Origin of the sequence: Campylobacter sp. BCW_6461 (genome assembly GCF_001762735.1) — a bacterium.
GTDB classification, from domain to species: Bacteria; Campylobacterota; Campylobacteria; order Campylobacterales; family Campylobacteraceae; genus Campylobacter_D; species Campylobacter_D jejuni.
The window spans coordinates 56,345-112,810 of record NZ_MJXJ01000007.1 but is presented as its reverse complement, the minus strand read 5'-3'; the positions used below and the strand labels follow the sequence as shown (position 1 = coordinate 112,810).

The following is a 56,466-nucleotide window of genomic DNA, read 5'->3' as shown; positions in this document are numbered from 1 at the left end:
AGGTCGCTTAGCTCAGTTGGTAGAGCGCCACCCTTACAAGGTGGATGTCATAAGTTCGAGTCTTATAGTGACCACCATTTTATAAAATCATAAATAGGTTTTATAATCTCTACTTCTTTACTTTGGATGCAGCGGTAGTTCAGCTGGTTAGAATGCCGCCCTGTCACGGCGGAGGTCGCGGGTTCGAGCCCCGTCCGCTGCGCCATCTTGCTTGGTAACAATTTTATAAGTATAATTTGCAAAATAATAAAAAATAGAGCTAAGGAAAAAAATGCTTATTATTGGACATAAATTATTAAAAAATTTAGATTTTTCTTTTATTGAAAGTGTTGAAGAAGTTAAAGATAATAAAGTTTATTGTATTGTTTATGATGAAAAATTGATTTCTTATTTAAGTCAAAATGATTTTGAATTTGCTATTTTAGTTCAAAATAAAGACGAGATATTTTTAGCCAATGCTTTAGGAGCTAAGTTTTTGCTTTGTAATGATAAAAAACTTGCAAAATTTGCTAGCAAGGTTGCAGAATTTTATGTTTTTGATAGTAGGGTTTTAATGATTGTTGATAAATTAGAGAATTTTAAAAAATTTTATAAATTAAAAATCGATGGAATTATTTTAAAAGATAATATAGATAATTTTCCTAAAAACTGATAAATTCTTTTGTAAAATAAGTGCTAATTGACGAGGTTTAAATAATGCAAAAAAAATCTTTTTTGAAAATTTACGGATTAATTCCTTTTTTACTTATAGCATTCATCAATGCTTTTGTGGATTTGGGACATAAAATTATTATTCAAAATACTATTTATAAGGCCTATGAAGGAAGTGAGCAGTTATTTTTAAATGCTATAGTTAATGCTTTGATTTTACTTCCTTTTATTCTTATGCTTTCTCCTTCGGGTTTTTTAGCGGATAAATATCCAAAAAATATTGTAATGAAAATTTCAGCAATTTTCAATGTTATACTCACTTTAATAATTTGCATTTGTTACTATAGCGGTGCTTTTTGGATGGCTTTTATTTTTACTTTTATAATGGGAGCACAAGCAGCGATTTATTCACCAAGTAAATACGGTTTTATTAAAGAACTCGTGGGAAAAGACTTTCTTGCTATGGGTAATGGTGTAATTAATGCGGTAAGCATTGTGGCAATCTTAGCGGGAATGGCTTTATTTTCTTTAAGCTTTGAAAGTCTTTATAGTTCTATGTATAATCAAACAGATGAAATTTTAAAAGAAGTAGCGCCTTTAGGAATTGTGCTAATTTTATTTTCTTGTATCGAAGTATTTTTTGCGTGGCGTTTACCTAAGCTCAAACAAACAAATAAAGATTTAGTTTTTAATAAAAAAGATTATATCCGTGGAAAACTTCTAATAAATAATCTTAAGCTTGTTTTTAAAAATAAAACTATTTGGCTTTGTATAATTGGAATTTCATTTTTTTGGGCTATATCTCAACTTTATCTTGTCAGCTTTCCTGTCTTTGCTAAAAATGAACTTTTCATAGAAAATACTTTTTATGTGCAAATTTCACTCGCTTTTTCTGGTATAGGAGTGATTTTAGGCTCTTTAGTAGCTGGTAAATTTTCAAAAAATTATATAGAACTTGGATTTATTCCACTTGGTGCATTGGGTATGTTTTTAATGGCTTTTTTAATGCCTTATTTTATAAGTTTATTAAGTTATAGTTTTTTATTTTTCTTTTTTGGATTTTGCGGAGCCCTTTTTATCATTCCTTTAAATACTTTAATCCAATTTCATGCTAAAGAAAATGAATTAGGACAAATTCTTGCAGGAAATAATTTTTTTCAAAATATTGCCATGTTAGGATTTTTACTCTTAGCAACTTTATTTGCAAAATTTGAAATCAATGTGATTTATTTGTTTTATTTTATTGCTTTGGTAACCTTTATAGGAAGTTTTTACATACTTTTAAAACTCCCCTTTTCTTTAGTGCGTATACTTTTAAGCATAGCTTTTTTACAACGATACCGTTTACTTGTGGAAGGTTTTGAAAATATACCAGAAAAAGGTGGAGCTTTACTTTTGGGTAATCATATTTCTTTTATTGATTGGGCTGTTGTACAAATGGCAATTCCAAGAAAAATTTATTTTGTTATGGAAAGAAGTATTTATTCTAAATGGTATATTAAAATTTTTCTTGATAAATTTGGTATTATTCCTGTATCAAGTACAGGAAGTAAGACGAGTTTAGAACTGATAGCAAAGCATATTAAAGAAGGTAATTTAGTTTGCTTATTTCCTGAAGGTACACTTTCGCGACATGGGCAATTAAATGAATTTAAAGCAGGATTTGAATTAGCTTGTGAATGTTTAAGTGAAGATGATGGAAAAATTATTCCTTTTTATATAAGAGGGCTTTGGGGTAGCGCTTTTTCAAGAAGTGATGAAGAATTTTCAGCAAGAAACCGCACTTTAAATAAAAGAAAAATTGCTATAGCTTTTGGTAAAGCTATGCCTTTGCATTCTAAAAAAGATGAAGTTAAAGCTAAAGTTTTTGAACTTTCTTTTATGGCTTGGAAATCACAATGCGAAGCTATGCATACTATAGCAAGAGCTTGGATAGATACAGCTAAAAAAAATCTAAATCAAATAGCTATTATCGATACACTAGCTGGAGATATTTCTTATAGAAAAATGTTGACTCTTAGTTTATTTCTTAATTTTTTTATTAAAAGAAAATCCAAAGAATTAAACATTAACCCTCAGCGTGGAAGTTACGCTCCTAAAGAGGAAGCTATAGGAATTTTACTACCTGCTTCTTTTGCAAGTTCTTTAACCAATCTATCTGTTTTAATCGCAGAAAAAATTGCAGTAAATCTTAATTTCACTGCTGGAGAAAAAGCTCTAAAAGCAGCTATAAAAAATGCGCAAATTTCACAAATTTATACTTCTAAAACTTTTTTAGAAAAATTAGCAAATAAAGGTATAAACCTAAATTTCGATACAAATATACATTTAATTTATTTTGAAAATATTGTAGAAGATTTTAAAATGCAAAAAACTAAAATTTTTAGCATGATGCTAGCAGTTAGTATTATACCTAGTTTTATACTCAAAAGCATCTTCACTCCTTCAAAAAACAATCTTGCCATCGCAGCTATTTTATTTAGTAGTGGAAGTGAAGGTTCTCCAAAAGGTGTTATGCTCAATAACCGTAATATTTTAAGCAATATAGCACAAATTTCTGATGTGCTTTGCACAAGAAATAATGATGTCATTCTCTCATCTTTACCACCTTTTCATGCTTTTGGACTTACCGTAACTACATTTTTGCCTTTGCTTGAAGGTATTAAAAGCATCACTTTTTCAGATCCAACCGATGCCTTAGGGGTTGCCAAAGCTGTTGCTAAAAATAATGTCACTATTATGTGTGGAACTTCAACCTTTTTAGGAATTTATGCAAGAAATAAAAAGCTTGATGCTTTAATGTTTGAAAGTTTAAGAATAGTTGTATCGGGCGCTGAAAAACTAAAAAATGAAGTAAGAACTACTTTTGAAATGAAGTTTAAAAAAAGTATTTTTGAAGGTTACGGGGCTACGGAAACCACGCCTGTGGCGAGTGTAAATTTACCAAATCATTTTGATGTGGATTATTGGCTTATACATCGTGCCAATAAAGAAGGAAGCGTAGGAATGCCTCTACCTGGAACTGCGGTACGTATTGTTAATCCAAATAATTATGAAAATTTAAAAACAAATGAAGATGGACTCATACTTATAGGCGGTCATCAAGTTATGGTAGGCTATCTTAATGACAAAGAAAAAACCGATGAAGTGGTTAAAGAAATTGATGGCATAAGATGGTACAACACGGGAGATAAGGGACATTTGGATGAAGATGGTTTTTTATATATTGTCGATCGTTATTCTCGCTTTGCAAAAATTGGCGGAGAGATGATTTCTTTGGGTGCAATAGAAGAAGAAATTGCCAAATTTATAGACACTGAAGTGGTTAAATTTTGTGCCACATCTTTAGAAGATGAGAAAAAAGGGGAACAAATTGTTTTACTCATAGAATGCAATAATGAAATTTTTGAAGGAGTATGTGAGGCTATAAAAAATTCTAATATACCTACACTTTTTAAACCTAGATATTATTTTCAAATAGAAAAAATTCCCCTCCTAGGTTCAGGAAAAGTTGATCTTAAAAAAGTTAAAGAATTAGCTAAAAATTTAGCCATATAATTTGAGCTTATAACAAAGTCCAAATTAAAATTGGCATAGAAACAAAAGCAAAAAGAACTCCAAAGGCTACAGCACTTACGGCTAAATTACTATCTAGTTTAGCTTTCATTACCATAGCTCCTGCTAAAGTCATAGTAGGAGCTGCACTTTCTATAATAGCAACGATGGTAGAATCTTTTAATTCCAAATTAAATATTTTTAAACAAAATACAAAAAATAAAGGAGCTAAAATCATTTTAGTGAAGATGACAACTATTGTAGGTTTGTAAGAGGTTTTAATCGCCATAAAGCCAAGTCCTAAACCTATAGCAAAAAGTGCAACAGGGGTTGCAGAGGCACCAAATAAACGAATAGGAGAGAAAATAAATTCAGGTAAAGTAATCAATTTACACAAAAAACCAAAAAGCAAAGCTAAAAAAGGTGGAAAACTAAGAATTTTTTTAACATTAGCAAGCAAACTGACTTTTTCTCCATTTCCCAAAGAAAGTATAAAAGGTCCAAAAAGTGATATAGGTAAAGTTGTGGCTAAAGCATCGTAAAATATAACTTCAGCGCTAAATTGTGGGTCATTAAATATACCAGCAACAATAGGCATACCCACAAATATAGTATTTCCAAAACAAGAAAGCAAAAACATACTGACTAAAGTTACTTTAGAAAAATGAAAAACTTTTCCAATAAGAATAGCAAAAAAAGCTGCTAGTATACAGCTAAACAATCCAATAAAAATAAAAATAATCAATGAAAAATCAAAATTTAAATGATATGCTTTATCGAAAATCAAACAAGGTAAAGCAAAAATAATAGCAAAATCTAAAAAAGTCCTAGCTTGTTTTTGCTTCAAAACGCCAATTCTTTTGGCAAAATATCCGCCTGCAAGTAAAATAAAAATTGTAAATAATGGTATAAAAACAAACATTGAGTAATCCTTTTTAAGGGATGGTTTTTGAAAACGGATAGAATTATATTCTTTATACTTAAAAAAAATCTTAATATTTTTTAAGTTTTTTAAAAAAACCAATATTTTTTATTTTTTGTAACTTTAAGAAATTGTAAGTTGAAATTTGATTTTGAATAGTTAGTATTTTAAGTTGAATGATTATAATTTTAAATAATGGTGCGGTTAGCGAGATTTGAACTCGCACACGCGGAGCGCACCACCCCCTCAAGATGGCGTGTCTACCAATTCCACCATAACCGCATAGAAAAAAGCCCAAAAAAGGGCTTTAATAAGTTTTATTGTAAAACTATAAAAGGATTTGCGTAAAGTGCTATTAGCGCGATAACAAGAGCATAGATAACTTGTGCTTCGATCATCGCTAAAGCGATAAACATAGTTGTCATTAATTTTGGCCCAAGACCAGGGTTTCTAGCTGTTCCTGCAATTGTTGCCGCTGCAGTATTACCCATACCGATAGCACCACCAAGTGCTGCAACACCAAGACCTAGGCCTGCTGCAAGAACTGAAAATGCTTTAATCCATACATTAATAGCTTCTTGCTCTACTGGAGCATTAATTTCAGCTGCAAAAGCTACTGCTGCACATGCTAATAATAAAAAAAGAACTTTTTTCATTATCTTAACCTTTCTATAAAAAAATTTTTTTCAATTTTTAAATCAGTTCGGCTTGCGTATCCCTACTTAAGACTTAAAAATAAAGCCGAATTATAACCAAAGGTATCTTTATTTTTATTGAAATTTACAAAAATTCACATTTTTGATTTAAATTTGATTGTTTTCAATAAAGCTTAAAAGTTTTTTTGCTTTAATAATATTTTAAAATAATTTTTAAGTTAAGGTTGCAACATTGAGTTCTAAATTTTCAAAAATAGGTTTCATTTTAGCGGTAGCAGGTTCAGCGGTGGGCTTGGGTAATGCTTGGAAATTTCCAACACTAGTAGGTCAAAGTGGTGGATCTGCTTTTATCTTGCTTTATATAATTCTTACTTTAGGTGTAGGTTTTGTGATATTTTTAGCTGAGCTTAGCATAGGAAAAATTAGTGAAAAAGATCCGGTTAATGCCTATGAAAAGTTAGCACCTTCAAATAAAAAAGCTTGGTCTTATGTTGGTTTTACTATGGTGGGGGCGATTTTAATAGTTTCTTTTTATACCTTGGTGATTGGCTGGATAGTTAAATATGTGTTTTTAAGTATCACTGGAAATTTGCCTATGGATCTAGAAGTAAGTAAAGCACAGTTTGGATTTTTTATAAGTGAGGATTTTTTAAGTCAGTTTATTTGTTTTACTTTGGTTTTTTTATGTGTTTTTTATATTGTTTCTAAAGGTGTTAAGAATGGGATTGAAAAGTTAAATGTTTGGATGATGCCTTCATTGTTTATTTTACTTATTTTGATGCTTGTTTATGCTATTAGCAAAGATGGTTTTATAATGGCGGTTAAATTTCTTTTTGTACCTGATTTTTCCAAAATCAACACTTCAAACGTTCTTGAAGCCTTAGGACTTGCTTTTTTTAGTCTTTCTTTGGGCGTTGGAACGATTATTACTTATTCTGCTAGTCTGCCTGATAAAACTAATTTTATTACCAGTACTTTAAATATTATTTTTATCAATCTTTTAGTTGGTTTATTAATGGGTTTGGTTGTTTTTACTTTTATCTTTGAATTTGGTTACAATCCTAATCAGCAAGGACCAGGACTTGTTTTTATTTCCTTAGCTACTTTATTTGAAAAAATTGGAGTGATTGGTTGTATTTTTGGAGCAGCGTTTTTTATTTCTTTAATCTTTGCTGGTATTACTTCAGCTGTTTCAATGATAGAGCCTTTCACTTTTTACCTTATTAATACTTTTGGTATGAGCCGTAAAAAAGCTTTGATTTTAATAGGAATTGTTGTTTATATTTTAGGAATGTTGTGTATTTTATCTTCTTTAAAAAGTACTCAGTTTGGATTTTTTGGAATGAGTTTTTTTGATTTGCTTGATAGTGTTTCAAGCAAGGTTATTATGCCTTTAGGTGGAATTTTGGCAGCTATTTTTGTGGGATTTGTGATGAAAAAAGAAGCTTTAAAAATTTTATTTAAACCTTATATGAGGGGTATATTTTTTGAACTTTGGTATGTGTTTTTGAGATTTATTTCCCCTTTGGCTGTTGTTATAGTTATGATAGCCGCTTTTTTAAAGTGAGTTTGAAAAATAATGAGAACATATTTTTCAAAAATCGGTTTTGTATTGGCTGTTGCTGGTGGAGCCGTTGGTTTAGGTAATGCTTGGAAATTTCCAACTTTAAGCGCAGAAAATGGTGGTTTTGTTTTTGTGCTTTTATATTTGTTTTTTACTTTAACTATAGGATTTAGTATTTTTTTGGCTGAAGTGGCTATGGGACGTTTAAGTAAAAGTGATCTTGCAAATGCTTATTCAAATCTTGCCATAAAATATGGCAATAGATGGCGATATGGCGGCGTTTTTATGTTAGGTGGTATTTTTATCCTCTCTTTTTATCTAGTTATCATGGGATGGGTTTTAAAATATACTGTAGTGAGTCTTTATTATCTTCCTAAAACTTTAGATGAAGCAGCAAGTAATTTTCAGAATGTAATTACTACAAATTTGACAAGTTCTGTTTTTTTCTTCACTTTATCTTTTTTTCTTACTTTATTGATAGTATCTAAAGGTTTAATCAAAGGGATTGAAAAATTAAACGTTGTTATAATGCCTAGCTTATTTTTAATGCTTGTTTTTATGTTGTTTTATTGCATGGGATTTAAGCAAGGTTTTGCAAATGCTTTTTCTTATTTATTTTATCCCGATTTTTCACATTTTAAATTCAGCTCTATTGCCGAAGCTTTAGGGCTTGCATTTTTTACCTTATGCTTGGGAATAGGTTGTATAGTTACATATTCATCGGCCTTGGATAAAAAAACAAATTTTATAAAAAGTTCAGTGTATATTGTTTTGATTAATTTATTGATTTCTTTTATTATGGGACTTATTGTTTTTACTTTTATCTTTGAATTTGGAGCCGATCCGCATACTCAAGGAGCAGGAATTGTTTTTGTATCCTTGATGAGTTTGTTTAATCAACTTGGAGCTTTAGGCTATATTTTTGCATTTTGTTTTTTCTTAGCACTTTTTTTTGCTGGTATTACTTCAGCTATTTCAATGATAGAGCCTTTAACTTTTTATATGATTAATAACTATCAAATTTCTCGTGTTAAAGCTCTATTTTTAATAGGTTTATTTGTTTTTGTTTTTGGAATTTGTTGTATCTTGTCATTAAATTTAAATTTTTTTTCTATGTTTAGTTTTTTTGGCAAAGATTTTTTTACTTTATTAGATAAATTAACTTCAAATTTTTTACTTCCACTTGGTGCTATAGTATGCTCTATATTTGTAGGTTTTTTTATGAATAAAAAACAAATTTATAAAATTTTTTCTAAATTTATAAGTCGAAAAATTTTCTTAATTTGGTTGTTTTTTATTCGTTTTATATCGCCTATAGCAATAATTTTGGTAATGTGTTATCAAATTTTTGTATAATAATGAAAAAATATTTTTTTAAGGAAAAATAATGGCTAAAAAATTCATCGATGTAATGGATACAAGCTTTAGGGACGGTTTTCAGTCTGTTTATGGAGCTAGGGTTTTAATGGATGATTTTTTTCCTGCAGTAGAAGCAGCAAAAGAAGCGGGTATTACTCATTTTGAATTTGGTGGTGGTGCTAGATTTCAAAGCTTGTATTTTTATCTTAATGAAGATGCTTTTACCATGATGGATAGATTTAGGGCTATTGTAGGAAAAGATGCTAATCTTCAAACTTTAGCAAGAGGAGTCAATACCGTTACTTTAGATACTGGAAATAGTGAACTTATTGATTTGCATGCAAAACTTTTTGCAAAACACGGTACTACAACGATAAGAAATTTTGATGCCCTTAATGATGTAAATAATTTAAAATTTAGTGGTGAATGTATAGTAAAACATGGGTTAAAGCATGAAATTACTATTACTTTAATGGATTTACCGTCAAATTGCAAAGGTGCTCATGATGTGCCTTTTTATGAAAAAATTTTAAAAGAAATTTTAACAGCAGAAATTCCTTTTCATAGTATTTGTTTCAAAGATGCAAGTGGAACTTCTAATCCAAATAAAATTTATAAAACCATTAAAATGGCTAGAAAAATTTTACCTCAAGATACACATATTAGACTTCATACGCATGAAACTGCAGGGGTGAGTATAGCTTGCTATCTTGCAGCGCTTGAAGCAGGGGTTGATGGTATTGATTTGGCTGCAGCTCCTGTAAGTGGTGGAACTTCTCAGCCTGATATTTTAACCATGATGCATGCTTTAAAAGGCAAAGATTATGATTTAGGTGGACTTGAAGAAGAAAAAATTTTAAGATACGAAGAAGTTTTAAAAGATTGTTTAAAAGAGTATTTTTTACCACCTGAAGCTACTATGGTAAATCCACTTATTCCTTTTTCTCCTATGCCAGGAGGAGCTTTAACAGCAAATACACAAATGATGAGGGATAATAATATTTTAGATAAATTTCCACAGGTCATTCATGCTATGAGAGAAGTTGTGGAAAAAGGTGGATTTGGTACTTCGGTTACTCCAGTTTCTCAATTTTATTTTCAACAAGCATTTAATAATGTTATGTTTGGGCCTTGGAAAAAAATCGCAGAAGGTTATGGAAAAATGGTGCTTGGTTATTTTGGAAAAACTCCAGTTACACCCGATGCAAACATTGTTGAACTTGCTTCAAAACAACTTAATTTAGAACCCACTACAGAGCTTGCTATTAATATAGCCGATAAAGATGAGAGTAAAAGCATAGCTTATACTAAAACCTTGCTTGAAAAAGAGGGTATAGAAACGAGTGAAGAAAATATATTTATTGCAGCAGCTTGTAAAGAAAAAGGTATAGCATTTTTAAAAGGAGAGGCAAAGGTAAATATACGCAAATTAGCTAGCATGCCAAAGCCTATGAGTGTAGATGAAAACAAATTTACTGTAGCTGTAAATGGTAATAAATATCATGTGGAAGTGAGTTATGGTTTTGATAAAGATGTTAATGTTAAGAGTGTAAAAAAAGTAGAAGAAAATAAAAATATTATTTCTTCAAATTCAACAAGTTCTGTCGATGCTGAAAATGAAATTTTAGCAGGTATTTCAGGTAATGTCTTTAAAATTTATGTTAACGAAGGCGAAGAAGTAAAATCAGGTCAAGCTATCATGGTTTTAGAAGCAATGAAGATGGAGATTGAGGTTAATGCCCCAAAAGATGGAATTATTTCAGAGCTTTGTATTAAAATAGGTGATACTGTTAATGAAGGCGAAGTATTAGCTATTTACAAGAATTAAAGTGAGGGAAAAATGAAAAAATTTGATAAGTTAGGTTTGGATAATATAAAGGAAATTTTTCATAATTTAAGTTATGATGAATTAAATGCTCATGAAAAAGCAAATAATGAAGGTTTAAGCACGGATAATGATACTTTTTGTGTAGATACAGGGATTTTTACAGGTAGAAGTCCTAAAGATAAATATTTTGTAAAACAAGATCCATCTAGTAAATATATAGCTTGGGGAAAGGTAAATCAGCCTATTACAAAAGAATTATTTGATAAACTTTTAACTAAAGCAAAGCAAGAATTAAGCGGAAAGAAAATTTATGTTCAAGATGTTTTTTGCGGTGCTTCTTTGCAAAGTCGCAAAGCAGTAAGATTTGTTACTGAAATTGCATGGCAAGCACATTTTGTTAAAAATATGTTTATTCGCCCAAGTCAAGAGGAACTTGAGAATTTTAAAGCAGATTTTATTGTTTATAATGCTTGCAAATGCATCAATGAAGATTACAAACAAGATGGTTTAAATTCAGAGGTTTTTGTGATCTTTAATGTTGAAGAAAATATAGCGGTTATTGGTGGAACTTGGTATGGTGGAGAAATGAAAAAAGGTATTTTTTCTATGATGAATTATTGGTTGCCACTAGAAAATAAACTTTCTATGCATTGTAGTGCAAATGTCGGAGAAAAAGACGATGTGGCACTTTTCTTTGGACTTAGCGGTACAGGAAAAACTACGCTTTCAACCGATCCAAAAAGAAGACTCATAGGTGATGATGAGCATGGCTGGGATGATGAAGGTGTGTTTAATTTTGAGGGCGGTTGCTATGCAAAAACAATCAATCTTAATCCTGAACATGAGCCTGAAATTTATGGAGCCATTAAAAGAAATGCACTTTTAGAAAATGTAGTTTTAAGAGCTGATAAGAGTGTTGATTATGCTGATGCCTCAAAAACAGAAAACACGAGAGTTTCTTATCCTATAGAGCATATTGAAAATCATGAGCCTAGTCTAAAAGCAGGGCATCCAAAAAATATTATATTTTTAAGTGCAGATGCTTTTGGAATTTTACCCCCGGTGAGCAAACTAAGCAAAGAGCAGGCTATGTATTATTTTTTAAGTGGCTATACAGCAAAAGTAGCTGGAACTGAGCGCGGTATAACAGAGCCTCAAGCAACTTTTTCAGCTTGTTTTGGAGAACCTTTTATGCCTTTACATCCAACGGTTTATGCGAGATTGCTTGGTGAAAAGATTGAAAAACATGAAGTTAATGTTTATCTTGTTAATACGGGTTGGAGTGGCGGAAGCTACAGTGTGGGTAAAAGAATGAGCATTAAGGCTACTAGGGCTTGCATTAATGCTATTCTAGATGGAAGTATTACAAAATGCGAATTTGAAAATTTTGAAGTGTTTGATTTAGCTATTCCAAAAGCTTTAGAAGGTGTAGAAAGTGTACTTTTAAATCCTATAAATACTTGGTTAGATAAAAATGCTTATATTGCAACAAGAGATAAATTAGCACATATGTTTATACAAAATTTTAAACGTTATGAAGATGTCAAAGAAGGCATTGAATTTAGCAAATTTGGACCAAAAATTTAAGGCATTTAAATGAAAAATGAAATGTGGTCAGGACGTTTTAGTGATGCAAGTGATGAGCTTTTAAAAGAATTTAATGCAAGTTTAAATGTAGATAAAACTTTGTTCAATGAAGATATACAAGGTTCTATAGCACACGCTACAATGCTTGAAAGTTGTGGTATTTTAAAAAAAGAAGAATTAGATGCTATTATAAAAGGTTTAGAGCAGGTTAGAAGTGAAATAGAGCAAGGTAAATTTATTTTTGATATTAAAGATGAAGATATTCATATGGCCGTAGAAAAGCGTTTAAGCGAGATTATAGGTAGTGAAATTGGTGGAAGACTTCATACTGCAAGAAGTAGAAATGATCAAGTGGCTACTGATTTTAAACTTTTTGTCAAAAAATCTCATATTGAACTTATAAAGCTTTTAAAAGAATTGATTCAAACCATGCTCGAACATGCTAAAGTGCATAAAAAAACTATTATGCCAAGTTTTACACATTTACAGCACGCTCAGCCTGTGAGTTTTTCTTTTTATATTTTAGCTTATGCTTTTATGTTAATGCGAGATATTAAGCGTTTGCAACATAGCCTAGAACTCGCAGACTTTTCGCCACTTGGATCTTGTGCATGTGCAGGAACAAGCTATAGAACCAATCGTGAGTTGAGTGCTGAAATTTTAGGATTTAAAGATATTATGCTAAATGCTATGGATGGAGTGAGTGATAGGGATTTTGCTCTTGATTTGCTTTATGATATAGCAGTTATTTTTACACACACATCAAGACTTTGCGAAGAAATGATCTTATTTTCAAGTTCGGAGTTTTCTTTTATAACTATAAGTGATAGCTTTTCAACAGGAAGTTCTATTATGCCTCAGAAAAAAAATCCTGATGTTTGTGAGCTTATACGTGGAAAAACAGGGCGTGTTTATGGAAATTTGATTTCTCTTTTAACTATAATGAAAGCTTTACCTTTAGCCTATAATAAAGATATACAAGAAGATAAAGAAGGGATTTTTGATAGTGTAAAAACCGCTAAAGATAGCTTAATCATCTTAAATGCAATGTTAAAAGAAATACAAATCAACAAAGAAAATATGCTTAATGCTTGTAAAAAAGGTCATTTGTTGGCTACCGATTTGGCGGATTATTTGGTGCGTGAAAAAAATATTCCTTTTAGAAAAGCACATTTTATAGTGGGAAATGTTGTTGCACAAGCTGAAGCACAAGGTATTGATATAAGTGAAATTAAAGATCTTTCAAAAATAGATCCTGTATTTGATGAAAAAGCTATGGAACTTTTAAATTTTGAATTTTCTTTAAATTCTAAGCAAAGTGAAGGCTCAAGTTCTATTGCAAGCGTAGAAAAGCAAATTCAAATTTTGGAAGGTTTTATTCAAAATTTATAAATATTGTTTAGGCTATTTTGCCTAAACATTGAATCTAAAGTGCATTACATCGCCGTCTAAAACGATATAGTCTTTTCCTTCAAGGCGTAGCTTTCCTGCTTCTTTGGCGCCATTTTCGCCTTTGTATTGGATATAGTCTTCATAGGAAATAACTTCAGCTTTTATAAAGCCTTTTTCAAAGTCATTATGAATCACGCTTGCTGCTTTTGGTGCTTTCCAGCCTTTTTTGATTGTCCAAGAACGCACTTCAACTACACCAGCGGTAAAATAGCTAATCAGTCCAAGCTTAGCAAAAGCAGTGCGTATGATTTGATCAAGACCGCTTTCGTTAACTCCTAGAGAACTTAAAAATTCATGACTTTCTTCATCGCTTAATCCTACTAATTCTTCTTCGATTTTTGCACAAAGCTTGATAACTTCATGATCATTTTTTTTAGCATATTCTTTTAAAGCTTTTACATAATCATTATCTTCACTAATACCATTTTCATCAACATTTGCACCATAAATCACCTCTTTAGCAGAAAGCAGTCTTAATTCCTTGATTAGGGCTTGATAAATTTCACTTTCCTTTTCAGGATAAGAACTTGCAGCTAAGCCTTTGTTTAAATGATCAAGTAAGGAATTTGCAAGTTCGAGACTTTCTTTGGCACCCTTTTGATTGGCTTTGGCTTCTTTGGTGAGTTTTTCTATTTTTTTACTCAGTTGCTCAATATCTGCTAAAATAAGCTCTGTATTGATAATTTCTACATCACGTAAAGGATCAACTCCACCTTCAACATGGGTAATATTTTCTTCATCAAAACAACGTACTATATGCAAAATAACCTCAGTTTCACGTATATTTGAAAGAAATTTATTTCCCAAGCCTTCGCCTTTACTTGCGCCTTTAACAAGTCCAGCGATATCTACAAATTCTATTAAAGAATGCATAATTCTTTCAGGTTTTACTATTTTAGCAAGTTCATTAAGTCTTAAATCAGGAACTTCAACCATGGCTTTATTAGGCTCTATGGTGCAGAAAGGATAGTTTGCACTTTGGGCATTTTGTGCTTTAGTTAAAGCATTAAAAGTTGTTGATTTGCCAACATTTGGAAGTCCTACTATACCTACGCTTAAACTCATTTAGCTTTCCTTAAAATTTGAATTAAATAATTAACACACATTCTAACTCCAGCTCCACCTGCGCCAAAACTAGAATATCCCCAAGATTTTTCTGTATAAGCAGGTCCTGCTATGTCAAGATGTAGCCATTTATCTTTATATTCTTTACGAATAAATTTATCTAAAAATAACCCTGCGGTAATTGCACCTCCGTAGCGACTAGAGGCAGTATTACTAACATCGGCAATATTTGATTTTATAAGTTCTCTTAAGTGAGGGTTGAAATGTAAGATTGTGGTATATTCTCCGCTTTTTTTAGAGCTTAGATAAAAATCATTTTGTAATTCCTCATTATTTCCCATAATAGCGCTTGTAAATTCTCCAAGTCCTACAACACAAGCTCCAGTAAGAGTTGCCATATCGATAAGTAAATCAGGTTTTAAATCCTGTGCAAAAGAAAGACAATCAGCTAAAACCAAGCGTCCTTCTGCATCTGTATTTCTTACTTCTATGCTTACACCTTCACGACTGATTAACACATCATCAGGCTTATAAGCATTGCCGCCTATCATATTTTCAGTTGCGCCCAAAATGCAATGCACTTCTAAATCTAAAGCAAGTTCAGCTACGGCTTTTATGATTCCCATTGCTGCTGCTGCACCGCTTTTATCAGCTTTCATTGTAAGCATAAAATCAGCTGGTTTTAAGCTTAATCCACCGCTATCGTAAGTTAAGCCTTTTCCAACAAATACAACACGTTTTTTTGCATTTTTGGCTTTATAGCTTAGATGAATGAGGCGTGGTGGGTGTACCGAGGCATGATTTACCGCTAAAAAGGCATTCATTTTTTCTTTGGCTAAAAATTTTTCATCATAAATTTTACAAATAATGTTTTTATTTTCTTTAGCTAAATTTTGCGCATCTTCTGCCATTTTTAAAGGGGTGTAAATTTCAGGAATTTCATTGACTATATTTTTAGTAAAATTTGTAGCATTGGCTAAAATTTCTCCACGCTCTAAACCTATCTTAGCTTCATCTTTATTAAATTTCTTACCATTTAATTCTTCGTTTGAAATAATAAATTTTTCCAAAGTACTTGTTTTTTTCTCGCTTTTATATTTGTCAAATTTATAAGCTCCAAAAAGTACGCCTTCAACTAAAGATGCAAAACTTCTAACTACACAATCTCCTATTATGCTAGGAAGTTTTACGCTTTTAATATTAAGTTTCTCAAGAGTTTTATATGCTGTGCAAAGACTTAATCTTATATCCTCATAAGCAAGACTTTTAAGCTCTAAATAAAGCTTTTTATTGTTTAAGTCTAATAATGCACCTTCGCCTTTGTAATTATTAAGTTTAAAAAAATCTTTTTCTTTGTTAAAAATTTTTAAATTTTTATCCTGTATAAAAACAAGTTCAAAGTCTGCTTTTATAGCATCTAGTTTTTTATCGTTTAATTCAAATTTCATGATTTTTTCCTTTTATCTTTAAGTATAGCTTTTTCCATTTGTTTAAAACCAAATAATAAAAGGGATAAAAAAGCTATAATAATAATGGCTGCATAATACCAATGTTCTTCAGCCCAAGTCACCATCTTCCAAATTTGTTCTCCAAAATACCAAGCTAAAAGTATAGTGATTGATGCCCAAACCCAAGCACTAAAAAGATTGATAATAGCAAATTTTTTTGCACTATAACGCGTGATTCCTATACTCATAGGTATAATGGTTCTAAAGCCATACATATAGCGTTGTATAAAAATAATAGGCCAACCAAAACGTTGTAAAAGTAGGTGTGCTACTGCAAATTTACGCCTTTGAGTTTTTAATTTTTTTTGTATGTAGCATTTATTATATCTTCCTATATAGAAGTAAATTTGATCGCCTACAAAACCGCCAAGACCTGCTATAAATATAACAAAGCCTAAATTTACATGTCCTTGATGGGCAAAAATACCAGCTAAAATTAAAGCTAACTCTCCTTCTAAAATGCACCATAAAAAAATAATAATATAAGCTAGATCTTTGTATTGGTAAAGTAAATTTTTTAAAAATTCTTCCATTTGTACCTTTCTATAGTTTTAAATTTCTAAAACACTATAAACTGAAGTAAGTTTTTCAAGTTTATTTGCTCCATTTAAATCTTTAAGATTCATTAAAAAACAAGCTTCAACACATTTTGCTCCAGCTTTTTGAATGAGTTCATATGAAGCTATAGCTGTTCCGCCAGTTGCTATTAAATCATCTACAAGTAAAACTCTTGCATTTTGAATATTTTTAAATGCATCTTTATGAAGTTCTACTTTATCGCTGCCATATTCAAGATCGTATTCGCAGCTAAAGGTTTCAAAAGGGAGTTTTCCAGGTTTTCTAATAGGCACAAAAGGAAGATTAAGTTTTGCACAAATCATAGATGCAAAGATAAATCCTCTGCTTTCTGTTCCTGCTATGAAGTCTAGATTGTAATCTTTGTAGCGTTCTTTTAAATGTTTAAGTAGAAAATTTAAAGCCTCTTTGTTATTTAGTAGAGTGGTAATATCTCTAAAAATAATTCCTTTTTTTGGAAAATCAGGAATAATCCTAATGCTATCAAGCAGGTATTTTTGTTCTTCTTGTGTTAGTTTTATCATAATAATGCCTCAATTTTTGCTTCTAATTCTTTAATTCTTTGTCTTAGTTTGTCATTTTCCAAGCGATATTGAGAATTTCTGGTTCTTAAAGATGTAAGGTCTGCTTTGATTTTATTAAGTTCTTCTGTGAGTATATCTATATTTCCAAGACTTCTTTGAAGTTGAATTTGTAGTTTTCTAATGACAATCTCAGTATCATCAAGATTGTTTTTGATAAAATCTTTTGATGTTTTTTCTTTATTAAGTAGAGTTTTATAGTAAAACAACATTACAATAAGATAGATAGTTGCACAAATCAATATAGTTAAAACAAGCCAGTTTGTAAACATTATATTTTTACCTCAATTTTTTGAATTCTTTGCATATGTCTCCCTTCTTCAAAAGGAGTTTGAATGAATTTTTCTATAATATCTATAGCTAATTCAACCCCAATTAATCTTCCGCCTAATGCCAAAACATTGGCATCATTATGCCTTCTTGCAAGTTCTGCACTTAAGCTTTCGTGGCATAATGCACAACGAATGTTTTTATGACGATTTGCTGCAATAGAAATTCCAATTCCACTTCCACAAATAAGAATGCCAAAGCTCCGTTTGTTTATTTTTTCGGCAAGTAAATGCGCATAATCAGGATAATCGCAGCTTGCGCAAGTGTTTGTTCCTAAATCGTTAAAAATTATATTTTTTTCTTTTAAAAATACGCAAATTTTTTCTTTTAATTCAAAACCAGCATGATCACTAGCAATATAAATTTTTTCCCTAAGCATTGGTTTCCTAATTACTATATAAAATAAGATAAAAACCTAATCTTATCATATTAAATCATAAAAACAGCTTTTCTTTGTTTTAAAAATAAGCTTTATTTTTCTTTATATATGTTAGAATCATGTGACAAGAAAAATAAAATTTCAATAAATTAAGAGGAGAAGAAAGTGAAGCTCATACTCATAGGATCTTCAACAGGTGGTCCTAATCAGCTTAAATTTCTTTTAAAGGATATTGATGTAAAAAATACTTGTGTAGTTATAGCTCAGCACATGAGTGCCAGTTTTATTCCATCTTTTGTGGGGCAATTTAATAAAGAAGCTTTTAGTGAAGTGTGCTTATTGAACGATAAAGAGATATTAAGCAATAAAATTTATATTTGCCCTAAAAATACTATTTTATCTGGAAATTTAAATATTGTAGCCGCTTGGCAAGATGTGGCTTCAAGCTTTAAACCGAGTGTGGATTTACTTTTTCATTCCGCTGTTTCTTTGGCAAAAACAAATAAAATACTTGCTATTATTTTAACGGGCATGGGAGATGATGGCGCAAAAGGTTTATTTGAGCTTTATAAAACAGGAGTTAGATGTTTATGTGAGAATGAAGCAGATAGCGTCGTTTATGGTATGCCAAAAAGAGCAAAAGATATGAATCCGCATTTAAAACCTATGAGCTTAAAAGAAATTAAAAAAGAAATTGTAAATTTTATTGATCAGGATTAATAAAAGGAAAATTGCATGGAAAAAAAAATAACTCCTAGCGAATTGGAACTTAATGAATTTATAAAAATTATCAACGAAATGAGTGGTATTGATTTAACCGATAAAAAAAATATACTAGCTTTAAAGTTGAATAAATTTCTTGAAGGAACTAATACTAAAAATTTTTCCGAATTTTTGGGAAAATTAAAAAGCAATAGACAACTTAAACAAGAAACTTTAGATTTTGTAACCATAGGTGAAACTTATTTTTTAAGAGAATTGGCTCAATTGAAAGAAATAATTTATTATGCCAAAAGCTTAGAAAAGAGAGTAAATATCCTAAGCGCCCCTTGTTCAAGTGGAGAAGAAGTATATTCTTTGGCATTATTGGCTGCACAGAATTTTATTAAAGATATGTATATTTTAGGCGTTGATATTAATTCAAGTGTGATTGAAAAAGCAAAACTTGGAAAATATCAAGGAAGAACTTTACAGCGATTGAGCGAGAGTGAAAAAAGAAGGTTTTTTTTAGAAAGCGAAGATAAATTTTATACTATTAATAAAAATGAGCTTTGTACTTGTAAATTTGAACTTTGCAATGTTTTTGAAGAAAAATTTTCAAGATTGGGAAAATTTGATATTATAGCTTCTAGAAATATGATTATTTATTTTGATCATGAATCAAAACTAAAACTTATGGAGAGATTTCATAGAATTTTAAATGATAAAGGAAGGCTTTATGTTGGCAATGCTGATTTAATTCCAGAGACTATTTATTTTAAAAAGATTTTCTCTCCAAGAGGTGTTTACTATGAAAAAGTATAAATTCTAAAAATTACTAAAAGTTACACTTTGGAAATTTATTAGTAAAAATAAGTTACATTTTGAAGTAGTTTTCTTTATTTAATGATAAAATAATTTCAATTAATTTTATATTTAGCTAAAAATAAAGGAAAAAACTTGATTGAATTAAAAAATGTAAACAAATACTACGGAACTCATCATGTTCTAAAGAATATTAATCTTTCTGTTAAAGAAGGTGAGAAGCTTGTTATTATAGGTCCAAGTGGAAGTGGAAAAAGTACAACTATCCGTTGCATGAATGGGCTTGAAGAAGTTAGTTCAGGAGAGGTCGTAGTTAACAATCTTGTTTTAAATCATAAAAATAAAATTGAAATTTGCCGAAAATATTGTGCAATGGTTTTTCAGCATTTTAATTTATATCCACATATGACAGTTTTGCAAAATTTGACCTTAGCTCCAATGAAACTTCAAAAAAAATCTAAAAAAGAAGCTGAAGAAACAGCTTTTAAGTATTTAAAAGTTGTAGGTTTGCTGGATAAAGCAAATGTTTATCCAGCAACCCTTTCAGGTGGACAACAACAACGCGTTGCTATAGCAAGATCACTTTGTACTAAAAAACCCTATATTTTATTTGATGAACCTACTTCAGCCCTTGATCCAGAAACCATACAAGAGGTTTTAGATGTAATGAAAGAAATTTCACATCAAAGCAATACTACCATGGTGGTTGTTACACACGAAATGGGTTTTGCAAAAGAAGTAGCAGATAGGATTATTTTTATGGAAGATGGTGCTATTGTGGAAGAAAATATTCCTAGCGAATTTTTCTCAAATCCAAAAACTGAAAGAGCGCGACTCTTTTTAGGGAAAATTCTTAAAAATTAACCAAAATTGAAAGGAGAAAAAATGGTTTTTAGAAAATCTTTGTTAAAGTTGGCAGTTTTTGCTCTAGGTGCTTGTGTTGCATTTAGTAATGCTAATGCAGCAGAAGGTAAACTTGAGTCTATTAAATCTAAAGGACAATTAATAGTTGGTGTTAAAAATGATGTTCCATATTATGCTTTACTTGATCAAGCAACAGGTGAAATTAAAGGTTTCGAAATAGATGTTGCCAAATTGCTAGCTAAAAGTATATTAGGTGATGATAAAAAAATAAAACTAGTTGCAGTTAATGCTAAAACAAGAGGCCCTTTGCTTGATAATGGTAGTGTAGATGCAGTGATAGCAACTTTTACTATTACTCCAGAGAGAAAAAGAATTTATAATTTCTCAGAGCCTTATTATCAAGATGCTATAGGGCTTTTGGTTTTAAAAGAAAAAAATTATAAATCTCTAGCTGATATGAAAGGTGCAAATATTGGAGTAGCTCAAGCTGCAACTACAAAAAAAGCTATAGGTGAAGCTGCTAAAAAAATTGGCATTGATGTTAAATTTAGTGAATTTCCTGATTATCCAAGTATAAAAGCTGCGTTAGATGCTAAAAGAGTTGATGCGTTTTCTGTAGACAAATCAATATTGTTAGGTTATGTGGATGATAAAAGTGAAATTTTGCCAGATAGTTTTGAACCACAAAGTTATGGTATTGTAACCAAAAAAGATGATCCAGCTTTTGCAAAATATGTTGATGATTTTGTAAAAGAACATAAAAATGAAATTGATGCTTTAGCGAAAAAATGGGGTTTATAATATGAATGAAAGTGTAGGTTTTGTTGAACATTTAAGACAAATTCTTACTTCTTGGGGTTTATATGATGAAAATAGTATAAGCCCTTTTGCGGTATGGAAATTTTTAGATGCTTTGGATAATAAAGATGCTTTTATTAATGGTTTTATTTATACTTTAGAAGTAAGCATTCTTGCTTTGCTTATAGCTACAATTTTTGGAACTATAGGCGGAGTTATGGCTACAAGTAGATTTAAAATTATCAGAGCCTACACTAGAATTTACGTAGAGCTTTTTCAAAATGTTCCTTTGGTAATACAAATTTTCTTTTTGTTTTATGCCTTGCCTGTTTTAGGTATAAGACTTGATATATTTACTATTGGTGTATTGGGTGTTGGAGCTTATCACGGAGCTTATGTAAGCGAGGTGGTTAGAAGTGGAATTTTAGCTGTGCCAAGAGGTCAGTTTGAAGCTTCTGCTTCTCAAGGGTTTACTTATATTCAACAAATGCGTTATATTATAGTACCTCAAACCATTAGAATTATTTTACCACCGATGACAAATCAAATGGTAAATTTAATCAAAAATACCTCTGTATTGCTTATTGTAGGTGGAGCTGAGTTAATGCATTCTGCTGATAGCTATGCAGCTGATTATGGAAATTATGCGCCAGCTTATATATTTGCAGCGGTTTTATATTTTATAATTTGTTATCCTTTGGCTTATTTTGCAAAGGCTTATGAAAATAAACTAAAAAAAGCACATTTAACGAGATAAAGGGTTGTTAATGGAAAATGTTTTTAATGCGCAAAATATTGAATTTTTAATGCAAGGTTTATTTCTGACATTAAAAATAGCCTTAGCAACTTGTATTATTTCGATTGTTTTTGGAACTTTTTTAGCTATAACTAAAAATTATGGGGATAGATTAAGTAAATTTTTAGCAGCTTGCTATATAGATATTTTTAGAAATACTCCTTTATTATTATGGATGCTTGCAGCTTGTTTTGTTCTACCTGTATTTTTTGGACAATTTCCTCAAGCTTTTTGGGGTACTATAGGATTTTCACTTTATACGAGTTCGGTTATGGCTGAAATTATTAGAGGTGGATTAAATTCTATACCAAAAGGTCAGTTTGAAGCAGCTTATTCTCAAGGTTTTGGTAAATTTTTTACTCTTTTTTATATTATTTTACCACAAACTTTTAGAAAAATAATACCTGCTTTATTATCTCAAATTGTAACCACTGTAAAGGATACAGCTTATTTAGCGGGTTTAGGTATAGCTGAACTTACTTATAATTCAAAAACTATATTGGCAAAACTAACAAGTTTTGAAGAAATTTTAGCGATGATAGGTGTTGTTGCGGGAATTTATTTTATAATATGTTTTTCACTTTCTATGTTGGTAAGATATTATGCCAAAAAGACAGCTTACATTTCTTAAAAAAGCTTATATTTTTATATAAGCTTTTTAAATTTACAGCAGTTTTTAACATTTTTTTTATTAAAATCTTTTGTATTAATTCATAATTTTATTGATTAAGGTTTTTTATGCGAGGTTATAAAATTTTTTCAGGCTCAGCTAATGTCGAATTTGCAAGACAAGTTTCTAAATATCTCTCCCTGCCTTTAAGTGATGCTGGAGTAAAGCGGTTTAGTGATGGAGAGATTAGCGTTCAAATTGATGAGAGTGTACGCGGAAAGGATGTTTTTATTATTCAAAGTACTTGCGCTCCTACAAACGATAATTTAATGGAACTTTTAATTCTTACAGATGCTTTGCGTCGCTCAAGTGCAAATTCAATTACGGCTATTATCCCATATTTTGGCTATGCGAGACAAGATAGAAAAGCAAATCCTAGAGTGCCAATTACTGCTAAACTTGTGGCTAATTTGATTCAAGCAGCTGGGATTGATCGCGTAGCTACGATAGATTTGCATGCAGGACAAATTCAGGGTTTTTTTGATATTCCAGTAGATAATCTTTATGGAAGTATAGTTTTTAATGATTATATTAAAGCCAAACATTTTAAAAATGCTATTATAGGAAGTCCAGATATAGGGGGTGTTGCAAGAGCTAGGAGTGTTGCAAAGCATTTAGGACTTGATATAGTTATAGTTGATAAGCGTCGTGAAAAAGCCAATGAAAGTGAAGTAATGAATATTATTGGAGATGTAAAAGATAAAGAAGTTATCTTAGTGGATGATATTATTGATACTGCTGGCACTATAGTTAAAGCCGCGGAAGCTTTAAAAGAAAAAGGTGCAAAATCTGTTATGGCTTGCTGTACTCATGCAGTTTTAAGTGGAAAAGCCTATGAGAGAATAGCAAGTGGAGTTTTAGATGAGCTTGTGGTAACAGATACTATACCTTTAAAAGAGCAATTACCAAATATTAAAGTATTAAGCGTTACACCTGTTTTTGCTGAAGTAATACGTCGTGTTTATCATAACGAAAGTGTAAATTCTCTCTTTATTTAGATTAAAAAAGCTTAAAGATTATTTTTAAGCTTTTCATTTTTATGCTACTTAAAGAAACAAAAAACATATATTTTTTTAAAAATGTGAAAAAACTAAACATCTTTCTATACAATTTAATCTATAAATCTGCTATTCTTTGAAAATATTTTATTTTCTTAGGAGAAATATGACTCAGTTAAGTACTAAAATTTTATGGTTGTTTGTTGCAACTTTAGGCGCTATTTGTTTTGGTTATTTAGCTTTACAAAATGGCGAAAGTGTATCAGCGATTTATTTGGTGGTTGCTGCTGTATGTATTTATATGATAGGATATAGATTTTATGGGCGTTTTGTAGCTTATAAGGTTTTAGAACTTGATAAAAATCGTGCAACACCAGCACTTGTAGAAAATGATGGGCGTGATTTTGTGCCTACAAATAAAGCTGTATTATTTGGACATCATTTTGCTGCTATTGCAGGAGCAGGTCCATTAGTAGGACCTATCTTGGCTGCTCAAATGGGATATTTGCCTTCCATGCTTTGGATTTTAGTAGGAGGAGTTTTAGCGGGTGCTGTGCATGATTTTGTTGTTCTTTTTATATCTACTCGTAGAAAAGGTAGAAGTCTTGGCGAGATGATTAAGGATGAGATGGGTAAATTTACAGGTGGAGTTGCTATGGTGGCGATTTTTGGCATTATGCTTATTATTATTGCCATTTTAGCTATGGTGGTTGTAAAAGCTTTAGCAGAATCTCCATGGGGTTTATTTACTATCGCAATGACTATTCCTATAGCAATATTTATGGGCATTTATATGCGTTTTATCCGTCCAGGTAGAGTAGGGGAGGCTTCTATAATAGGTTTTGTGCTTTTAATTTTGGCTATTCATTATGGTAGCGTTATAGCTGCTGATCCTTATTGGGCTAAAATATTTACTTTAGAAGCTCCAATTTTGGCAATTGTTATGATGGCTTATGGTTTTATTGCTTCTGTTTTACCTGTGTGGTTTTTACTTGCTCCAAGAGATTATCTTTCAACTTTTTTGAAAATCGGTGTTATTGTGGTAATGGCTGTAGCTATTGTTTTGGTTGCTCCTGATTTACAAATGCCAAAAGCAAATACTCAGTATTTTGATGGAACAGGTCCAGTATTTGCAGGTGGAGTGTTTCCATTTTTATTTATTACCATTGCTTGTGGTGCGATCAGTGGTTTTCATGCTTTGATTTCTAGTGGAACTACTCCTAAAATGCTTGAAAACGAAACTCATGCTTTGGCTGTTGGATATGGCTCTATGCTTGCTGAGAGTGCTGTGGCGATTATGGCTTTAATTTGTGCTTGTATTTTACATCCAGGTCTTTATTTTGCTATAAATTCAAGCTCTGCTTTGATAGGAACAGATGTTGTAAATGTAGCACAAACTATTTCAAGTTGGGGATTTAGTATTACTCCTGAAGAAATTACTACTTTAACCACAAATATAGGAGAGCATACTATACTTTCAAGAACAGGGGGAGCCCCGACTTTTGCTATAGGTGTAGCTTTGATCTTACATGAACTTTTTGGCGGCGTGGATTTGATGGCTTTTTGGTATCATTTTGCTATATTGTTTGAAGCTTTATTTATTTTAACAGCGGTGGATGCTGGGACAAGGGCTTGTCGTTTTATGGTGCAAGATATATTGGGTAATGTTTATAAACCTTTAGGAGATATTCATAATTATCCAGCTGGACTTTTGGCTACGGCTTTAAGTGTTGCAGGTTGGGGATATTTTCTTTATCAAGGTGCCATTGATCCTAAGGGAGGAATTTATACGCTTTGGCCTCTTTTTGGCGTGAGTAATCAAATGCTTGCGGGTATGGCTTTACTTCTTGCTACAACTATACTTGTAAAAATGGGCAAGGCAAGATATACTTGGGTTACTTTAGTACCTGCGGTATTTGTCTTAGTGGCAACTCTGTATGGAGGAATTCAAAAAATTATGCCTTATGAAGAAGGCAATAAAGTAGCAAATGCGGTAAGTCATGTAGCCGCCGTTAGCATACAAAGTCAAAAAATTAAAGATTTAGAATTTAAATTAAATAATACTAAAGATGAAAAAGAAATTTCTGTAATTAAAAAAGAAATTTCAATAGCCACTCAAAGTAAAGTTGGAAATTTGCTTAATGCAATTCTTTGTGTGTTCTTTATGATAGCTACCTTGCTTGTTATAATTTCTTGTATAGGAATTTGTTTAGGTAAAATTAAAATTCCTCTTAAAGAAACTAAGTATATTAAGATTGATGAATTTCAAAAAATTTAAATATTATTATGAAAAAGCTGAAAGGTTTTTTCATCCCTTGGTGGGACTTTCTAGTTATGATAAGTATTTAGAACACATGAAACAAAAACATCCAGGAAAAATTCCAAAAACCAGAGGGGAATTTTTCAAAGAATGTCTAGATAAAAAATACAATAGTGGCGGTTTAAATAAATGCTGATAAGCTTAAAGGATAAAGTTTTATCATACAAAATAAGCTTTAAGCATTTAAAAAGCCATGAATTCTTTTAAGTTCTTCACTAATAGGCTTTTTCTTTCCATCTCTTGTAACACTTACATAAGTTACTAAAGCCGAAGTTACATTAATGCAAGAAGTACAACCTTGAGAATCCACTCTTTGAGCTGTGACTTCTACTTCAACGCTGATTGAAGTGTTGCCCACATTTACAACTTTAGAGTAACAAGAAATTATATCGCCTATAAAAACAGGTTCTTTAAAAACTACTTTATCCATAGAGATGGTTACAACGCGTTCAGGAGAAAGTTCTCTTGCTGCGATAGCTCCTGCTAAATCGATTTGTGAAAGTATCCATCCGCCAAAAATATTTCCCGCTGGATTTGTGTCACTTGGCATAGCTACAATTTTTAATTTTGGTTCTCCCATATCTCTCATTTTTACTCCTTATTTTAAAAAATGAATTATAATTAAAAAAGTTAAAAAGGAGAATAAAAGTATGAATAATTTTAAAGAAATAGCTAAATTGGTTAGAAAATACAAAGAAAGAAATAATGCGTTATATGAGTTTTTAGACAAAGAAGATGTGGGCGAGTATTTTAGATCTTTGATTTCTTTAAGCGAATTAAAACAAGATAAAACAACTATGCTAGCCATACTTAGGCGTTTGGTTGATTTAAAGGAAGAAAATTTAGCTCAAGAGTGGAAAAAAAACAACTTTAAGGAAGATAAGATTATAGAGCTAAAACATAAGTTCTATGAAGAGGTTAGAAAGTTTTATGAAAAAGAACATCAAAATTTAATTAATGAAATAAAAGAGAAAAAACTTTTAAATAATTTTTATCAGTCTTTAATACAAGGAGTGCATAATATAGGTTTAATTATGAATATTTTTGAAATTTCTTGGACTAAAGAAATTATAGAAAAAAATAATAAAATTTTATCTACTCAATTTCCAAATTTAGATGATGCAATGGAATTTTTACGTAAAAATCATTTATATCAAAAAACTCCAGAAGGAGAAATTTGTGAGCGAAGCTATGGTGTTTTAGTTAGAATAGGAAATTTATGGAAATTTGTTCCTTATGCGAGATTTTTCGAGAATGAAATTTTAAAATTAGAATTTGCTTTTGAAAATATGATTGATCAGCTTAAAATATTTGCTAGCAGCGAAGAGGAAAAAGCTTATATAGAATATTTTGAAAAATTAAAATTAGCGTTTTGTGAAAAAGATGAAGATAGGGTTATAAAAGCTTGGCAAGAAGCTGAATTTGCTTGGATGAAAGTAAAATCACCTTTACAAGTGGGACATCCTTTAGAATATTATGAAGATAATTATACTCATGCGGTGGCATTAGAATGGGATATAAGAATAGAAGATGAAAATGATTTTGATGTTTTGAAATTTGGTAATGAAATTAAGGAAAGTTTTGAACATGTTTATAAAAATATAGGACTTGAAGATTGTGAATTAGAAAAAGAAGTTTTATCTAATATAGAAAAAACTCAACTTTATATTTGCACTCCGATGATATTTTATGGTGCTGAACTTAAAGGTTTATTCTCAGCTCAAGTCGTTCCAAATGATGAGTTTGTAAGTTCTAAGGCGGGCAAAAAAATATTTGCCTTTATAAATTTTGTATATGAAAATGCTAAAACAAAGCCTTTTATGAAAATTTCTAGCGAGGTTTTTGATAAAGAATTTTTGGATTTTGGAAGAAATATTTTATTTTATCAGGAAAAAATTTGGAAAAGGGTTTATGAAGTATCAACTATAGGCCATGAATTTGGTCATATATTTTTTATTGCTAATGATACCGAAAAAACAATGAATCAGAGTGGTTTTTTTAAAAATATAGAAGAATATAAAGCTACTACAGGTGGACTTATAAATTTCTTTTATCATGAACAAGATGACTTGATAATGCCTGTTTTTCATGAGCTTATAAAAAGAGCTATTGGACTTATTTCTTGGCAAAGGGTTGATGAAGTTAAACCTTATTATACGGAAGGACTTATTCATCTTAGCTTGCTTTTTGAAAGCGAAGTATTGATTTTTGAAAATAATAATTTGAAGATAAATTTTGATTTAAGGTATTATGAAAAATTTAAAGAGCTAACTTTAAAAAATTATCATGAATTGGCAAAACACTATGCTTTAAGACTTGATGCAAAAGAGTTTTTAAGTAGATTTTGTGAAATTGAAGATAATATTTTTCTTCCTATTATGCCTAAGTGTAAAGAATTTGTTAAATTTTATTATGATTTATACGAGAAAATTGGTAATGAAATTGATAATAGTGGAGAATTTGAAAGATATAAGAAAAAATAATAAAGTTTTTTGAAAAAAACTTAAAAAAAGCTGTTTTTTACTTGATATTGTTTTTTAAATATGCTAAAATTAGGCGTTTCAATTAAAACAAAGGAGCTTTTATGACTAAAGCAGATTTTATTTCATTAGTTGCTCAAACAGCTGGGCTAACAAAAAAAGACGCTACTACTGCTACTGATGCAGTTATTTCTACTATTACTGATGTTTTAGCTAAAGGTGATAGCATCAGTTTTATTGGTTTTGGTACTTTTTCAACTCAAGAAAGAGCTGCTAGAGAAGCTAGAGTACCAAGCACAGGAAAAACAATCAAAGTTCCTGCTACAAGAGTTGCAAAATTTAAGGTAGGTAAAAACCTTAAAGAAGCTGTTGCAAAAGCAAGCGGCAAAAAGAAAAAATAAAACTTCGGCTAGATAAATTCTAGCCTTCTTTCTTAATTAATCCAGATATTTTATATCTTTTATTTACTTTATTTTTTTAAACTTTTATAAAACTATCATTATTAAATAAAAAAGGATATTAAAATTATGAAAGTATATGAAAAAGTAAGTGAGCTTATAGGAAATACTCCTATTATACATTTGAAAAAATTTGGTATCAATGTTTTTGCTAAATGTGAATTTTTAAATCCTAGTCATTCTATAAAAGATAGAGCAGCTTTTGAAATGATTAAAGATGCTTTAGATAGTAAAAAAATTAATCAAGATACTACAATAGTTGAAGCAACTAGTGGAAATACTGGAATTTCTTTGGCTATGATTTGTGCAGATTTGGGACTTAAATTTATTGCTGTAATGCCCGAATCTATGAGTTTAGAAAGAAGAAAAATGATAACACTCTTTGGCGCTAGGTTAGAATTAACTCCTGCAAATTTAGGAATGAAAGGAGCGGTTGATAAAGCAAATGAAATATTATTAAATACTCCAAATTCTTTTATGGTTTCTCAATTTGAAAATATTTCAAATAAAAATGCGCATCGTAAGAATACGGCTTTAGAAATTTTAAGAGATTTGGATAATGAACTTGATATTTTTGTAGCTGGTTTTGGAACTGGCGGTACTATTAGTGGAGTTGGGGAAATACTAAAAGAAAAATTAGAAAAAGTGCATATTGTTGGAGTCGAGCCTCTAAATTCTCCATTGCTTAGCAAAGGTGAAGCGGGAAGCCATAAAATACAAGGAATAGGGGCGAATTTTATACCTGCTATTTTAAATAAAGAAGTTATAGATGAAGTGATCACAGTAAGTAATGAAGATGCTATAAATACAGCCAAAGAACTTGCCAAAAGTGGTTTAATGGTAGGTATATCAAGTGGAGCAAATGTATTTGCCGCAAGTATGCTAGCAAAGAAATTTCCAGATAAAAGAATTTTAACTATGCTAAACGATACGGCTGAAAGATACCTCTCAACTGATCTTTTTGCTTAAGTATAATTATTGAGAATTTAGAAAAATTCTAAGTTCTCTTAAAATTTCTTGTGGATTTAAATCGCTAATTTCTTTATAAAAATGACCTTTTTCATCAATAAGATAAAGCATATTGCTATGTGCTATAGAATAACCCATAAAAGAATCATTTAGATCTATTTTTTGATATTGAACATTATATTGTTTTGTTATTTTTTGAAGAGTTTTTTCATCTTTTGCAATTAAGGCATCTGCTTTTGGGTAAAAGTATCGTAACCATTCGTTTGTATTGCTTAAGTTATTATCTCTATTTGGATCTAAAGAAATAAAAAGAAGGTGAGCCTTAGGATTATTGATTTGCTTTAAGGCTTTGCCTACTAAACTAAGAGTTGCCGGACAAACATCAGGGCAATAAGTATATCCAAAATAGATAATAAGCTTATCTCCTTTAAAATCTTTTAGGGTGGTTTCCTCTTTTAAGTCTGATTTTAAGATAAAATCATAAGAATTTTGATGATTTTTAATAAAAAATATTACACCTAAAATAATGGCAACTATAACTATAAACAAAATAATATTTTTTTTCATTTTTTTAGCTCAAAATCAAAATAAAACCCTATGGGTTTATTATTATCCATAAATTCTACCCTGAAACGCATAGTATCTAAAACGCAAGCAGCAAGAACTATTTTACTTTCATAGTCTGTTGAATTTAATCGATGTATTTTAGGTTTAATTTCGCCCATATACATATTTAATCCATAAATTTTAATTCCTAAGTTGTTATAATTTCCTAGATTTACAATCTTTAGATTTGTAACATCTAAAGATTGTAAGGGTTTGGGATTTAGGGAAATTAAGACTTTTTTATTGTTAAAACTATATGTGCAGTCTTTAACATTAAGATCGCAAGTCAATGGGGTAGAAAAATCAGTTTTTGTTATTTTTTGAGAATCTTTTATTACATAAAAATCAAAAATAATATATAAAATAGCAATAACAAAAGCAAAAGCTAGGATAAAAATAATTTTTCTCATTAATTAAAATTCTTTAGAATCAATATTTTTTAACTCTATGGTTTTGTGATTATTAAATTTTAAATCTAAATTTACCTTCGTGTCTTTAATAATAGGTTTTTTTAGTTTTAAAAGCATTATATGGTAACCTCCAGATTTAAGCTCTGTGCTTGAATGAGCTTTTATAATAATTTCAGGAATTTTTTGCATCATCATTTTTCCATCTTTATGTATATGTGTATGCAGTTCACTGACTTCACTGATATCGCTTTTGGCACTTATTAGAGCAATATCCTTATTAGTATTATTAAAAATAGTAAGAAAAATAGCACTATTTTGCGCATGAGGTGGAGTTTGTTTTACAAAGGCATTTTTTACCTCTATATCATTAACAGCCCAAAGATTTACAGCAAAAAGAGCACCTAAGAGAAGAATTTTTTTCATATTGTATCCTTATTTTTATAATATTAAATATTTGTTCATTATATCAAAAAATATTTTTATTTGAATATAAAATTTTGAAAATTTTTCAATGTGTGTTACCTGTTTGAAAATTTTTTTGCATAGTAACATCAAAATCAAAGAAAAAACCAGTTGGAGCATTATTGTTTAAAAATTCAACCCTAAATCTAGAATCATCGGTAATGCTTCTACCTATAAAATTTATAAGAATATCACCATTAACTATATTAAATTTAGGAATGATATCGCCTATATAGGAATTTAAACTATAAATTTTAATCTTTAAATTAGAATAATGAGGAAAATTTTTAATTTTTATAGTAGTTTTATTGAAAATTTTTATAGGTTTTGGGTAGGCTGAAACTTCAATATTTTTTTTATTAAAAGAAAAAACACAATCTTGTAAATTTAAGTCACAAGTTAGAGGTTGGCATGTATTTAAGCTAAATACACTTTCTTTCTTTTTATCATATAATGCATAAAAAGCTAAAAACAAAATGCCTAAAAAAGACATTCCTATAAAAAAATTTCTTATCATTATAGACAACCTTTTAAAACAAGCCTTTATGATTTATAAAAATTATATCATAAATAAGGCCGCATTGTTAATATAATTAATATTTTTTAAGAAAAAAAATATTATAATCACAAACATTTTTGACTTAAAAAATTTTGAAATACCTAAGGAAAAACATTGTTAAAACGACTTGCTTTATTAATTACACTTTCTTCATTGATGTTACATGCCTCAGATCTTGTTAAAATTTATCTTAATCAAGGGTTAGATGCTGTTGGTGTAGCGATTGAAAAAGAATTAACTCAAAAGGATTTTTGGTTAAGTGAAATAGGAGATAAAAATATTTCACTTGGATACTATGATGATAATGTTGCTATCGTACTTACAAATAAAACAGATAAAATTCTCCGTGTTTATTCTTACGAGGACGGAAAAATAAGAAAAGATTTTGAACAAAAAGAAATAATAACTGGATTAATGGGCGATAAAAAAATAGAAGGAGATTTGAAAACGCCAGTAGGTTTTTATGAGTTAGGCCGTAAGTTTAATCCAGGTGATCCTTATTATGGTCCCTTTGCTTTTGCTACAACTTATCCAAATTTACTTGATAAAGTACAAGGAAAAACAGGTGGTGGTATTTGGATCCATGGCTATCCTTTAGATGGTTCTAGACTTGATGAATTTAAAACAAGAGGATGTATTGCTTTATTTAATAATAATTTGGAGAAATTTGCACAAGTTGTACAAGATAAAAAAGTTTTTGTTATGACAGAAGAAAAAGAAAAAATTAGAGCTAAAAAGGATCAAATAGCTAGTTTATTGGCTGATCTTTTTACATGGAAACTAGCTTGGACAAATAGTGATACTAATACCTATTTAAGTTTTTATGATGAGCAAGAATTTAAACGTTTTGATAAAATGAAATTTGAACAGTTTGCTTCCATGAAAAAATCTATTTTTTCTCGTAAAGAAGATAAAAAGATTAAATTTTCAGATATTAATATCAGCCCTTATCCGAATTTAGAAAATGAAACTATGTATAGAATTTCATTTTATGAGGATTATTACACTAAAAACTATCAGTTTAGAGGCGATAAAATTTTATACGTTAAGATAGATAGTAAAGGTAAAATGAAAATTTTAGCAGAGCAATAAATGTCTTTAATAAAAATTGATCAAAAAGCTTATGAATATAATTTAAGACATATTGCTAAAAAAATAGGGAGTTTTCAAAGATTAATTTGCGTTTTTAAAGATAATGCATATGGACATGGAGCTAAGCTTTTAGCTCCATTAGCCAAAAATTTAGGAGTTTCTTTTGTTGCTGTTAAGAGTGAAGAAGAAGCTCAAGAAATCGAAGAATTTTTTGAGAATATATTAATACTATCACATCGTCCTCATGGTAATGAAAATTCTCGATTTATTTATGCTTTAAATGATATTTCCCAAGCAAAAAAATACAAGCAAGATATAAAAATACATCTAAAAATAGATACAGGCATGCATCGCAATGGAATTTGTGTAGAAAATTTAGAGCATGCTATAGATCTTATTCAAAGTAGTGATTTAAAACTTACTGGAATGTTTACACATTTTGCTAGTGCAGATGAAATGGATGGAAGTTTTTTTGTTCAAAAAGAAAATTTTCAAAAAGCTAAAAAGATAGTAAAAAAATATTTTTCAAATTTATTATTTCATTCGCATAATTCTGCAGCATTATTTAGAGGGAAAATTCCCGAAGATGAATATTGTAGAGTTGGGCTTGTTCAATTTGGATATGGGGATTCAAATTTAAAAAGAGTTTTAAGCTTGTATGCTCATAGATTAAGTCAAAGGATTTTACAAAAAGGACAGAGTATAGGATATGGAGGCATTTTTACTGCTGCAAAGGATATGGAAGTAGCGACTTATGATTTGGGTTATGCTGATGGTCTTTTCCGATACAATGGAAAAGGGGAGTTAGTGCTTGGAAATGGAAAAGTAATGCTTGGAAAGATGTCAATGGATAGTTTTTCTTGTGAAAATTCTGGTGAGGAAATTTGCGTGTTTAAAGATGCTGATATTTGGGCTGATTTTTTTCATACTATTAACTATGAAATTTTAGTAAAATTAAATCCTAATATTCAAAGAGTTCTAGTATAAATATGTTTAATATAGTTTTAGTTCACCCTAGAATACCGCAAAATACAGGTAGTATAGGTAGAATGTGCTTTAATGCTGGTTTTAAACTTCATATTGTTAAACCAACTGTTTTTGATATTTCACAAAAGGCTGTTAGAAGGGCAGGACTTGATTACTGGGATAAATTAGAGCCTATTATTTGGGAGAATCTTGAAGAATTTTTGAATGAAAATATGATTTATAAAAATCGCTTTTTTTTCGCAACAACTAAGAGTCAAAAAGCTTATTTTGATGCAGAATTTCAAAAAAATGATTTCTTATTCTTTGGAAGTGAGAGTTATGGTTTGCCTATGGAATTAATGCAATTAAACTGGGAAAATGCTATAACTATACCTATGAAATCTTATGGAAGAAGTTTAAATTTAGCCACAAGCGTTGGTATAATCTCTTATGAAGCTTTAAGACAAAATTTTAGAAATTTTGCTTCTTAAAAGTTTCAAATTTACACAATAGCTTAAAACAAATAAAATCATAAAGTCCTTTTTATAAAAATTATGTTAAAGTAAAATTTAGATTATTTTTTGAGGAGTTTGGATGAAATTAGATATTATGCTAGATTTTGCCAATAAAGCGTCTGATATTATAGCTAATAAGATTGTCCCAAATACAGACATTATTATGGTAGTTTTACTTATTGTTTGTGGGCTTTATTATAGTTTTTTAACTCGCTTTGTTCAGTTTCGTATGTTGAGTTCTGTATTTAAAATTCTTACAGAAAAAAACGAAGGACACGCTAAAGAACATATTTCACCTTTTCAAGCATTAATGATCTCAACTGCTTCTAGAGTTGGTATAGGAAATATTGCTGGAATTTCTTTGGCATTGGCTACAGGTGGAGCTGGTGCTTTATTTTGGATGTGGGTTATGGCATTTTTTGGTGGTGCCTCAGCATTTGCTGAAAGTACCTTAGCTCAAGTTTACAAATCAAAAGATGATACAGGCGGGTTTAAAGGTGGTCCAGCTTATTATATAAAAAAAGCCTTAGGCTCACATTTTTTTGGAGCTTTTTTTGCTTTTATTCTTATTATTACTTATGCTTATGGATTTAATGGACTTCAAAGTCAAACAATGACTTCGTCTTTTAAAGTTTATTATGATATGTTTAATCCAAATGCTGCTGTAGATTTTGCATCAAGTTCTTGGCCAATGATTATTGGTATTGTTTTAACTATTTTTGGTGCATGGATGTTTTTTTCTCACCATACTAAAATAGGTAAAATTAGTTCTTTAATTGTTCCTTTTATGGCTTTAGCTTATGTTTTACTTGCCGTGATTGCTGTTTTAATGAATTTTGATAAAATTCCTTCTGTGATTCATATGATTTTACAAAGTGCTTTTGATTTTAAAGCGATTTTTGGTGGTTTTGCTGGTTCTGCTTTGGTTATAGGGATTAAAAGAGGACTTTTTTCAAATGAAGCGGGTATGGGCTCGGCACCTAATGCAGCTGCAGCAGCTTTGACAAGTCATCCAGCTAAACAAGGTGTTATACAAGCTTTTTCAGTTTTAATTGATGTTGTTGTTTGTACAAGTTCTGGATTTTTAGTTCTTTTTTCTATGGCATATTTAGGACTTGGAGAAAGTAAAATTGATGGTGGAATGCCTTTAGTTCAAGAAGCTATGCGTGAGTATTACGGTAGCTTTGGAATCCATTTTATTACTATAGCTATTGTTCTTTTTGCAATAACTTCTTTAATAGGAAATTATTATTATGCTCAAGCTAATGTTAAATATTTAACAAATTCCAAATTTGTAATGAATTTGTTTAGAATTACAGCTGTGGCTATGATTTTTATAGGCTCGCAAATGAATTTAAAACTTGCTTGGAATTTGGCTGATTTGACTATGGCTTTCATGGCAACGACAAATATTATATCTTTATTGCTTTTAGGTGGTATAGTAAATAAAGTTTTAAAAGATTTTAATACGCAACAAAAATCTGGTATAGATCCTAAATTTAATGCTAGCAAACTTGGAATTAAAAACGCTGAATGTTGGGATTAAAATTCATAAGCCTTAGTGGCTTATGAATTAATGATTCAAAACCTTGTTTAAAAATTCTCTCAATCTTTCATTGCTAGGATTTTCAAATACTTCTTTAGGGCTTGCATCAACAGCAATTTTTCCTTTATCCATAAAAAATATACGATTGGCAACATTTCTAGCAAAGCCCATTTCATGAGTTACTACAAGCATAGTTAAACCTTCTTTTGCAACATCTTTCATAATGCTTAGAACCTCGCCTATCATTTCAGGATCTAGAGCTGAAGTAGGTTCATCAAATAAAATAACATCAGGATTCATCATCAAGCTTCTAGCAATAGCTATGCGTTGTTTTTGTCCGCCAGAGAGCTTATGGGGCATTATATTTTCTTTGTCTGCTAAACCCACCTTAGCAAGAAGTAATTTTGCTTTTTTTATGGCTTCTTCTTGACTTAAAATTCCTGTTTTAATGGGCGTTAAACATAAATTTTCCATAACATTTTTATTAGCAAAAAGATTAAAATGCTGAAATACCATGCTAACTTTTTGCCTGATCTTATTAATATCAATTTCTTTATCAAGTATGTTTTGCTTATTGATTAAAATTTCCCCACTATCAGCTAGTTCTAAGCGATTGATGCAGCGTAAAAATGTACTTTTTCCGCCTCCACTTGGACCTATGATAGCTATTACATCGCCTTTTGAGATTGTAGTGTTAATATTTTTTAAAACTTCTAATTCTCCATATTTTTTTTGTAAATTTTTAACTTCAATCATTTTTATTCATCCTAAGTTCAAGTTTTTTTGCAAAATAGCTAAAAATTTTTACACTTACATAATAAACAAGTCCAGTGAAAATAATAGGTTTTGGATTGTAAAGTACGGCTTGCAAGCTTTGACTTTGCATGGTAATATCAATAACACTAATAAATCCTACAACAGAAGTTTCCTTAAATAAAGAAATAAATTCATTAGCTAATGCAGGTAGAATGTTTTTAGTAGCCTGTGGAAGAATAATTTCTTTCATTGAAGTTTTGTAATCAAGTCCCATTGCTCTTGCAGCTTCCATTTGTCCCTTATCTACACTATTAATGCCACTTCTTACAATTTCTGCTATATAAGCCGAGCTATTAAGTCCTAGTGCAAGAATGGCTGCATAAAGGTTATCTATAAAAGTAAAAATTACAAAAGCAAAAATCATCAATTGTAAAATTACTGGTGTTCCTCGTATAATGTCTATATATTCATCTATAATAAAATTAAGCGTTTTAAATTTAGAGAAGTATAAAATAGCTAAACTAAAACCAATAATCACTCCGATAATAACAGCGCAAGCAGTTAATAAAAGTGTAATAAGATAACTTTTTAAATAAGCTTTTGCATTTTCTGTATAGCCATAGCTTACAACTCCACTAGGATCTTGAATTTTTAATATTTCTATTGGGAAAGAAAAATAGCCCCATAAAATAATAATAACAAAAAAAACAAAAATTCTTATATTTTTCTGATTCAATTTGTAAACCTTTTCAGAGAAATTATTTAAAAAAAGATTTTATAGAAATATCTTTGAATTTTCTCTAAAGATTTAAAAAAATGTGTTAGAATTTCCCAAAAATAAGGTTGTATTTATGGAAATTTTAGATTTCATTCTAATAGTTATTTTTGTGTTTTTAATGATTGTTTTGGTTATAGGTTTCAATCATCAAATGATGCAAAAAAACAAAGAAAGAGAAGAAAGATTTAAAAAATATAAAAAAGGAGAACAAAATGAGTAAAAAAGTATTAATTCCATTGGCTCAAGGTTTTGAAGAAGCTGAATTTATAGGAATTGCAGATGTTTTAAAACGAGCAAAAGAATTAAATCCAGATTTGGAAGTTGTTATAGCTTCGTTAAACAGTGAGTTATTGGTAAAAGGTGCTAATAGCATTAGTATAAAAGCAGATTGTTCTATAGAGGATGTTGATATAGAAAATTTAGATGCTATTGCTTTGGCGGGTGGCTTTGAAGGTATGATGAATCTTAAGAATTCAAATGTTATTTTAAATATCATTAAACAACTTCATAGCAAAAATAAAATTGTTGCCGCAATCTGTGCTTCTCCTATAGTTTTAAATGAAGCAGGTGTTTTAGAGGGCGAGTTTGCTTGTTATCCTAGTTGTGAAGTTGGACTTAATGGAAATCGTGTTAACAAGGCTGTAGTTGTAAATAAAAATGTTATAACTTCAGCAGGTCCAGCTACGGCAATTCTTTTTGGTTTAGAACTAGCTAAAAAGTTATGCGGTGATGAAATTTATCAAAAATTATATGAGGGAATGTTGCTACCTTTGACAAAATAGTTTAAATGGTAGTTTTTCTACCATTTAAACTAAAATAAAGCTTGAGGATTTTCTTTTTTTGTTTTTTCCTTAGGCAGTTCAAAACCTCCAAGCATATGAAAATGCAAATGAAAAACTTCTTGTCCACTATTTTTTCCACAGTTTGTTACCAAGCGATATCCACTTTTATCTACACCTAAAAGAACAGCTAATTCTTGTATGAAACTTGTCATTTTGGCCATAAGTTCAGGATCAAATTCTTGAAAGTCTTTAAAATATTTTTTAGGGATTATAAGTATATGTATGGGTGCTTTGGGTGCAATATCATGAAATGCTAGAAAATCGTCACTTTCAAGCACTTTATTGCATGGAAGTTTACCTTCAACTATGAGTTCAAAAATTGTTTTTTCTTGCATTATTTATCCTTTTTTATTGTTGGTTTGATACAATTATATCTTTAAAGTTTGGTTTTTATGCTGAATTTAAAATAGTTTTTAATAGAATTAGAACTTGAAATATTTTATTTAAGGTAAGAAAATTGCAAAATTTTATAGAACAGATTCAAAAATGTGAGAATTTAAATGATTTGGAAGCCATTAGGATTTCCGTTCTTGGAAAAAAAGGTATTTTAACAGAAGGCTTTACAAAGCTTAAAGAGTTAGAAGATGAGGCGAAAAAAGAATTTGCTGCTAAATTAAATGCGCAAAAAGAAATATTTAATGAGGCTTATTTAGCCAAATTTAAAGATTTGGAAAATCTTGCTTTAGAAGAAAGAATGAAACAAGATGCTTTAAATTTTAACTATTTTGATGAAAGTATTACAACAGGTGCCTTGCATCCTGTTATGAGCACCATGGATAAAATCATAGAATATTTTATAGCTTTGAATTTTAGCATAGAAAAAGGGCCTTTAATAGAAGATGACTTTCATAATTTTGAAGCGTTAAATTTACCTAAATCTCACCCCGCAAGAGATATGCAAGATACCTTTTATTTTGATGATAAAAGGCTTTTAAGAACACAAACTTCGCCAGTGCAAATACGGACAATGCTTGCACAAAAACCTCCTATTAGGATGATAGCCCCTGGTGCTGTATTTAGAAGAGATTTTGATATTACGCATACTCCTATGTTTCATCAAGTTGAAGGCCTTGTGGTGGAAGAAGGGCAAAAGGTTAGCTTTGCAAATTTAAAAAGTGTATTGGAAGATTTTTTGCGTTATATGTTTGGAGATGTGAAAGTTCGTTTTCGTCCAAGTTTTTTCCCATTTACAGAACCTTCTGCTGAAGTTGATATTTCTTGTGTATTTTGCAAAGGAAAGGGTTGTAGAGTTTGCAAACATACAGGTTGGCTTGAAGTTTTAGGATGTGGAATAGTTGATCCTAATGTTTATAATTTTGTTGGTTATGAAAATGTAAGTGGTTATGCTTTTGGATTGGGAGTAGAACGTTTTGCAATGCTTTTGCATCAAATTCCAGATTTAAGATCTTTATTTGAAGGTGATTTGAGATTATTGGAGCAGTTTAGATGATAATTACTAAAAGTTGGTTGAATGATTGGTTAGAACTTGAAGAAATAAGTTCAGATAAAATAGCTAAAACTTTAAACTCTATAGGTATAGAAGTTGATAGGGTTGGCGCTTTAAAGGCTCCAGATAAAGTTGTTGTAGGCTATGTTAAGGAAAAAATTAAACATGAAAATTCAGATAAATTAAGCATTTGTCAAGTTGATATCGGAAGTGAAACCTTGCAAATTGTCTGCGGTGCTGCGAATGTTGATGCAGGACAATTTGTAGCTGTTGCAACTAAAGGTGCTATCATGCCAAACGGTATGGAAATAAAAGAAGCAAAATTGCGAGGAGTGGATTCTTGTGGTATGCTTTGTTCTAGTTTAGAACTGGGTTTTGAAAAAATCAATGAAGGAATTATGCTTTTAGATGAGAGTATAGGGAAATTAGAACTTGGGAGACCTTTAAATACTTATGAAATTTTTAATGATGAGCTAATAGAAGTGGAACTTACTCCTAATAGGGGTGATTGTTTAAGTATTTATGGTATAGCTCGTGATTTAGCCGCAGCTTTAAATTTAAATTTAAAAGAACCAAAACCATTTAAAGAAAGTGAAAATGTTTTAGGTATCGGTAGAATTTTGCGCTTAGCAGCTGAGAAAGAACTTAATGGGCTTTATAATTATCGAGCCATAGGGCTAAAAGAAGAAATTCAAACAAATTTATTGCTTAGTTTAAGACTTGCTCAAATTGAAGGTTTGGGAAAAAATTCCATAGAAAATTTATTAAATTATGCAACGCATTCAACTGGTGTTCTTTTTAATGCTTATGATTTAAGTAGTTTTTCTGAAAAAGATGAAGAATTTATCATTAATTTAAGCAAGCAAGTGCATGGAGAAACAAAGGTATCTTACAAAGATAAACTTTTAAGCTTTAGCGGAATTTTCCAAAATAATGAAAGTAGATGTAAAGATGATTCTAAAATAATTATTATTGAGGCTAATTATACCGATCCATTGGTAATTGCAGATGCTAAAATATATCATAAAGATCAAGATGAAAAAATGCTTTATAGAAGTTTTAGGGGAAGTGAACCTAAATTAAATTTAGGAATGGATTTTTTGCTTGGTATTTTTGAGCATATTCCAAATCTTGTTATTTATAGTTCTTCTCAACAAATTTTAACCGACAAAGAATTACCAATCATACCAATAAGTATTGAAGGTATTAGCGATATAATAGGACAAAATGTTGATAAAGATGAAGTATTAAAAATATTAAAGAAATTAGGTTTTGAGCTCATACTTTCAGGTGAAGGGCTTATAAATGTTAAAGCACCTTTACATCGTCCTGATATTAAAAATTTATCAGATATTTGCGAGGAAGTTGTAAGAATTATAGGTATTGATAATATTGCTTCCAAGGGTTTAGAATTTATAGAAAAAAATCGTTTAAATTCTGCATATAAAAATTATATTGAGTTTTTAAATTTAAGAAAAAGAGCAGTAGCTAGTGGTTATTTTGAAAGCTTACATTATGTTTTGGATAATGGAGAAGAACTTAAAAGATTAGGTTTTGACTCTGTTAAATTAAAACTAATCAATCCAATTACAGCAGAACTTAATACTTTAAGAACAACCCTTTTAAATCATTTGTTAAATGCAGCAAGTTTAAATGCAAAAAATTCTAAAAAAATTATTAAACTTTTTGAATTAGGGGCTGTTTTCAATGTTAATAATCAAGAATTAAATCGTATTGCATTTATCCATTCTGGCTTAAAAGAAGAAGCTAAAATTTCCAACAAGGCCAAACCTGAATCGGTGCAATTTTATGATTTTCTTTTAGATATTAAAAATATTATAGGTGATTTTAAACTAAAATCATCAAAATATAATATTTTAAGCCCTTATGAACAAGCAGATATTTATCTATCGGATATTAAAGTAGGTTTTATAGGCCGTTTGCATTTAAAAATAGAAAATGAGAGAGATTTACCAAAAACATATATTTGCGAACTTGATTTAGATTTAATCAGGCAAGATTTTAAAATAGCTAAGCCTTACTCCAAATTCCCAGCTATCACTAGAGATCTTAGCGTGTTAATACCTAAAGGTTTTGAATACAATCAGATTAAAAATTGTATCGAAGAATTGAATTTAGAAATACTTGAAAATTTTCGTTTAGTTGATATTTATAGTGATGAAAACCTTAAAGAATTTTATAGCATTACTATAAGTTTTTCTTTTAGGGATATAAATAAAACTCTAGAAGATAATCAAGTGAATGAATGTATGGATAAAATTTTAAATACTCTTAAAAATTTGGGTCTTGATTTAAGATGAAAATTTACAAATTGCAAACCCCTGTAAATGCTATACTTGAAAATATAGCAGCAGATAAAAGCATATCTCATCGTTTTGCTATATTTTCGCTTTTAACACAAGAAGAAAATAAGGCTCAAAATTATCTCTTAGCTCAAGATACTTTAAACACTCTTGAAATTATAAAAAATCTTGGAGCTAAAATTGAACAAAAAGATTCTTGCGTCAAAATTATACCCCCTAAAGAAATTTTATCTCCAAATTGTATTTTAGACTGTGGAAATTCAGGAACTGCTATGCGTTTGATGATAGGATTTTTAGCAGGAATTTTTGGTTTTTTTGTTTTAAGTGGAGATAAGTATTTAAACAATCGTCCTATGAGAAGGATAAGCAAACCACTTACTCAAATAGGCGCTAGAATTTATGGAAGAAATGAGGCAAATTTAGCTCCACTTTGTATAGAAGGTCAAAAATTAAAAGCTTTTAATTTTAAAAGCGAAATTTCTTCGGCTCAAGTTAAAACAGCTATGATTTTATCTGCTTTTAGAGCTGATAATGTATGCACTTTTAGTGAAATTTCTCTTAGTCGAAATCATAGTGAAAACATGCTAAAGGCTATGAAAGCTCCAATAAGGGTTAGTAATGATGGCTTAAGTCTTGAAATAAATCCTTTAAAAAAACCTTTAAAAGCTCAAAATATAATCATTCCTAATGATCCTTCTTCGGCTTTTTATTTTGTTTTAGCAGCTATTATTTTACCTAAATCTCAAATTATTTTAAAAAATATTTTGCTTAATCCTACTCGTATAGAGGCGTATAAAATTTTGCAAAAAATGGGTGCCAAACTTGAAATGACAATAACTCAAAATGATTTTGAAACTATTGGTGAGATCAGGGTGGAGTCTAGCAAGCTTAATGGCATAGAAGTTAAAGATAATATCGCTTGGTTAATAGATGAAGCGCCTGCTTTGGCTATAGCTTTTGCTTTGGCTAAGGGTAAATCTAGTTTAATAAATGCTAAAGAATTACGCGTTAAAGAAAGCGATAGGATTGCTGTGATGGTTGAAAATCTAAAGCTTTGTGGTGTTGAAGCTAGAGAACTTGATGATGGTTTTGAAATAGAAGGTGGATGCGAACTAAAATCTTCAAAAATTAAAAGCTATGGAGATCACCGTATTGCTATGAGTTTTGCTATTTTAGGTTTGCTTTGTGGAATCGAGATTGATGATAGTGATTGTATAAAAACTTCTTTTCCAAATTTTATAGAGATTTTATCAAATTTAGGAGCTAGGATTGATTATTGAATTAGCAAAAAACTATGGTTTTTGTTTTGGTGTTAAAAGAGCTATTAAAAAAGCAGAACAAATAAAAGATGCTGCAACTATAGGCCCTCTTATTCACAATAACGAAGAAATTTCTCGTTTGCAAAAAAATTTTAATGTCAAAACTTTGGAAAATATACAAGCTTTAAGTAATGAAAAAAAGGCTATTATAAGAACTCATGGTATTACAAAGCAAGATTTAGAAGAATTGAGAAAAAAAGATATAGAAATTTTTGATGCCACTTGTCCTTTTGTTACAAAACCACAACAAATTTGCGAGCAAATGAGTAAGGAGGGTTATGAAGTTGTTATTTTTGGAGATGAAAATCATCCCGAAGTTAAAGGAGTCAAAAGTTATGTAAGTACAAAAGCTTATGTAGTTTTGGATAAAAAAGAACTTCAAAATATAAAACTTCCTAATAAAATAGCTGTAGTAAGCCAAACAACTAAGAAGCCTGAGCATTTTATGGAGATAGTAAATTTTTTAATACTTAAAACCAAAGAAGTAAGAGTTTTTAACACTATATGTGATGCAACCTTTAAAAATCAAGATGCCATTAAAGAACTCTCGCTTAAAAGTGATGTTATGGTTGTTGTAGGGGGTAAAAACTCAGCCAATACAAAACAACTTTTTTTGATTGCAAAAACCAATTGTGAAGATAGCTATCTAATTGAAACCGAAGAAGAGTTAAAAAAAGAATGGTTTTTAGATAAAAAACATTGTGGCATTAGTGCAGGTGCTAGTACTCCTGATTGGATTATACAAAAAGTTATCGCCAAAATAGAAAATTTTAAAATTAATTAAAAAATGTTTTTAAATAGAATAAAAAAGTCAAAAATTTAAAAAAAATTAACAAAAATAAAAAAACTTAACACTAATTAAAGAAAAATAAGGTAAAATCAATCAATTTCTAAAAATTATTTTAAAGGACCATAATGAGCGAGGTGAACAAAAAAGTTCAAGACGGCGTAGATGATTATCTTGAGGAAGAAGATTTTGGACAGCTTTTGGAGGCTTTCGATAAATCAAGAGAAGAGGCTACAACAGAGGGTGTGATTGTAGAGATCAAAAATGATGAAGTTTATGTAGATATAGGTAAAAAATCTGAAGGTATTTTAGCTCTTAGCGAAATACAAGGTGACAATTCTAAGCTATTGTTTAATGTAGGCGATAGTATTAAAGTTGCTGTTATGGGTTCTCGTGGTGGCAGATCTTTACTTTCTCATAAAAAAGCTTTGAGAAAAGAAAAAGTTATTGAATTTATTAAAAACTATCAAGAAAATCAAGATGATATTTTTACCGTAAAAGTAGTTGGAAAAAATAAAGGCGGATTGATAGTTGTTGATGAAAATGATGTTGAATTTTTCTTACCAAAATCTCAATATGGCTTTAAAGAAACAAATAATATTATAGGCAAAACGTTTAAAGTTAAAATTATTAAAATCGACAAAGATGAGCAAAGTATCATTGTTTCTCGTAAAAAAACTTTAGATGATGAGAGAAGAAAACGAAAAGAATTGATCAATAATGTAGCACAACAAGAAGATTTAATTGAAGGTATTGTAAAAAAAATTACCACTTATGGTATGTTTGTAGATGTAGGAGGTGTTGATGGCCTTGTTCATTACAGCGAAATTTCTTACAAAGGACCTGTAAATCCTGGAACACTTTATAAAGAGGGTGATAAGGTTCCAGTTAAAGTTATAAAGTATGATAAAGAACGCAAACATTTATCCTTGTCTATAAAAGCGGCTTTACCCGATCCATGGAGCGAGATAAAAGATACTCTTGATGTAGGTGATACCATTAAAGTAATAGTATCAAATATAGAGCCTTATGGTGCTTTTGTGGATTTAGGAAATGATATAGAAGGATTTTTACATATCAGTGAAATTTCTTGGGATAAAAATATTAAAAATCCAAAAGATTATATCAACAAAGGTCAAGAAATTGATGTTGAAGTAATTGAAATCAATCCAAATGAAAGACGCTTAAGAGTTTCTTTAAGAAATTTACTTTCTAGACCTTTTGATGAATTTATGAAATCTTACAAAATTGCAGATGTGGTTGAAGGGGAGATCACCTCGGTAACTTCTTTTGGCGCGTTTGTTAAACTTGGCGGTATTGAAGGTCTATTGCATAATGAAGATGCTTCTTGGGATAGAAACGATAAATGTAAAGACAAATTCTCTCAAGGGGATAAAATCAAGGTAAAAATTATCAAAATAGATGAAGAAAACCAAAAAATATCATTAAGCGCAAAAGAATTAAACAGTTCTCCAGTGCAAGAATATGCCAAAATTCATAAAGTCGGCGATATTGTAAAAGGCACTATCCGTGATATTAAAGATTTTGGTGTTTTTGTAGAGCTAAGTAAAAATGTTGATGCTTTAATTCATAAAGAAGATATAAGCACTTCTATGCTTGAAAATTTAAAAATTGGCGACGATATTGAAGCTGCTATAGTTTTTATTGATGAAAAGAAAAATAGAATTCGCCTAAGTGTTAAAAATCTTGTTAGAATAAAAGAAAGAGAAGTTCTTAATGAAATCAATAATGATGATAAAGTAACTTTAGGTGATATCATTAAAGATCAGCTAGCTTAATGAAAAAATACATTACAATAAGCATTTTGAGTATTTTATTACTCATTTTGCTTGCTGTTGTTTTTACATTGCTTTGGCAATTTAAAGCTAATGTAAATTTCATTCCACAATTTGCTAAAGATACAAATACGCAGCCAAGCATTCAAACCCAAAATCAAGATCTTTCATGGCAAGAAGAATTAGCAAAATGGCCTACAAGAGATTTTACCCCAGCAGCAGAAAAATTTACCTTATATTTTGATGCAGATACTAGCGAGCTTAAGGAGAAAAATAAATATTATCAGCTTATAGTTGGAAAATATGATATTTATTCTATGTTTTGCTTAAGGCAGACTTTAAATTCTTTTAATGTGAAGTATTTTCTTCTTAAATCTGGCGATAGTCCAGAAATCTTTTTGGATACAGGCAATGAAAAACTTATAGATGATATTATCAAAGAATTAAAAAAATATAAAATAAATACAGAAGTAAAGGAAATTTGGTTATGAAAAAAAAGATTATAGTGTGTGATACTATTTTGGATAAAGGTGTCGATATTCTAAGAAAAGCTGAAGATATTGAGCTTATAGAAGCTGCAAAATTTCCAAAAGATGAACTTATGCAAATGCTAAGCGATATTGAAGTTGCAATTACTAGAAGTTCTACGGATGTAGATGTAAATTTTTTAAATCATGCCAAAAAATTAAAAGCGCTTGTGCGTGCTGGGGTGGGCGTAGATAATGTTGATATTCCAGAGTGTTCTAAACGAGGAGTGATTGTGATGAATGTCCCAACTGCAAATACTATTGCCGCAGTTGAACTAACAATGGCACATCTTTTAACATCAGCTAGAAGCTTTGTCAATGCTCATAATTTTTTAAAAATTGAAAGAAAATGGGAAAGAGAAAAATGGTATGGCATTGAATTGATGAATAAAACGCTAGGGGTTATAGGTTTTGGAAATATAGGTTCAAGAGTAGCTATCCGTGCTAAAGCATTTGGTATGAAAATTTTAGCCTATGATCCGTATATTTCTGCTTCTAAGATTACAGATTTAGATATGGAACAAGCAAAAAATTTGGATGAAATTTTAGAAAAAAGTGATTTTATTACCATTCACACACCAAAAACCAAAGAAACCAATGGTATGATAGGAAAGCAAGAAATTGCAAAAATGAAAGATGGAATAAGATTAATAAATTGTGCTCGCGGAGGATTATACACAGAAGAGGCTTTATATGAAGGTTTAAAAAGTGGTAAAATAGCATGGCTTGGTATAGATGTGTTCGATAAAGAACCCGCAACCAATCATCCTCTTTTAGACTTTGAAAATATTTCAGTTACTTCTCACCTAGGAGCAAATACTTTAGAAAGTCAAGACAATATCGCAAGAGAAGCTTGTGAGCAAGCATTAAGTGCAGCACGAGGCGTGGCTTATCCTAATGCCTTAAATTTACCAATTAAAACTGAAGACTTACCACCTTTTGTAGCTCCTTATATAGAACTTGTTTCTAAAATGGCTTTTTTAGCTGTTCAAATTGATAAAAATCCTATAAAAAGTATTAAATTAGAGGCTGAAGGAATTATTGGTGAGTATGCAAATTCTATGCTAACTTTTGCAGCTGTTGGTGCTTTGGGTGGAATTTTAGGAGAGAAAATTAATTATGTTAATGCAGAATTTGTTGCCAAAGAAAAAGGAGTTGAATTATCTTGCGAAACTCTTCCAAATAGTGGTTATAATAATAAACTTAGCGTTAAAATTATCACCGAAAATTCAAATATCAGTGTTTCAGGAACAGTGTTTAATGAAAATGAACAACGCATAGTTGGATTAAATGGCTTTAAAACTGATTTTAAGCCAAAGGGAAAAATGATTATTTTTAAAAACAAAGACATACCAGGAGTTATAGCTAAAATCAGTTCCGTTTTGGCAGCTAAAAATATCAACATAGCTGATTTTAGGCTTGGTAGAGATGGTTTTGGGTATGCTTTGGCTGTTGTTTTGATTGATGAAAAAGTTCAAAAAGAAGTATTAGATGAACTAAAACAATTAGAGGCGTGTGTATTTGTCCAATATGTTGAAATTTAAAATTTTAATTATAGAAGATGATATAGATTTAAACGAACTGCTTGTTTTAAAGTTAAAATCTAGTGGTTATGAAGTTATATCTTTAGCGGATTTTTTTGGAGTTGAAGATTTGCTCGATAATGAGCAAATTGATCTTTTAATAGTCGATAGAAATTTGCCCAGTGGAGATTCTTTAGAAAAAATTCAAGATTTAAGAGAGCAAGGATATAAAGAAGCAGTTATTTTTCTTACAGCCAAGGCTTTACATCAAGATTTGCTCGAAGGCTTTGAAAGTGGTTGTGATGATTATGTTTGTAAACCTTTTGATTTCAATGAGCTTTTGCTTCGCATTAAAGCAATTTTAAAACGCCATAAAAAAGAAGAAGAAAAACTATCTTTTGGTGATTTTATTTTAGATTTGGTTAGTTATGAATTCTTTTACAAAAATCAAAAATTAGAAATCTCAAATCTTGACTATGAGCTTTTAAAATGTTTTTTTGAAAATCCAAATACCTTGCTTACTAGACAATTTTTAAGCGAAAGTGTTTGGAAGGATGATACTACAAGTGATAAAACAATCAATATAGCTCTAACAAGACTTAGAAATAAATTTCCAAAACTAAAAGATCATATTATAAGTGTTAGGGGTATTGGCTATAAATTATGCTAAAAACTAAAAATATTTTTATAGTTTTTTTTGTTGTATTGGCTTTGATTTTTGGGTTTATTTTTTATACTTTTACTAATTCTTATCTTAATTTCTTGCTTATAAAACAATATGAACAAAAAATCAAAAGCCTTGATGATGTTTTAAAATTTTCTCTCTTAGAGCATTTAAATGATGCTAATATCAAGGATTTTGCTAAAGATACTAGGGCTGATTTTATTATCCTAAACAATGATATGAAAATAAGTTCTGTAAAAAATCCTGATTTTTTTTCTAATCTTAAAGAAGGAGAAATTTTAAATTTCAATTCAAAAAAAATTCTCACTAAAAGCTTTATTTGCAAAGGATATAAATATATTATTATTGTTTATCCTCGTTTTTTAGATTTAGAACTTTTTTGGACAAAAATGGCAATCGGTTTTGGAGTATGCTTGCTGTTTGTTTTTATTTTAATGTTGTTGTTAGGTAGAAGAATAGAGAAAAATTTTAATAAAATTTTGGATTTTTTGGATTCTATAGGGGATCATAAAGTTGTTATATTAGAAAAAGGAATGTTTAAAGAATTTAATTTACTAAATGAGAAACTTTTAAAAACTAAGGATAAAATTCTAAAGAATACCCAAAAAAATAAAAAACAAAGCGATAAAATCACTTTAAAAAATACTCAGCTTGCTAGCGTGATTTCTGCTATTTCTCATGAACTTAAAAATCCATTAAGCGTGATTGATCTTAGCTTAGAGATGCTAAAAGATGAGAAATTGGAAGATAAAAAATTAAAAAAGGAATTACTAGAAAAAATTTCACGTCAAAGCGTTAAACTTAATGCTTTAACCCATAAGCTTAATTTTGTTTTTAATCTTAATAGTGAAGCCTTGCAGATGCAAGAATTCGATCTTTTTTCTCTATGTGAAAAAATCACTAAAAACCCAGGCTTTGAAAGAGTTGCATTGCAAGGTAAAAGCACGAAAGTTAAGGCTGATGAATTTTTAATCGAGCAAGTGATTATAAATTTGCTTTCTAATGCTTTAAAATATAGTCAAAAAAAAGTCATTTTAACGGCAAGAGATCAAAAGATAATAGTGCAAGATTTTGGAAAAGGTATAGAAGAAGATAAAATAAAATTGATTACAAAAAAATTTTATAAAATTGATGTAAAAAGTAATAATTCTTTTGGTTTGGGACTTTTTTTAGTAAAGAAAATTTTAAATATACATAAAAGTTATCTTGAAATTTCTAGCACTTTAGGTTATGGTTCTAGTTTTAGCTTTAAACTCAGTCAAGGATAAAAAATGGCTCTTATAGATTTAATTGAAGCTTCAAAAAAATTTGGAGACAAAATAGTTTTAAATGAAGTAAATTTTAGCGCAAACGAGGGAGAAAAGATTGCTATTATAGGCAAAAATGGAGAAGGAAAATCTACTTTTTTAAAAACGCTTTTAGGCACACTTCCTTTAGATAGCGGTAGAATAATAAGACAAAATGGAAAAAGCATAGCCATGCTTTCACAAACCGTTGATTTTAATGCAAATTTAAGCGTAAAAGAAGCCATCAAGCAAGAGCTTGTAGAAATTTACAATACCTTAGAAGAATATGAAATACTGCATAAAAAATTAGAAGAAGATCCTAGTAATAAAGATTATCTTCAAAAAATAGATACGCTTATGACTTTGATTGATAGTAAAGATGCTTGGAGTATAGAATCTAAAATAATACGCGTTTTAAAAGAATTTAGTTTACTTGAGTATGAAAATCGCATTATATCTACTTTAAGTGGTGGAGAAATACGCCGCGTTGGGCTTTGCATACTTTTACTAAAAAATCCTGATATTTTATTGCTTGATGAACCAACTAATCATTTAGATGTATATATGACAAGCTTTTTGGAAGAATTGCTAAAAAATTCAAAGATGTGTGTGATTTTTATTTCCCATGATAGATATTTTATTGACGCTATAGCACACAAGTGTGTAGAAGTAGAGCAGGGTAAGCTTAGTATTTTTAAAGGCGGATATGCAAACTATTTAGAGAAAAAAACACAAATTTTACAAAGCCTTACTAAGAGCCATGAAACTCTTTTAAAGCAATTAAAAAGCGAAGAAGAATGGCTTAGAAGAGGGGTTAAAGCAAGACTTAAAAGAAATGAAGGACGAAAAGAACGCATTTTTAAAATGCGTGAAGAAGCGAAAAAAAATCCTGGGGCAATCAAACGCTTAAAACTTGAAATTTCAAGAGCGGCTTTAAATTTTAATGGAGAAAAAACGATCAATCGTAAAAAAATGCTTTTTGAGCTTAAAAATATAAGCAAAAATATAAACAATAAAAATCTTTTTAAAGATTTTTCAACGCGTATTTTACAAGGTGAACGCATAGCTATCGTAGGAAGAAATGGTTGTGGAAAATCAACATTGTTAAAAATTCTTCTAGGGCAAATAAAACAAGATAGCGGTGAAATAAAACGCGGAGAGCTTAAGATAGGATATTTTGATCAGGCTAGAAGCTTGGTAAATTCTGATAAAAGCTTGCTTGAAATTTTTTGTCCCAATGGTGGAGATAGGGTTGAAGTTCGTGGTAAAAATATGCATGTTTATGGATATTTGAAAAATTTTCTATTTCCTAAGGAATTTTTAGATAAAAGCGTGGCTCTTTTAAGTGGCGGAGAGAAAAATCGCGTTGCTTTAGCCTTGCTTTTTATTAAAGAATATGATGTTTTGATTTTAGATGAGCCAACTAATGATCTTGATATAGCTACGATTAATATATTAGAAGAATACTTACTTAGTTTTGAAGGGGCTATTTTGCTAGTATCACACGATAGATATTTTGTTGATAAAATCGCAACAAAACTTTATGCTTTTGAGGGAAATGGATATATAAATATTTTACACACTCTTTATACTGAATATCTTGAAAATGAAAAAGAAATTGAAGAATTGGATAATTTTGCTTTAGAGCTTCAAACCCAAGAGCAAAATAATAACCAAAAAGAAAAAAGCTCCAAAAAATTGAGCTACAAAGAAAATGAGATATTAAAAAACCATCCTGAAAAAATAGATTTTTTAGAGCAAAAGATAGCTAAATTAAATCAAAATTTATCCGATCCAAATGTATATCAAGAAATAGGTATTAACAAGCTTTATCAAGAGCTTGAAGTAATGCAAAAAGAACTTGAAATTCTAGAAAATGAGTATTTTTTAGTATTAGAGAAAAGCGAGAATTTATAATTAAAGAGATTTTATATTTTTTATTCTATGGAGCGGGAAACGAGATTCGAACCCGCGACCCCAACCTTGGCAAGGTTGTGCTCTACCTCTGAGCTATTCCCGCAAAAAATAAGTGGTGCCCGAGGTCGGACTCGAACCGACACAAGGTTGCCCTTACCAGATTTTGAGTCTGGCGCGTCTACCAGTTTCACCACTCGGGCTCATTTTTAAGATTTAAAGCTAAAATTATACTTTTTTAGGCTAAAAAATACTTTAAAAATAAAAAGTATTTTCAAAAAGACAATATAAAATTATATAATTTAAATTTTTGGAACAGTTATTGCTTTTGTTTATTAGCAATGTTTGAAAAGATTTTAACTTTAATACTTTAGAGGAAAAAAATGAGAATTACAAATAAACTTAACTTCACAAATAGTGTGAATAATTCTATGGGCGGTCAAAGTGCTTTATATCAGATATCTCAACAACTTGCTTCAGGTTTGAAAATACAAAATTCATATGAAGATGCAAGCACTTATATAGATAATACGCGTCTTGAATATGAAATTAAAACGTTAGAACAAGTAAAAGAATCAACAAGTAGAGCTCAAGAAATGACTCAAAATAGTATGAAAGCTTTACAAGATATGGTTAAACTTCTTGAAGATTTTAAAGTTAAAGTAACCCAAGCTGCAAGCGATAGCAATTCTCAAACCTCAAGAGAAGCTATAGCAAAAGAACTAGAACGTATAAAAGAAAGCATAGTTCAGCTTGCAAATACCAGTGTTAATGGTCAGTATCTTTTTGCAGGTTCTCAAGTTGCAAACAAACCTTTTGATTCTAATGGAAATTATTATGGAGATAAAAATAATATTAATGTAGTAACTGGAGCTGGAACTGAAAGCCCATACAATATACCAGGTTGGGATTTATTTTTTAAAGCAGATGGAGACTATAAAAAACAAATAAGCACTAATGTTAGTTTTACAGATAATCGTTGGGATTTAAATAAAGACCCTGATAAAACCAAATATCTCACAGGAGATTCTAAATGGCAACAACTTATCGGGCAAGGTTATGTAAAAGATGACAAACTAGACCCCGATAAAGACTTTGATAATGATGAATTAAAACTTAATTTTCCTCCAACAACTCTTTATGTTCAAGGTACAAGACCCGATGGAACAAGTTTTAAAAGTGCTGTACTCGTCAAACCCGAAGATACTTTAGAAGATGTAATGGAAAATATTGGAGCTCTTTATGGTAATACTCCAAATAATAAAGTAGTAGAAGTAAGTATGAATGATAGTGGTCAAATTCAAATTACAGATCTAAAGCAAGGTAATAATAAACTCGATTTTCATGCTGTAGCTTTCACACCACAAGCTGATGATAAAACTGAATTAAATAATATTATCCAAGCAGCACAGAATGAAGGTATTACAATGGAAGATGTTACAAACAGGGTGATGACTGCTGCGCTAGGAAATCCCAATAATGGAGATATAACAAAATTAAACAACCCTGTAACTGTAACAATCAACAATCAACAATTCACAATCGATTTAAAACAAACTGATTTTATCAAAAGTAAAATGACAGATACAGATGGAAATGCCACCAATGGAGCTGATTACGATAATGTGTATTTTGAAAAAAATGGCAATACTGTTTATGGTAATGTTTCTCAAGTTATCAAAGGAAACAATGCTTATGCCACTGATTCAACCAAACTTAGCGAGGTAATGGCAGGAGATAGCCTAAATGGTACTACTTTAAATTTAAAAGTCAATTCCAAAGGTGGAAATTCTTACGATGTTACTATAAATTTACAAACTTCAACTGTAAGCTATCCTGATCCTAATAATCCAGGTCAAACCATAAGCTTTCCTATTATGCATACTAATCCTGCAACTGGAAATAGTGGAGTTGTTACAGGATCAAATGATATTACTTATGGTCAAATTAATGATATTATAGGTATGTTTGCTGCAGATAAAATTCCTACAACAACCATACAAGTCAATAATGGTCAAATTAATAATGCAGATTATACCCAAATACAACAACTCATGAAAGATTCACAAGCTACTGTTGATGTAAGTATGGATTATAAAGGTCGTATTAGTGTTACTGATAAACTTTCTTCAGGCACTAATATAGAAATTTCTCTTAGTGATTCTCAAAGTGGCCAATTTCCAGCACCTCCTTTTACCATAACTTCTACTGTGCAAAATGGTCCAAATTTTAGTTTTAGCGCGAATAATTCTTTAACTATAGATGAGCCAAATGTGGATATTATTAAAGATTTAGATTCAATGATTGATGCTGTTTTAAAAGGCAATATGAGAGCAGACTCCGAAAGTGAAAACCCTAGAAATACAGGTATGCAAGGAGCTTTAGAAAGACTTGATCATTTAGCAGATCATGTTAGCAAGCTTAATACAACTATGGGAGCATATCATAATACTATCGAAGGTGTTAATACACGCACATCCTTTTTAAGCGTTAATGTCCAAAGTATAAAATCAAATGTGATTGATGTAGATTATGGTGAGGCAATGATGAATTTAATGCAAGTTCAACTTGCATATCAAGCTTCTCTTAAAGCTAGTACAACAATTTCTCAACTTAGCTTATTAAATTATATGTAAAATTTTTTATGGTATAATTTGGCTTTGATTTTATTTTCAAGGAAAGAATATTAAAAAAGAAGCCATTTTTACCAGCTCCACGCTTGTTATTTTTTATCTTTGTCTTTGTATGCTAGCACCTGGCATGGGAGAATGGGTTTACAAGGCTAATTTATTTTTATTTGGAGAATTTGGGTATTATTATCCATTTTCTTTGCTTATATTAAATTATCTCTACTATAAAAAAAAATATAAAATAGAAAATTTTAAGCGTAGGGAGCTTTTTGGTTTTTCTTTGGCCTTTTTTTCTACCTTGCTTTTATTTTCTGTCTTTTATAGAGAGTTTGGGTATATTTTAGAAATTGTATATGGATTTTTTTCTATAATCTTAGGGCGTACAGGGAGTGGAATTTTTGCTCTTTTACTTCTACTATTTTCTTTGGTTTTATTGTTTCCAAAATTTGCAAAAGAAATTTTAAAAATAGAATTAGATTTTACTTATTTATTAAAAATAGAGCAAGCTTTTAAATCTTTACTTATGCGTGTATTTGGTGGAGAAAACGAGAAAGAAGATGTAGGTAAATCAGAACCTATAGCTCCAAAATTAAATATTTTGCAAGATAGTATTTATGGAAATTTACAAATAAACAAAAAAAGGGAAACCAATAACTTAGAACAGATAATTAAAGATAGCAATATCAATGCAAGTAAAAATTCAATTACCACGGCCAAGGAAAATTTTGAAAAACTAAAAAATCAAATTTTAGATGAAACCATAGAGATTGATAAACAAAGTTTAAAAGAATCAAGAAGTTTTGTTCATGAGTATTCTCAACAAGTGCGAAATTTCGCACAAAAGGCTAGTAAAATGAGCATTAGTCTTGATGAAGATTTTAATTTTATTTCAGAAGAAGAGGTAGATATGATTCCTGAACGTTTTTTAAAACCTAAAAAACTTGAAGATATAAAGCAAATAGATACAAATAAAAATTTAGATGAGCCAAGTTATAAACGTAAAAATATTGAAATTCCAGTTTCTAATCAAGAAGTTAAACCAAAAATTTTTACAAAAGAGCTTGAACTTAGAGAGAATTTGATAAAAAAAGAAAAACTAGAACAAGAATACAAAGCCTATCAAAATGAAATTTTAGAAAATAAAGTAAAACAAGAAATTAAAAAATTAGAAGAATATGATGCGATAAATTCAAGCGATATTATAGAAGGGAATAAATATAGTTTTAATAGCCCAAAAACAATTAAAACAGAAACAGAAGAATCAGACAAAATAAATGAAAATAAAAATCTAGATAAAGCAGACAATATCTTTGGATTTGCTCCCATTGTAGAAGAGTTAAATCATCCTTATATAGAACCTACTCCTATAAAAAATATAAATGAAATAGTTATAGAAGAAAAAAATACACTCGATTTTATCCAAAATACAGAAACTAAAATCGATAATGAAAAAACAAATGATCAAGAAGTTAAACTTCAAAAAGCAGTTTTAGCCAAAGAAATTGCTATTAACCAAGCTTTATTGCGTGAAATAGAGCAGGGCGAAGTAGAAAAACCAAAAGATTTCACCTTGCCGCCATTAGATTTTTTAGCTAATCCAAAAGAACACAAACAAGAAATCAATGAAAGTGAAATAGATAAAAAAATTTATAATCTTCTTGAAAAATTGCGTCGTTTTAAAATAGGCGGCGATGTTATAAGCACTTATGTTGGTCCTGTGGTAACTACTTTTGAATTTCGTCCTAGTGCAGATGTGAAAGTAAGTCGTATTTTAAATTTACAAGATGATTTAACTATGGCTTTAAT

General features: G+C 30.0%; 53 protein-coding genes and 5 tRNA genes (1 of these 58 running past the window's edge). 39 read left to right on the top strand and 19 right to left on the bottom strand.

Annotated features, from left to right (window positions below; genetic code table 11):
• The first annotated feature begins 1 nt into the window (after position 1).
• The 4 genes from AJ882_RS00985 (at position 2) to AJ882_RS00970 (ending at position 4,209) form a co-directional block, all read left to right on the top strand.
• A tRNA-Val gene (locus tag AJ882_RS00985) sits at positions 2–77 on the top strand.
• 51 nt (positions 78–128) lie between these two features.
• Positions 129–205, top strand: a tRNA-Asp gene (locus AJ882_RS00980).
• A 66-nt stretch (positions 206–271) separates the two neighbouring features.
• Positions 272–652: a hypothetical protein gene (locus AJ882_RS00975; protein WP_002853267.1), complete on the top strand. Its 381-nt coding sequence runs from the start codon at positions 272–274 to the stop codon at positions 650–652.
• 44 nt (positions 653–696) lie between these two features.
• Positions 697–4,209 (top strand): acyl-[ACP]--phospholipid O-acyltransferase, encoded by a 3,513-nt coding sequence (locus AJ882_RS00970; protein ID WP_011049816.1) that lies wholly within the window; start codon positions 697–699, stop codon positions 4,207–4,209.
• 7 nt (positions 4,210–4,216) lie between these two features.
• Here AJ882_RS00970 and AJ882_RS00965 read toward each other — a convergent pair whose 3' ends face one another.
• From AJ882_RS00965 to AJ882_RS00955, 3 genes are all read right to left on the bottom strand, one after another.
• The gene (locus AJ882_RS00965) at positions 4,217–5,128 is read right to left on the bottom strand and encodes an AEC family transporter (RefSeq protein WP_002860555.1); all 912 of its coding nucleotides are present in this window, start codon (positions 5,126–5,128) and stop codon (positions 4,217–4,219) included.
• Between the two features lie 196 nt (positions 5,129–5,324).
• Positions 5,325–5,410: transfer RNA gene (locus AJ882_RS00960), tRNA-Leu, on the bottom strand.
• A 35-nt stretch (positions 5,411–5,445) separates the two neighbouring features.
• On the bottom strand, positions 5,446–5,784 hold the full coding sequence (locus AJ882_RS00955; RefSeq protein ID WP_002860554.1) for a F0F1 ATP synthase subunit C: 339 nt from the start codon (positions 5,782–5,784) through the stop codon (positions 5,446–5,448).
• Positions 5,785–6,016: 232 nt separating this feature from the next.
• Here AJ882_RS00955 and AJ882_RS00950 point away from each other — a divergent pair, with 232 nt between their 5' ends.
• Genes AJ882_RS00950 through argH form a run of 5 tightly spaced genes read left to right on the top strand, consistent with a single transcriptional unit; the run spans position 6,017 to position 13,514 of the window.
• Positions 6,017–7,351, top strand: coding sequence for a sodium-dependent transporter (locus AJ882_RS00950; protein ID WP_002858451.1), 1,335 nt, complete (start codon positions 6,017–6,019; stop codon positions 7,349–7,351).
• 12 nt (positions 7,352–7,363) lie between these two features.
• The gene (locus tag AJ882_RS00945; RefSeq protein ID WP_011049815.1) at positions 7,364–8,704 is read left to right on the top strand and encodes a sodium-dependent transporter; all 1,341 of its coding nucleotides are present in this window, start codon (positions 7,364–7,366) and stop codon (positions 8,702–8,704) included.
• A 31-nt stretch (positions 8,705–8,735) separates the two neighbouring features.
• On the top strand, positions 8,736–10,535 hold the full coding sequence (locus AJ882_RS00940; RefSeq protein WP_002867445.1) for a biotin/lipoyl-containing protein: 1,800 nt from the start codon (positions 8,736–8,738) through the stop codon (positions 10,533–10,535).
• Between the two features lie 12 nt (positions 10,536–10,547).
• Complete coding sequence (gene pckA, locus AJ882_RS00935; RefSeq protein ID WP_002867446.1) at positions 10,548–12,122, top strand: phosphoenolpyruvate carboxykinase (ATP); 1,575 nt, start codon at positions 10,548–10,550, stop codon at positions 12,120–12,122.
• Between the two features lie 9 nt (positions 12,123–12,131).
• Entirely contained in the window at positions 12,132–13,514 is a 1,383-nt protein-coding gene (argH, locus tag AJ882_RS00930; RefSeq protein WP_002867447.1) for an argininosuccinate lyase, read from the top strand.
• 21 nt (positions 13,515–13,535) lie between these two features.
• On the opposite strand, the gene ychF is transcribed toward argH, so the two are convergent.
• Genes ychF through rpiB form a run of 6 tightly spaced genes read right to left on the bottom strand, consistent with a single transcriptional unit; the run spans position 13,536 to position 18,013 of the window.
• Positions 13,536–14,639, bottom strand: coding sequence for a redox-regulated ATPase YchF (ychF, locus tag AJ882_RS00925; RefSeq protein WP_002853275.1), 1,104 nt, complete (start codon positions 14,637–14,639; stop codon positions 13,536–13,538).
• Positions 14,636–16,087, bottom strand: coding sequence for a leucyl aminopeptidase (locus AJ882_RS00920; protein ID WP_002853317.1), 1,452 nt, complete (start codon positions 16,085–16,087; stop codon positions 14,636–14,638). Before AJ882_RS00920 ends, ychF begins: the two co-directional genes overlap by 4 nt.
• Positions 16,084–16,680, bottom strand: coding sequence for a DedA family protein (locus AJ882_RS00915; RefSeq protein ID WP_002853249.1), 597 nt, complete (start codon positions 16,678–16,680; stop codon positions 16,084–16,086). Before AJ882_RS00915 ends, AJ882_RS00920 begins: the two co-directional genes overlap by 4 nt.
• An 18-nt stretch (positions 16,681–16,698) precedes the next feature.
• A complete protein-coding gene (gene apt, locus AJ882_RS00910; protein ID WP_002865899.1) occupies positions 16,699–17,247 on the bottom strand; it encodes an adenine phosphoribosyltransferase in 549 nt (182 codons plus the stop codon).
• On the bottom strand, positions 17,244–17,576 hold the full coding sequence (locus tag AJ882_RS00905) for a membrane protein (RefSeq protein WP_002853247.1): 333 nt from the start codon (positions 17,574–17,576) through the stop codon (positions 17,244–17,246). Before AJ882_RS00905 ends, apt begins: the two co-directional genes overlap by 4 nt.
• Positions 17,576–18,013, bottom strand: a complete 438-nt coding sequence (gene rpiB, locus AJ882_RS00900; RefSeq protein ID WP_002853308.1) for a ribose 5-phosphate isomerase B — start codon at positions 18,011–18,013, stop codon at positions 17,576–17,578. Before rpiB ends, AJ882_RS00905 begins: the two co-directional genes overlap by 1 nt.
• A 165-nt stretch (positions 18,014–18,178) precedes the next feature.
• On the opposite strand from rpiB, the gene AJ882_RS00895 reads away from it, so the two are divergent.
• The 9 genes from AJ882_RS00895 (at position 18,179) to kcuS (ending at position 26,119) form a co-directional block, all read left to right on the top strand.
• Positions 18,179–18,733: a CheB methylesterase domain-containing protein gene (locus AJ882_RS00895; RefSeq protein WP_002853263.1), complete on the top strand. Its 555-nt coding sequence runs from the start codon at positions 18,179–18,181 to the stop codon at positions 18,731–18,733.
• 15 nt (positions 18,734–18,748) lie between these two features.
• A complete protein-coding gene (locus AJ882_RS00890) occupies positions 18,749–19,537 on the top strand; it encodes a CheR family methyltransferase (protein WP_002853285.1) in 789 nt (262 codons plus the stop codon).
• Positions 19,538–19,672: 135 nt separating this feature from the next.
• Positions 19,673–20,401, top strand: coding sequence for an amino acid ABC transporter ATP-binding protein (locus AJ882_RS00885; protein ID WP_002853259.1), 729 nt, complete (start codon positions 19,673–19,675; stop codon positions 20,399–20,401).
• Positions 20,402–20,422: 21 nt separating this feature from the next.
• On the top strand, positions 20,423–21,202 hold the full coding sequence (peb1A, locus tag AJ882_RS00880) for a bifunctional adhesin/ABC transporter aspartate/glutamate-binding protein PEB1a (protein WP_002867450.1): 780 nt from the start codon (positions 20,423–20,425) through the stop codon (positions 21,200–21,202).
• A 1-nt stretch (position 21,203) separates the two neighbouring features.
• Entirely contained in the window at positions 21,204–21,956 is a 753-nt protein-coding gene (locus AJ882_RS00875) for an amino acid ABC transporter permease (protein WP_002853332.1), read from the top strand.
• Positions 21,957–21,966: 10 nt separating this feature from the next.
• Entirely contained in the window at positions 21,967–22,626 is a 660-nt protein-coding gene (locus tag AJ882_RS00870) for an amino acid ABC transporter permease (RefSeq protein WP_002853290.1), read from the top strand.
• 107 nt (positions 22,627–22,733) lie between these two features.
• Positions 22,734–23,663 carry a ribose-phosphate pyrophosphokinase gene (locus tag AJ882_RS00865; RefSeq protein WP_002853293.1) on the top strand — a complete coding sequence of 310 codons (930 nt, stop codon included), beginning with the start codon at positions 22,734–22,736 and terminating at the stop codon, positions 23,661–23,663.
• A 166-nt stretch (positions 23,664–23,829) separates the two neighbouring features.
• Positions 23,830–25,941, top strand: a complete 2,112-nt coding sequence (locus tag AJ882_RS00860) for a carbon starvation CstA family protein (protein WP_011049813.1) — start codon at positions 23,830–23,832, stop codon at positions 25,939–25,941.
• Positions 25,922–26,119, top strand: a complete 198-nt coding sequence (gene kcuS, locus AJ882_RS00855) for a KCU-star family selenoprotein (RefSeq protein ID WP_002867452.1) — start codon at positions 25,922–25,924, stop codon at positions 26,117–26,119. Before AJ882_RS00860 ends, kcuS begins: the two co-directional genes overlap by 20 nt.
• A gap of 39 nt (positions 26,120–26,158) precedes the next feature.
• Here the strand turns inward: kcuS and AJ882_RS00850 are convergent, their stop codons facing one another.
• On the bottom strand, positions 26,159–26,572 hold the full coding sequence (locus tag AJ882_RS00850; protein ID WP_002853544.1) for an acyl-CoA thioesterase: 414 nt from the start codon (positions 26,570–26,572) through the stop codon (positions 26,159–26,161).
• Positions 26,573–26,633: 61 nt separating this feature from the next.
• On the opposite strand from AJ882_RS00850, the gene ciaB reads away from it, so the two are divergent.
• The 3 genes from ciaB to cysM all read left to right on the top strand — a co-directional run bounded on the left by ciaB (position 26,634) and on the right by cysM (position 29,890).
• A complete protein-coding gene (gene ciaB / locus AJ882_RS00845; protein WP_011049812.1) occupies positions 26,634–28,466 on the top strand; it encodes an invasion protein CiaB in 1,833 nt (610 codons plus the stop codon).
• Between the two features lie 101 nt (positions 28,467–28,567).
• On the top strand, positions 28,568–28,864 hold the full coding sequence (locus AJ882_RS00840) for an HU family DNA-binding protein (RefSeq protein WP_002859562.1): 297 nt from the start codon (positions 28,568–28,570) through the stop codon (positions 28,862–28,864).
• 126 nt (positions 28,865–28,990) lie between these two features.
• Positions 28,991–29,890, top strand: a complete 900-nt coding sequence (cysM, locus tag AJ882_RS00835) for a cysteine synthase B (RefSeq protein ID WP_002870166.1) — start codon at positions 28,991–28,993, stop codon at positions 29,888–29,890.
• A gap of 6 nt (positions 29,891–29,896) precedes the next feature.
• Here cysM and AJ882_RS00830 read toward each other — a convergent pair whose 3' ends face one another.
• The 4 genes from AJ882_RS00830 to AJ882_RS00815 form a co-directional block, all read right to left on the bottom strand.
• A complete protein-coding gene (locus AJ882_RS00830) occupies positions 29,897–30,457 on the bottom strand; it encodes an SCO family protein (protein WP_002859560.1) in 561 nt (186 codons plus the stop codon).
• Positions 30,454–30,906, bottom strand: a complete 453-nt coding sequence (locus AJ882_RS00825; protein WP_002852445.1) for a hypothetical protein — start codon at positions 30,904–30,906, stop codon at positions 30,454–30,456. The genes AJ882_RS00830 and AJ882_RS00825 overlap by 4 nt, the downstream gene beginning before the upstream one ends.
• 3 nt (positions 30,907–30,909) lie before the next feature.
• Positions 30,910–31,329, bottom strand: a complete 420-nt coding sequence (locus AJ882_RS00820; RefSeq protein WP_002852580.1) for a copper chaperone PCu(A)C — start codon at positions 31,327–31,329, stop codon at positions 30,910–30,912.
• Between the two features lie 85 nt (positions 31,330–31,414).
• A complete protein-coding gene (locus tag AJ882_RS00815; RefSeq protein WP_002867455.1) occupies positions 31,415–31,885 on the bottom strand; it encodes a hypothetical protein in 471 nt (156 codons plus the stop codon).
• Positions 31,886–32,041: 156 nt separating this feature from the next.
• Here AJ882_RS00815 and AJ882_RS00810 point away from each other — a divergent pair, with 156 nt between their 5' ends.
• The 4 genes from AJ882_RS00810 (at position 32,042) to AJ882_RS00795 (ending at position 36,046) form a co-directional block, all read left to right on the top strand.
• Positions 32,042–33,019, top strand: a complete 978-nt coding sequence (locus AJ882_RS00810) for a murein L,D-transpeptidase family protein (RefSeq protein ID WP_002856863.1) — start codon at positions 32,042–32,044, stop codon at positions 33,017–33,019.
• Positions 33,020–34,006 (top strand): alanine racemase, encoded by a 987-nt coding sequence (locus AJ882_RS00805; RefSeq protein WP_002867456.1) that lies wholly within the window; start codon positions 33,020–33,022, stop codon positions 34,004–34,006.
• Between the two features lie 2 nt (positions 34,007–34,008).
• Positions 34,009–34,476, top strand: a complete 468-nt coding sequence (locus AJ882_RS00800) for a tRNA (cytidine(34)-2'-O)-methyltransferase (RefSeq protein ID WP_002859556.1) — start codon at positions 34,009–34,011, stop codon at positions 34,474–34,476.
• Between the two features lie 103 nt (positions 34,477–34,579).
• Positions 34,580–36,046, top strand: a complete 1,467-nt coding sequence (locus AJ882_RS00795; protein ID WP_002872832.1) for an alanine/glycine:cation symporter family protein — start codon at positions 34,580–34,582, stop codon at positions 36,044–36,046.
• Between the two features lie 27 nt (positions 36,047–36,073).
• Here the strand turns inward: AJ882_RS00795 and AJ882_RS00790 are convergent, their stop codons facing one another.
• Both AJ882_RS00790 and AJ882_RS00785 read right to left on the bottom strand, forming a co-directional pair.
• Complete coding sequence (locus AJ882_RS00790; RefSeq protein ID WP_002858785.1) at positions 36,074–36,802, bottom strand: amino acid ABC transporter ATP-binding protein; 729 nt, start codon at positions 36,800–36,802, stop codon at positions 36,074–36,076.
• Entirely contained in the window at positions 36,795–37,538 is a 744-nt protein-coding gene (locus tag AJ882_RS00785; RefSeq protein WP_011049809.1) for an amino acid ABC transporter permease, read from the bottom strand. Before AJ882_RS00785 ends, AJ882_RS00790 begins: the two co-directional genes overlap by 8 nt.
• A gap of 82 nt (positions 37,539–37,620) precedes the next feature.
• Between AJ882_RS00785 and AJ882_RS00780 the strand changes: the two genes are divergently transcribed.
• On the top strand, positions 37,621–37,800 hold the full coding sequence (locus tag AJ882_RS00780) for a hypothetical protein (protein WP_010891894.1): 180 nt from the start codon (positions 37,621–37,623) through the stop codon (positions 37,798–37,800).
• On the top strand, positions 37,793–38,362 hold the full coding sequence (locus tag AJ882_RS00775; protein WP_002852508.1) for a DJ-1 family glyoxalase III: 570 nt from the start codon (positions 37,793–37,795) through the stop codon (positions 38,360–38,362). Before AJ882_RS00780 ends, AJ882_RS00775 begins: the two co-directional genes overlap by 8 nt.
• Positions 38,363–38,391: 29 nt before the next feature.
• Here the strand turns inward: AJ882_RS00775 and AJ882_RS00770 are convergent, their stop codons facing one another.
• On the bottom strand, positions 38,392–38,757 hold the full coding sequence (locus tag AJ882_RS00770) for a histidine triad nucleotide-binding protein (RefSeq protein ID WP_002852408.1): 366 nt from the start codon (positions 38,755–38,757) through the stop codon (positions 38,392–38,394).
• Positions 38,758–38,879: 122 nt separating this feature from the next.
• On the opposite strand from AJ882_RS00770, the gene pheS reads away from it, so the two are divergent.
• From pheS to abc-f, 10 genes are all read left to right on the top strand, one after another.
• Positions 38,880–39,872 (top strand): phenylalanine--tRNA ligase subunit alpha, encoded by a 993-nt coding sequence (gene pheS, locus AJ882_RS00765; RefSeq protein WP_002852567.1) that lies wholly within the window; start codon positions 38,880–38,882, stop codon positions 39,870–39,872.
• Positions 39,869–42,190, top strand: coding sequence for a phenylalanine--tRNA ligase subunit beta (gene pheT, locus AJ882_RS00760; RefSeq protein ID WP_011049808.1), 2,322 nt, complete (start codon positions 39,869–39,871; stop codon positions 42,188–42,190). The genes pheS and pheT overlap by 4 nt, the downstream gene beginning before the upstream one ends.
• Entirely contained in the window at positions 42,187–43,473 is a 1,287-nt protein-coding gene (gene aroA, locus AJ882_RS00755) for a 3-phosphoshikimate 1-carboxyvinyltransferase (RefSeq protein ID WP_011049807.1), read from the top strand. The genes pheT and aroA overlap by 4 nt, the downstream gene beginning before the upstream one ends.
• Positions 43,463–44,296 carry a 4-hydroxy-3-methylbut-2-enyl diphosphate reductase gene (locus AJ882_RS00750; protein WP_002857098.1) on the top strand — a complete coding sequence of 278 codons (834 nt, stop codon included), beginning with the start codon at positions 43,463–43,465 and terminating at the stop codon, positions 44,294–44,296. Before aroA ends, AJ882_RS00750 begins: the two co-directional genes overlap by 11 nt.
• A 131-nt stretch (positions 44,297–44,427) precedes the next feature.
• Positions 44,428–46,098: a 30S ribosomal protein S1 gene (locus AJ882_RS00745; protein ID WP_011049806.1), complete on the top strand. Its 1,671-nt coding sequence runs from the start codon at positions 44,428–44,430 to the stop codon at positions 46,096–46,098.
• Positions 46,098–46,586 (top strand): hypothetical protein, encoded by a 489-nt coding sequence (locus tag AJ882_RS00740; protein WP_002856886.1) that lies wholly within the window; start codon positions 46,098–46,100, stop codon positions 46,584–46,586. The genes AJ882_RS00745 and AJ882_RS00740 overlap by 1 nt, the downstream gene beginning before the upstream one ends.
• Positions 46,583–48,166: a phosphoglycerate dehydrogenase gene (serA, locus tag AJ882_RS00735; RefSeq protein WP_070279630.1), complete on the top strand. Its 1,584-nt coding sequence runs from the start codon at positions 46,583–46,585 to the stop codon at positions 48,164–48,166. The genes AJ882_RS00740 and serA overlap by 4 nt, the downstream gene beginning before the upstream one ends.
• Entirely contained in the window at positions 48,153–48,815 is a 663-nt protein-coding gene (locus AJ882_RS00730; protein ID WP_002860529.1) for a response regulator transcription factor, read from the top strand. The genes serA and AJ882_RS00730 overlap by 14 nt, the downstream gene beginning before the upstream one ends.
• Positions 48,809–50,098, top strand: coding sequence for a sensor histidine kinase (locus AJ882_RS00725; RefSeq protein WP_011049805.1), 1,290 nt, complete (start codon positions 48,809–48,811; stop codon positions 50,096–50,098). The genes AJ882_RS00730 and AJ882_RS00725 overlap by 7 nt, the downstream gene beginning before the upstream one ends.
• A gap of 3 nt (positions 50,099–50,101) precedes the next feature.
• Positions 50,102–52,033, top strand: a complete 1,932-nt coding sequence (gene abc-f / locus AJ882_RS00720) for a ribosomal protection-like ABC-F family protein (protein WP_011049804.1) — start codon at positions 50,102–50,104, stop codon at positions 52,031–52,033.
• Positions 52,034–52,061: 28 nt separating this feature from the next.
• Here the strand turns inward: abc-f and AJ882_RS00715 are convergent.
• Both AJ882_RS00715 and AJ882_RS00710 read right to left on the bottom strand, forming a co-directional pair.
• Positions 52,062–52,136 (bottom strand) — tRNA-Gly (locus tag AJ882_RS00715).
• Between the two features lie 10 nt (positions 52,137–52,146).
• A tRNA-Leu gene (locus AJ882_RS00710) sits at positions 52,147–52,233 on the bottom strand.
• A 180-nt stretch (positions 52,234–52,413) separates the two neighbouring features.
• Between AJ882_RS00710 and flgL the strand changes: the two genes are divergently transcribed.
• Both flgL and AJ882_RS00700 read left to right on the top strand, forming a co-directional pair.
• Positions 52,414–54,666 (top strand): flagellar hook-associated protein FlgL, encoded by a 2,253-nt coding sequence (gene flgL, locus AJ882_RS00705; protein ID WP_011049803.1) that lies wholly within the window; start codon positions 52,414–52,416, stop codon positions 54,664–54,666.
• Positions 54,667–54,775: 109 nt separating this feature from the next.
• Positions 54,776–56,466: the 5' portion of a DNA translocase FtsK gene (locus AJ882_RS00700; RefSeq protein WP_041176765.1), read on the top strand. Its footprint extends 1,150 nt past the window's final position; 1,691 of the gene's 2,841 nt are visible here — the first part of the coding sequence; its start codon is at positions 54,776–54,778; its stop codon lies beyond the right edge, outside the window.

Excerpts from the sequence above, each read along its gene's own strand:
- AJ882_RS00975 (WP_002853267.1), top strand. The coding sequence starts at position 272 with ATGCTTATTATTGGACATAAATTATTAAAAAATTTAGATTTTTCTTTT.
- AJ882_RS00970 (WP_011049816.1), top strand. The coding sequence starts at position 697 with ATGCAAAAAAAATCTTTTTTGAAAATTTACGGATTAATTCCTTTTTTA.
- AJ882_RS00965 (WP_002860555.1), bottom strand. The coding sequence starts at position 5,128 with ATGTTTGTTTTTATACCATTATTTACAATTTTTATTTTACTTGCAGGC.
- AJ882_RS00955 (WP_002860554.1), bottom strand. The coding sequence starts at position 5,784 with ATGAAAAAAGTTCTTTTTTTATTATTAGCATGTGCAGCAGTAGCTTTT.
- AJ882_RS00945 (WP_011049815.1), top strand. The coding sequence starts at position 7,364 with ATGAGAACATATTTTTCAAAAATCGGTTTTGTATTGGCTGTTGCTGGT.
- AJ882_RS00940 (WP_002867445.1), top strand. The coding sequence starts at position 8,736 with ATGGCTAAAAAATTCATCGATGTAATGGATACAAGCTTTAGGGACGGT.
- pckA (WP_002867446.1), top strand. The coding sequence starts at position 10,548 with ATGAAAAAATTTGATAAGTTAGGTTTGGATAATATAAAGGAAATTTTT.
- argH (WP_002867447.1), top strand. The coding sequence starts at position 12,132 with ATGAAAAATGAAATGTGGTCAGGACGTTTTAGTGATGCAAGTGATGAG.
- ychF (WP_002853275.1), bottom strand. The coding sequence starts at position 14,639 with ATGAGTTTAAGCGTAGGTATAGTAGGACTTCCAAATGTTGGCAAATCA.
- AJ882_RS00920 (WP_002853317.1), bottom strand. The coding sequence starts at position 16,087 with ATGAAATTTGAATTAAACGATAAAAAACTAGATGCTATAAAAGCAGAC.
- AJ882_RS00915 (WP_002853249.1), bottom strand. The coding sequence starts at position 16,680 with ATGGAAGAATTTTTAAAAAATTTACTTTACCAATACAAAGATCTAGCT.
- apt (WP_002865899.1), bottom strand. The coding sequence starts at position 17,247 with ATGATAAAACTAACACAAGAAGAACAAAAATACCTGCTTGATAGCATT.
- AJ882_RS00905 (WP_002853247.1), bottom strand. The coding sequence starts at position 17,576 with ATGTTTACAAACTGGCTTGTTTTAACTATATTGATTTGTGCAACTATC.
- rpiB (WP_002853308.1), bottom strand. The coding sequence starts at position 18,013 with ATGCTTAGGGAAAAAATTTATATTGCTAGTGATCATGCTGGTTTTGAA.
- AJ882_RS00890 (WP_002853285.1), top strand. The coding sequence starts at position 18,749 with ATGGAAAAAAAAATAACTCCTAGCGAATTGGAACTTAATGAATTTATA.
- peb1A (WP_002867450.1), top strand. The coding sequence starts at position 20,423 with ATGGTTTTTAGAAAATCTTTGTTAAAGTTGGCAGTTTTTGCTCTAGGT.
- AJ882_RS00875 (WP_002853332.1), top strand. The coding sequence starts at position 21,204 with ATGAATGAAAGTGTAGGTTTTGTTGAACATTTAAGACAAATTCTTACT.
- AJ882_RS00870 (WP_002853290.1), top strand. The coding sequence starts at position 21,967 with ATGGAAAATGTTTTTAATGCGCAAAATATTGAATTTTTAATGCAAGGT.
- AJ882_RS00865 (WP_002853293.1), top strand. The coding sequence starts at position 22,734 with ATGCGAGGTTATAAAATTTTTTCAGGCTCAGCTAATGTCGAATTTGCA.
- AJ882_RS00860 (WP_011049813.1), top strand. The coding sequence starts at position 23,830 with ATGACTCAGTTAAGTACTAAAATTTTATGGTTGTTTGTTGCAACTTTA.
- kcuS (WP_002867452.1), top strand. The coding sequence starts at position 25,922 with ATGAATTTCAAAAAATTTAAATATTATTATGAAAAAGCTGAAAGGTTT.
- AJ882_RS00850 (WP_002853544.1), bottom strand. The coding sequence starts at position 26,572 with ATGAGAGATATGGGAGAACCAAAATTAAAAATTGTAGCTATGCCAAGT.
- ciaB (WP_011049812.1), top strand. The coding sequence starts at position 26,634 with ATGAATAATTTTAAAGAAATAGCTAAATTGGTTAGAAAATACAAAGAA.
- AJ882_RS00840 (WP_002859562.1), top strand. The coding sequence starts at position 28,568 with ATGACTAAAGCAGATTTTATTTCATTAGTTGCTCAAACAGCTGGGCTA.
- cysM (WP_002870166.1), top strand. The coding sequence starts at position 28,991 with ATGAAAGTATATGAAAAAGTAAGTGAGCTTATAGGAAATACTCCTATT.
- AJ882_RS00830 (WP_002859560.1), bottom strand. The coding sequence starts at position 30,457 with ATGAAAAAAAATATTATTTTGTTTATAGTTATAGTTGCCATTATTTTA.
- AJ882_RS00825 (WP_002852445.1), bottom strand. The coding sequence starts at position 30,906 with ATGAGAAAAATTATTTTTATCCTAGCTTTTGCTTTTGTTATTGCTATT.
- AJ882_RS00820 (WP_002852580.1), bottom strand. The coding sequence starts at position 31,329 with ATGAAAAAAATTCTTCTCTTAGGTGCTCTTTTTGCTGTAAATCTTTGG.
- AJ882_RS00815 (WP_002867455.1), bottom strand. The coding sequence starts at position 31,885 with ATGATAAGAAATTTTTTTATAGGAATGTCTTTTTTAGGCATTTTGTTT.
- AJ882_RS00805 (WP_002867456.1), top strand. The coding sequence starts at position 33,020 with ATGTCTTTAATAAAAATTGATCAAAAAGCTTATGAATATAATTTAAGA.
- AJ882_RS00800 (WP_002859556.1), top strand. The coding sequence starts at position 34,009 with ATGTTTAATATAGTTTTAGTTCACCCTAGAATACCGCAAAATACAGGT.
- AJ882_RS00795 (WP_002872832.1), top strand. The coding sequence starts at position 34,580 with ATGAAATTAGATATTATGCTAGATTTTGCCAATAAAGCGTCTGATATT.
- AJ882_RS00790 (WP_002858785.1), bottom strand. The coding sequence starts at position 36,802 with ATGATTGAAGTTAAAAATTTACAAAAAAAATATGGAGAATTAGAAGTT.
- AJ882_RS00775 (WP_002852508.1), top strand. The coding sequence starts at position 37,793 with ATGAGTAAAAAAGTATTAATTCCATTGGCTCAAGGTTTTGAAGAAGCT.
- AJ882_RS00770 (WP_002852408.1), bottom strand. The coding sequence starts at position 38,757 with ATGCAAGAAAAAACAATTTTTGAACTCATAGTTGAAGGTAAACTTCCA.
- pheT (WP_011049808.1), top strand. The coding sequence starts at position 39,869 with ATGATAATTACTAAAAGTTGGTTGAATGATTGGTTAGAACTTGAAGAA.
- aroA (WP_011049807.1), top strand. The coding sequence starts at position 42,187 with ATGAAAATTTACAAATTGCAAACCCCTGTAAATGCTATACTTGAAAAT.
- AJ882_RS00745 (WP_011049806.1), top strand. The coding sequence starts at position 44,428 with ATGAGCGAGGTGAACAAAAAAGTTCAAGACGGCGTAGATGATTATCTT.
- AJ882_RS00740 (WP_002856886.1), top strand. The coding sequence starts at position 46,098 with ATGAAAAAATACATTACAATAAGCATTTTGAGTATTTTATTACTCATT.
- serA (WP_070279630.1), top strand. The coding sequence starts at position 46,583 with ATGAAAAAAAAGATTATAGTGTGTGATACTATTTTGGATAAAGGTGTC.
- AJ882_RS00730 (WP_002860529.1), top strand. The coding sequence starts at position 48,153 with ATGTTGAAATTTAAAATTTTAATTATAGAAGATGATATAGATTTAAAC.
- AJ882_RS00725 (WP_011049805.1), top strand. The coding sequence starts at position 48,809 with ATGCTAAAAACTAAAAATATTTTTATAGTTTTTTTTGTTGTATTGGCT.
- abc-f (WP_011049804.1), top strand. The coding sequence starts at position 50,102 with ATGGCTCTTATAGATTTAATTGAAGCTTCAAAAAAATTTGGAGACAAA.
- flgL (WP_011049803.1), top strand. The coding sequence starts at position 52,414 with ATGAGAATTACAAATAAACTTAACTTCACAAATAGTGTGAATAATTCT.